Annotated in this window: 52 protein-coding genes (2 of these 52 cut by a window edge); 40 read left to right on the top strand and 12 right to left on the bottom strand. The window is 71.4% G+C overall.

Features of this window, described 5'->3' with window-relative positions:
- The 4 genes from leuC to ACFV0T_RS19780 all read left to right on the top strand — a co-directional run.
- A protein-coding gene (gene leuC, locus ACFV0T_RS19795) for a 3-isopropylmalate dehydratase large subunit (RefSeq protein WP_385780446.1) crosses the window boundary here: on the top strand, nt 1-1,129 show its 3' portion. The gene continues 302 nt to the left of window position 1, outside the view; only the last 1,129 of its 1,431 coding nucleotides appear in the window; the start codon falls outside the window, past its left edge; the stop codon is at nt 1,127-1,129.
- A 5-nt stretch (nt 1,130-1,134) separates the two neighbouring features.
- The gene (gene leuD, locus ACFV0T_RS19790) at nt 1,135-1,728 is read left to right on the top strand and encodes a 3-isopropylmalate dehydratase small subunit (RefSeq protein WP_385780443.1); all 594 of its coding nucleotides are present in this window, start codon (nt 1,135-1,137) and stop codon (nt 1,726-1,728) included.
- 264 nt (nt 1,729-1,992) lie between these two features.
- A complete protein-coding gene (locus ACFV0T_RS19785; protein WP_385780441.1) occupies nt 1,993-2,223 on the top strand; it encodes a hypothetical protein in 231 nt (76 codons plus the stop codon).
- A gap of 138 nt (nt 2,224-2,361) precedes the next feature.
- Entirely contained in the window at nt 2,362-3,012 is a 651-nt protein-coding gene (locus ACFV0T_RS19780) for an HU family DNA-binding protein (protein ID WP_385780438.1), read from the top strand.
- Nucleotides 3,013-3,274: 262 nt separating this feature from the next.
- Here the strand turns inward: ACFV0T_RS19780 and ACFV0T_RS19775 are convergent, their stop codons facing one another.
- Both ACFV0T_RS19775 and cofC read right to left on the bottom strand, forming a co-directional pair.
- Complete coding sequence (locus ACFV0T_RS19775; RefSeq protein ID WP_385780435.1) at nt 3,275-3,478, bottom strand: hypothetical protein; 204 nt, start codon at nt 3,476-3,478, stop codon at nt 3,275-3,277.
- Nucleotides 3,479-3,487: 9 nt separating this feature from the next.
- The gene (gene cofC, locus ACFV0T_RS19770) at nt 3,488-4,126 is read right to left on the bottom strand and encodes a 2-phospho-L-lactate guanylyltransferase (protein ID WP_385780432.1); all 639 of its coding nucleotides are present in this window, start codon (nt 4,124-4,126) and stop codon (nt 3,488-3,490) included.
- Between the two features lie 154 nt (nt 4,127-4,280).
- Between cofC and ACFV0T_RS19765 the strand changes: the two genes are divergently transcribed.
- From ACFV0T_RS19765 to ACFV0T_RS19755, 3 genes are read left to right on the top strand one after another with little or no spacing between them, the layout of a single operon-like run.
- Entirely contained in the window at nt 4,281-5,105 is an 825-nt protein-coding gene (locus ACFV0T_RS19765; RefSeq protein WP_385780429.1) for a lysophospholipid acyltransferase family protein, read from the top strand.
- Nucleotides 5,102-6,112: an NAD(P)H-dependent glycerol-3-phosphate dehydrogenase gene (locus tag ACFV0T_RS19760; protein ID WP_385780427.1), complete on the top strand. Its 1,011-nt coding sequence runs from the start codon at nt 5,102-5,104 to the stop codon at nt 6,110-6,112. Before ACFV0T_RS19765 ends, ACFV0T_RS19760 begins: the two co-directional genes overlap by 4 nt.
- A gap of 59 nt (nt 6,113-6,171) precedes the next feature.
- Nucleotides 6,172-7,329 carry a D-alanine--D-alanine ligase family protein gene (locus ACFV0T_RS19755; RefSeq protein ID WP_385780425.1) on the top strand — a complete coding sequence of 386 codons (1,158 nt, stop codon included), beginning with the start codon at nt 6,172-6,174 and terminating at the stop codon, nt 7,327-7,329.
- Between the two features lie 230 nt (nt 7,330-7,559).
- Here ACFV0T_RS19755 and ACFV0T_RS19750 read toward each other — a convergent pair whose 3' ends face one another.
- Both ACFV0T_RS19750 and ACFV0T_RS19745 read right to left on the bottom strand, forming a co-directional pair.
- The gene (locus tag ACFV0T_RS19750) at nt 7,560-8,051 is read right to left on the bottom strand and encodes a DUF3515 domain-containing protein (RefSeq protein ID WP_385780423.1); all 492 of its coding nucleotides are present in this window, start codon (nt 8,049-8,051) and stop codon (nt 7,560-7,562) included.
- 20 nt (nt 8,052-8,071) lie between these two features.
- Nucleotides 8,072-8,305: an Lrp/AsnC family transcriptional regulator gene (locus ACFV0T_RS19745; protein ID WP_003997603.1), complete on the bottom strand. Its 234-nt coding sequence runs from the start codon at nt 8,303-8,305 to the stop codon at nt 8,072-8,074.
- Nucleotides 8,306-8,511: 206 nt separating this feature from the next.
- On the opposite strand from ACFV0T_RS19745, the gene ACFV0T_RS19740 reads away from it, so the two are divergent.
- Both ACFV0T_RS19740 and thiD read left to right on the top strand, forming a co-directional pair.
- Nucleotides 8,512-9,477, top strand: a complete 966-nt coding sequence (locus ACFV0T_RS19740) for a thiamine-phosphate kinase (RefSeq protein WP_385780421.1) — start codon at nt 8,512-8,514, stop codon at nt 9,475-9,477.
- A complete protein-coding gene (gene thiD / locus ACFV0T_RS19735; protein ID WP_385780418.1) occupies nt 9,474-10,277 on the top strand; it encodes a bifunctional hydroxymethylpyrimidine kinase/phosphomethylpyrimidine kinase in 804 nt (267 codons plus the stop codon). The genes ACFV0T_RS19740 and thiD overlap by 4 nt, the downstream gene beginning before the upstream one ends.
- A gap of 479 nt (nt 10,278-10,756) precedes the next feature.
- On the opposite strand, the gene rpmB is transcribed toward thiD, so the two are convergent.
- A complete protein-coding gene (rpmB, locus tag ACFV0T_RS19730) occupies nt 10,757-10,942 on the bottom strand; it encodes a 50S ribosomal protein L28 (protein WP_004924906.1) in 186 nt (61 codons plus the stop codon).
- 249 nt (nt 10,943-11,191) lie between these two features.
- Here rpmB and ACFV0T_RS19725 point away from each other — a divergent pair, with 249 nt between their 5' ends.
- Nucleotides 11,192-12,994, top strand: coding sequence for a DAK2 domain-containing protein (locus tag ACFV0T_RS19725; RefSeq protein WP_385780416.1), 1,803 nt, complete (start codon nt 11,192-11,194; stop codon nt 12,992-12,994).
- 52 nt (nt 12,995-13,046) lie between these two features.
- On the opposite strand, the gene ACFV0T_RS19720 is transcribed toward ACFV0T_RS19725, so the two are convergent.
- Both ACFV0T_RS19720 and ACFV0T_RS19715 read right to left on the bottom strand, forming a co-directional pair.
- Nucleotides 13,047-15,983: a tetratricopeptide repeat protein gene (locus ACFV0T_RS19720; protein WP_385780413.1), complete on the bottom strand. Its 2,937-nt coding sequence runs from the start codon at nt 15,981-15,983 to the stop codon at nt 13,047-13,049.
- Nucleotides 15,983-17,809: an HSP90 family protein gene (locus ACFV0T_RS19715; protein ID WP_385780411.1), complete on the bottom strand. Its 1,827-nt coding sequence runs from the start codon at nt 17,807-17,809 to the stop codon at nt 15,983-15,985. Before ACFV0T_RS19715 ends, ACFV0T_RS19720 begins: the two co-directional genes overlap by 1 nt.
- Before the next feature lie 168 nt (nt 17,810-17,977).
- Between ACFV0T_RS19715 and recG the strand changes: the two genes are divergently transcribed.
- From recG to mutM, 8 genes are all read left to right on the top strand, one after another.
- On the top strand, nt 17,978-20,194 hold the full coding sequence (gene recG, locus ACFV0T_RS19710) for an ATP-dependent DNA helicase RecG (RefSeq protein WP_385780409.1): 2,217 nt from the start codon (nt 17,978-17,980) through the stop codon (nt 20,192-20,194).
- An 840-nt stretch (nt 20,195-21,034) separates the two neighbouring features.
- On the top strand, nt 21,035-21,622 hold the full coding sequence (gene rsmD, locus ACFV0T_RS19705) for a 16S rRNA (guanine(966)-N(2))-methyltransferase RsmD (protein WP_385780406.1): 588 nt from the start codon (nt 21,035-21,037) through the stop codon (nt 21,620-21,622).
- A gap of 26 nt (nt 21,623-21,648) precedes the next feature.
- Nucleotides 21,649-22,128, top strand: coding sequence for a pantetheine-phosphate adenylyltransferase (coaD, locus tag ACFV0T_RS19700; RefSeq protein WP_385780505.1), 480 nt, complete (start codon nt 21,649-21,651; stop codon nt 22,126-22,128).
- Between the two features lie 133 nt (nt 22,129-22,261).
- Nucleotides 22,262-23,347, top strand: a complete 1,086-nt coding sequence (locus ACFV0T_RS19695) for a cell division initiation protein (protein WP_385780404.1) — start codon at nt 22,262-22,264, stop codon at nt 23,345-23,347.
- A 174-nt stretch (nt 23,348-23,521) separates the two neighbouring features.
- A complete protein-coding gene (locus tag ACFV0T_RS19690) occupies nt 23,522-24,175 on the top strand; it encodes a YceD family protein (protein ID WP_385780502.1) in 654 nt (217 codons plus the stop codon).
- Between the two features lie 2 nt (nt 24,176-24,177).
- The gene (gene rpmF / locus ACFV0T_RS19685; RefSeq protein ID WP_007493396.1) at nt 24,178-24,351 is read left to right on the top strand and encodes a 50S ribosomal protein L32; all 174 of its coding nucleotides are present in this window, start codon (nt 24,178-24,180) and stop codon (nt 24,349-24,351) included.
- A gap of 19 nt (nt 24,352-24,370) precedes the next feature.
- Nucleotides 24,371-25,234, top strand: a complete 864-nt coding sequence (gene rnc, locus ACFV0T_RS19680; RefSeq protein WP_385780401.1) for a ribonuclease III — start codon at nt 24,371-24,373, stop codon at nt 25,232-25,234.
- A 76-nt stretch (nt 25,235-25,310) separates the two neighbouring features.
- Nucleotides 25,311-26,171, top strand: a complete 861-nt coding sequence (gene mutM, locus ACFV0T_RS19675; RefSeq protein WP_385780399.1) for a bifunctional DNA-formamidopyrimidine glycosylase/DNA-(apurinic or apyrimidinic site) lyase — start codon at nt 25,311-25,313, stop codon at nt 26,169-26,171.
- On the opposite strand, the gene ACFV0T_RS19670 is transcribed toward mutM, so the two are convergent.
- Nucleotides 26,144-26,545: a winged helix-turn-helix transcriptional regulator gene (locus tag ACFV0T_RS19670; RefSeq protein ID WP_385780396.1), complete on the bottom strand. Its 402-nt coding sequence runs from the start codon at nt 26,543-26,545 to the stop codon at nt 26,144-26,146. The two genes, mutM and ACFV0T_RS19670, sit on opposite strands and share 28 nt — an antisense overlap.
- 138 nt (nt 26,546-26,683) lie before the next feature.
- Here ACFV0T_RS19670 and ACFV0T_RS19665 point away from each other — a divergent pair, with 138 nt between their 5' ends.
- Entirely contained in the window at nt 26,684-27,268 is a 585-nt protein-coding gene (locus tag ACFV0T_RS19665) for a flavodoxin family protein (protein WP_385780393.1), read from the top strand.
- 287 nt (nt 27,269-27,555) lie between these two features.
- Here the strand turns inward: ACFV0T_RS19665 and ACFV0T_RS19660 are convergent, their stop codons facing one another.
- Nucleotides 27,556-29,025 carry a CAP domain-containing protein gene (locus ACFV0T_RS19660; protein ID WP_385780391.1) on the bottom strand — a complete coding sequence of 490 codons (1,470 nt, stop codon included), beginning with the start codon at nt 29,023-29,025 and terminating at the stop codon, nt 27,556-27,558.
- Between the two features lie 205 nt (nt 29,026-29,230).
- On the opposite strand from ACFV0T_RS19660, the gene ACFV0T_RS19655 reads away from it, so the two are divergent.
- From ACFV0T_RS19655 to ACFV0T_RS19640, 4 genes are all read left to right on the top strand, one after another.
- Entirely contained in the window at nt 29,231-29,512 is a 282-nt protein-coding gene (locus tag ACFV0T_RS19655) for an acylphosphatase (protein ID WP_385780389.1), read from the top strand.
- Nucleotides 29,513-29,892: 380 nt separating this feature from the next.
- Nucleotides 29,893-30,096, top strand: coding sequence for a hypothetical protein (locus ACFV0T_RS19650; protein ID WP_385780386.1), 204 nt, complete (start codon nt 29,893-29,895; stop codon nt 30,094-30,096).
- A 244-nt stretch (nt 30,097-30,340) separates the two neighbouring features.
- On the top strand, nt 30,341-33,895 hold the full coding sequence (gene smc, locus ACFV0T_RS19645) for a chromosome segregation protein SMC (protein WP_385780383.1): 3,555 nt from the start codon (nt 30,341-30,343) through the stop codon (nt 33,893-33,895).
- 251 nt (nt 33,896-34,146) lie between these two features.
- Nucleotides 34,147-35,565 carry a sugar porter family MFS transporter gene (locus ACFV0T_RS19640; RefSeq protein WP_385780380.1) on the top strand — a complete coding sequence of 473 codons (1,419 nt, stop codon included), beginning with the start codon at nt 34,147-34,149 and terminating at the stop codon, nt 35,563-35,565.
- A 76-nt stretch (nt 35,566-35,641) separates the two neighbouring features.
- Here ACFV0T_RS19640 and ACFV0T_RS19635 read toward each other — a convergent pair whose 3' ends face one another.
- Entirely contained in the window at nt 35,642-36,613 is a 972-nt protein-coding gene (locus tag ACFV0T_RS19635; RefSeq protein ID WP_385780378.1) for an LLM class flavin-dependent oxidoreductase, read from the bottom strand.
- Between the two features lie 159 nt (nt 36,614-36,772).
- Here ACFV0T_RS19635 and ftsY point away from each other — a divergent pair, with 159 nt between their 5' ends.
- The gene (gene ftsY / locus ACFV0T_RS19630; RefSeq protein WP_385780376.1) at nt 36,773-37,975 is read left to right on the top strand and encodes a signal recognition particle-docking protein FtsY; all 1,203 of its coding nucleotides are present in this window, start codon (nt 36,773-36,775) and stop codon (nt 37,973-37,975) included.
- Between the two features lie 267 nt (nt 37,976-38,242).
- Here the strand turns inward: ftsY and ACFV0T_RS19625 are convergent, their stop codons facing one another.
- Nucleotides 38,243-38,908 (bottom strand): bifunctional DNA primase/polymerase, encoded by a 666-nt coding sequence (locus ACFV0T_RS19625; protein ID WP_385780373.1) that lies wholly within the window; start codon nt 38,906-38,908, stop codon nt 38,243-38,245.
- Between the two features lie 458 nt (nt 38,909-39,366).
- Here ACFV0T_RS19625 and ACFV0T_RS19620 point away from each other — a divergent pair, with 458 nt between their 5' ends.
- From ACFV0T_RS19620 to ffh, 5 genes are all read left to right on the top strand, one after another.
- Nucleotides 39,367-40,848, top strand: a complete 1,482-nt coding sequence (locus tag ACFV0T_RS19620) for a hypothetical protein (RefSeq protein WP_385780370.1) — start codon at nt 39,367-39,369, stop codon at nt 40,846-40,848.
- A gap of 312 nt (nt 40,849-41,160) precedes the next feature.
- Complete coding sequence (locus ACFV0T_RS19615; RefSeq protein ID WP_385780368.1) at nt 41,161-42,504, top strand: ammonium transporter; 1,344 nt, start codon at nt 41,161-41,163, stop codon at nt 42,502-42,504.
- Complete coding sequence (locus ACFV0T_RS19610) at nt 42,501-42,839, top strand: P-II family nitrogen regulator (RefSeq protein ID WP_006379495.1); 339 nt, start codon at nt 42,501-42,503, stop codon at nt 42,837-42,839. The genes ACFV0T_RS19615 and ACFV0T_RS19610 overlap by 4 nt, the downstream gene beginning before the upstream one ends.
- A gap of 25 nt (nt 42,840-42,864) precedes the next feature.
- Nucleotides 42,865-45,318, top strand: coding sequence for a [protein-PII] uridylyltransferase (locus tag ACFV0T_RS19605; RefSeq protein ID WP_385780364.1), 2,454 nt, complete (start codon nt 42,865-42,867; stop codon nt 45,316-45,318).
- Between the two features lie 156 nt (nt 45,319-45,474).
- Nucleotides 45,475-47,025 carry a signal recognition particle protein gene (gene ffh / locus ACFV0T_RS19600; protein WP_385780361.1) on the top strand — a complete coding sequence of 517 codons (1,551 nt, stop codon included), beginning with the start codon at nt 45,475-45,477 and terminating at the stop codon, nt 47,023-47,025.
- 246 nt (nt 47,026-47,271) lie between these two features.
- Here ffh and ACFV0T_RS19595 read toward each other — a convergent pair whose 3' ends face one another.
- The gene (locus tag ACFV0T_RS19595) at nt 47,272-48,129 is read right to left on the bottom strand and encodes a methyltransferase domain-containing protein (RefSeq protein ID WP_385780359.1); all 858 of its coding nucleotides are present in this window, start codon (nt 48,127-48,129) and stop codon (nt 47,272-47,274) included.
- Nucleotides 48,130-48,327: 198 nt separating this feature from the next.
- On the opposite strand from ACFV0T_RS19595, the gene proS reads away from it, so the two are divergent.
- The 11 genes from proS to lepB (ACFV0T_RS19540) form a co-directional block, all read left to right on the top strand.
- Nucleotides 48,328-49,743, top strand: a complete 1,416-nt coding sequence (gene proS / locus ACFV0T_RS19590; RefSeq protein WP_385780356.1) for a proline--tRNA ligase — start codon at nt 48,328-48,330, stop codon at nt 49,741-49,743.
- A gap of 259 nt (nt 49,744-50,002) precedes the next feature.
- Nucleotides 50,003-50,602: a hypothetical protein gene (locus tag ACFV0T_RS19585; protein WP_385780353.1), complete on the top strand. Its 600-nt coding sequence runs from the start codon at nt 50,003-50,005 to the stop codon at nt 50,600-50,602.
- A gap of 279 nt (nt 50,603-50,881) precedes the next feature.
- Nucleotides 50,882-51,310, top strand: coding sequence for a 30S ribosomal protein S16 (gene rpsP / locus ACFV0T_RS19580; protein WP_385780350.1), 429 nt, complete (start codon nt 50,882-50,884; stop codon nt 51,308-51,310).
- A gap of 2 nt (nt 51,311-51,312) precedes the next feature.
- Nucleotides 51,313-51,552: an RNA-binding protein gene (locus ACFV0T_RS19575; RefSeq protein ID WP_033321114.1), complete on the top strand. Its 240-nt coding sequence runs from the start codon at nt 51,313-51,315 to the stop codon at nt 51,550-51,552.
- Between the two features lie 112 nt (nt 51,553-51,664).
- Nucleotides 51,665-52,210: a ribosome maturation factor RimM gene (gene rimM / locus ACFV0T_RS19570; RefSeq protein ID WP_385780348.1), complete on the top strand. Its 546-nt coding sequence runs from the start codon at nt 51,665-51,667 to the stop codon at nt 52,208-52,210.
- Entirely contained in the window at nt 52,207-53,040 is an 834-nt protein-coding gene (trmD, locus tag ACFV0T_RS19565) for a tRNA (guanosine(37)-N1)-methyltransferase TrmD (protein WP_385780345.1), read from the top strand. The genes rimM and trmD overlap by 4 nt, the downstream gene beginning before the upstream one ends.
- Nucleotides 53,041-53,174: 134 nt before the next feature.
- Nucleotides 53,175-53,525: a 50S ribosomal protein L19 gene (gene rplS, locus ACFV0T_RS19560; RefSeq protein WP_385780342.1), complete on the top strand. Its 351-nt coding sequence runs from the start codon at nt 53,175-53,177 to the stop codon at nt 53,523-53,525.
- Nucleotides 53,526-53,606: 81 nt separating this feature from the next.
- On the top strand, nt 53,607-54,323 hold the full coding sequence (gene lepB / locus ACFV0T_RS19555; protein ID WP_385780339.1) for a signal peptidase I: 717 nt from the start codon (nt 53,607-53,609) through the stop codon (nt 54,321-54,323).
- A complete protein-coding gene (gene lepB / locus ACFV0T_RS19550; RefSeq protein WP_385780336.1) occupies nt 54,316-55,410 on the top strand; it encodes a signal peptidase I in 1,095 nt (364 codons plus the stop codon). The genes lepB (ACFV0T_RS19555) and lepB (ACFV0T_RS19550) overlap by 8 nt, the downstream gene beginning before the upstream one ends.
- Complete coding sequence (gene lepB, locus ACFV0T_RS19545) at nt 55,298-56,287, top strand: signal peptidase I (protein WP_385780335.1); 990 nt, start codon at nt 55,298-55,300, stop codon at nt 56,285-56,287. The genes lepB (ACFV0T_RS19550) and lepB (ACFV0T_RS19545) overlap by 113 nt, the downstream gene beginning before the upstream one ends.
- A 260-nt stretch (nt 56,288-56,547) precedes the next feature.
- Nucleotides 56,548-56,887, top strand: the 5' portion of a protein-coding gene (gene lepB / locus ACFV0T_RS19540) for a signal peptidase I (protein WP_385780332.1). 437 nt of this gene lie beyond the right edge of the window; 340 of the gene's 777 nt are visible here — the first part of the coding sequence; its start codon is at nt 56,548-56,550; the stop codon falls past the right edge of the window.

The following is a 56,887-nucleotide window of genomic DNA, read 5'->3' as shown; positions in this document are numbered from 1 at the left end:
CGACGTCGAGCAGGGCGTCGTGCACGTCGTCGGCCCGCAGCTGGGGCTGACCCAGCCCGGCACGACCGTCGTCTGCGGCGACTCGCACACCTCCACGCACGGTGCCTTCGGCGCGCTGGCGTTCGGTATCGGCACCTCCCAGGTGGAGCATGTGCTGGCCACCCAGACGCTGCCGCTGGCCCGCCCGAAGACCATGGCCATCACGGTCGACGGCGAGCTGCCCGAGGGCGTCACGGCCAAGGACCTGATCCTCGCGATCATCGCCAGGATCGGCACCGGCGGCGGCCAGGGCTACATCCTGGAATACCGCGGCTCGGCCATCGAGAAGCTCTCGATGGAGGCCCGGATGACCATCTGCAACATGTCGATCGAGGCCGGCGCCCGTGCGGGCATGATCGCCCCCGACGAGACCACCTTCGCCTACCTCAAGGGCCGTGCCCACGCGCCCGAGGGCGCGGACTGGGACGCGGCCGTCGCGTACTGGAAGACCCTGAAGACGGACGCGGACGCGGAATTCGACGCGGAGGTCGTCATCGACGCCGCGGCGCTCGCGCCGTTCGTCACCTGGGGCACCAACCCCGGCCAGGGTGCCCCGCTTTCGTCGGACGTCCCCGACCCGGCTTCGTACGAAGACGCTTCGGAGCGCCTCGCCGCCGAAAAGGCCCTGGAATACATGGGGTTGGAGGCCGGTCAGTCGCTGCGCTCCATCACGGTGGACACCGTCTTCGTAGGCTCCTGCACCAACGGCCGCATCGAGGACCTGCGCGCCGCCGCGGCCATCGTCGAGGGCCGCAAAGTCGCCGACGGCGTACGGATGCTGGTCGTCCCCGGCTCCGCGCGGGTCGGTCTCCAGGCCGTCTCCGAGGGCCTGGACGTGGTCTTCAAGGAGGCCGGCGCCGAGTGGCGGCACGCGGGCTGCTCCATGTGTCTGGGCATGAACCCCGACCAGCTGGCCCCGGGTGAGCGCTCCGCGTCCACCTCCAACCGCAACTTCGAGGGCCGACAGGGCAAGGGCGGCCGTACGCACCTGGTGTCGCCGCAGGTCGCGGCCGCTACGGCGGTCCTGGGCCACCTGGCGTCCCCCGCCGACCTGTCCGACGCCGACACCCGTACGCCCGCTGGAGTCTGAGAGCCATGGAAGCATTCACCACGCACACCGGCCGGGCCGTCCCGCTGCGCCGCAGCAACGTCGACACGGACCAGATCATCCCTGCTCACTGGCTCAAGAAGGTGACCCGGGACGGGTTCGAGGACGGACTGTTCGAGGCTTGGCGCAAGGACCCGTCCTTCATCCTCAACCAGCCCGAGCGGCAGGGCGCGACGGTGCTGGTCGCGGGCCCCGACTTCGGCACCGGCTCCTCCCGTGAGCACGCCGTCTGGGCACTTCAGAACTACGGCTTCAAGGCCGTCATCTCCTCCCGCTACGCCGACATCTTCCGGGGCAACTCGCTCAAGAACGGCCTGCTCACAGTGGTTCTGGAGCAGAAGACCGTGGACGCGCTCCAGGAACTCACCGAGCGTGACCCGCAGGCCGAGATCACGGTCGACCTGGAGGCCCGCGAGGTGCGCGCCGAGGGCGTCACCGCCTCCTTCGAGCTGGACGAGAACTCCCGCTGGCGGCTGCTGAACGGGCTGGACGACATCTCCATCACCCTCCAGAACGAGGCCGACATCGCCGCGTACGAGGCCAAGCGCCCGTCGTACAAGCCGAGCACGCTCCAGGTCTGACCCGGCGGCCCGAACAGGTCGAGTTTCGGCCACCGCAACGCCCCGCCTGTACCCCCGATCGCCCCGATTGGGGGTACAGCCATGTCTGCACCCGAACGGCCCTGAGAGCTCGCGTCGAACGCCTCAACTTCCCACGTTATGCAGGTCGTTGGTGGGGTAGGCGGCGGAGGTGGCCGGGTTCCGCGCCGGTGCCCGAACAGCCGTTTGCGGCGGCAGTTACACCCTGCGCAGGCGACAACTCGCCCCAGATGGCACAATCTGTGCATGGGACACGACGGCCAACTCCAGCTCTATGCGGCGGTCGCGAACCAGCTCAAGGAAGCGCACGCAAGGGTGCGCTCACTGCAAGTCCCGGAGGGCGTACGGATGGCGCTGACCCGGAAGCTGCTGGTCATTACGGCCGCGGCCAAGCACGATCTCGCCGCTGCGACAAGGCGACTGGAGCGGTTCATGGAGGACCTCGACGAGGGCCGATTCCCCGAAGAGGAACGCTGAACGCGTCCGGGACAGCCGAGTTCGTTGCGGCACAAGGGTGATTAGCCCGTTTCGTGTTTGATTTGCGGTATATATCTGCCTAACGTGCGAAAAAGGCTTGAACACTTTCGTTCTGGCAATGTCTCCGAAGGGGAAGACGTGAACAAGGCGCAGCTCGTAGAAGCGATTGCCGACAAGATGGGCGGCCGCCAGCAGGCCGCCGAGGCTGTCGACGCGGTCCTGGACGCCATCGTCCGCGCGGTCGTCGGGGGCGACCGGGTTTCGGTCACCGGGTTCGGTTCGTTCGAGAAGGTCGACCGCCCTGCCCGCTACGCCCGCAACCCCCAGACCGGAGAGCGGGTTCGGGTCAAGAAGACGTCCGTGCCGCGGTTCCGCGCGGGCCAGGGCTTCAAGGACCTGGTCAGCGGCTCGAAGAAGCTCCCTCGCGGTGGCGAGGTCGCCGTCAAGAAGGCGCCCAAGGGCAGCCTGACCGGCGCTGCTTCCGCCACGGTGAAGAAGGCCGCCGCGAAGAAGGCCACCACCAAGGCCGCCGCCGCGAAGAAGACCACGGCGAAGAAGACGACCGCCAAGAAGACCACGGCCGCCGTCAAGAAGACCACCGCGGCGAAGAAGACCACCGCCAAGACCACCGCGACCGCCAAGAAGACCTCCGCGGCGAAGAAGACCGCCACGGCCAAGAAGGCGACGGCGAAGAAGGCCCCGGCGAAGAAGGCCACCACCAAGGCGGCCCCCGCCAAGAAGTCCACGGCTCGCAAGACGACCGCCAAGAAGGCCACCGCCCGCAAGTAGGGCAGGCACAGGGCACTCACGCGCCGGGCCGGACTCCCTCTCGGAGTCCGGCCCGCGGCGTTGTCACGAGCGTCCGGCGCGGGAGCGTGCGCAGGCCCGGCGCGGGAGCGCTCGGAAGGCGGGCGCCGGAGCGGCCAGGAGATGGGCCGCCTGGAAGAAGTGGCAGCCGGAAGAAGTGCCGCCTGGAAGAAGTGCCGCCTGGAAGAAGTGCCGGCCGGAAGAAGTGCCGGCCGGAAGAAGTGCCGGCCGGAAGAAGTGCCGCTCAGAAGGTGTGCAGCGTGACCAGGGTGATCCGCCGGGCATTTCCGTCGCCCTCGGTCTCCACCCGCACCCGCTGTCCCGGACGCAGCAGCCGCAGCCCGCCCGCGTCGAACGCCGGCGCGTCGAAGGGCACGGGTGTGCCGTCGTCGAGCAGCACCTGCCCGCTGCGGGTCTCGGGGTCGTACGTGTATGCGGTCGCCTGCATGGCCGCAGCCTACTGCCCGGGGATCAGCAGTCGCGCGGCGACGGCGGCCGTTCGGGGACCCAGCCCCAGCGCCAGAGCCGCGCGCAGGTCCGCGCCGGTGTCCACGTCCTGTCGTACGGAATCCACCGAGTCGAGGCCGAGTTCCCGCGCGCCGGACGCGCGATGACGGGCCCGGGAATCGTGCCCGAATGCCGGGAGCAATTCCCGTTCGGGCGCGGCGGCCAGCAGTGTCGTCCCGATTGCGGCCGCATCGGGAAGAAAAGCGCGCGGGAATTCCGCGGCGGCGTCCAGGACGCGGGCCAATTCCATCGGGCGCAGTGCAGGCAGGTCGGCGTTCAGGGCCGCCACGGGGCAGGCGGGGCGCGCGGCGCGCACCACGGCCGCCGCGTGCGCCAGAGCGGCGTTCAGGCCGCCCCCCGGTTCGTCGGAGACGATGCGGGCGCCCAGGGCCGCCAGCTCCCGTCCGGCCAGTTCGTCGTCCGTGACTACCGCCACATCGCCGACCGCCGGGCTGGCCAGCGCGGCGGCCACGGTGTCCTGGGCGAAGGCGAGGGCGAGGCCCGGCCGCAGCCCGGCGGCAGCGGTGTCCGACAGCCTGCTCTTGGCCCGCGCCAGAGTCTTCAGGGGGATGACCAAGGTCCACTGCACAGGTGTTCCGCCCCTCTCGTGTAGCGGTCATTGTCACCCGGTCCATCCGGTCGCCGGGGCGGCGGGGCGTACGGTGTTCTCGACAGACCGGCGGCCCGGGGCGACACTTGTGCGGCCCCCAGCCCTGGAGGAAGCCCTAGAGGAAGGTGTCCGCGTGCCCGGCCGCAGAATCGGCTTCTGGTATCGCTTCGCCGCGGTGCTCTGCAAACCGCCGTTGGTGGCGCTGATCAAGCGGGACTGGCGTGGAATGGAGCACATTCCGGCCGATGGTGGATTTATCACCGCGGTGAACCACAATTCGCATGTCGATCCCTTTGCTTACGCGCACTATCAGTACAACACCGGACGGGTTCCGCGATTCCTCGCGAAGAGCGGCCTTTTCCGGAAGGGATTCGTCGGCGCCGCGATGCGTGGCACCGGACAGATCCCCGTCTATCGCGAGAGCACCGACGCGCTGAGCGCCTTCCGGGCCGCGATCGACGCCGTCGAGCGCGGCGAGTGCGTCGCCTTCTACCCCGAAGGCACCCTCACCCGCGACCCGGACGGCTGGCCCATGACCGGCAAGACCGGTGCCGCGCGCGTGGCGCTGCAGACCAGGTGCCCGGTGATCCCGGTCGCCCAGTGGGGCGCCAACGCGCTGCTGCCGCCGTACGCGAAGAAGCCCGACATCTTCCCGCGCAAGACCCACCACGTGCTCGCGGGCCCGCCCGTGGACCTCTCCGGCTTCTACGGCAGGGAGATGACCCCGGAGCTCCTGAAGGAGGCGACCGAGGTCATCATGGCCGCCGTCACCCGCCTGCTGGAGGAGATCCGCGGCGAGCGGGCGCCCGAGACGCCGTACGACCCGCGCCGGGAGCGGATCGAGCAGCGGCTCCGCACCCAGGCGCAGACGCAGGAGGAGCCGCCGTCGCCGCCCCGGCCGCGCGGCCAGGCGCGGACGCAGGAGAAGGCCAGGCAGGAAGAGGGGCAGAGCAAGTGAGCATGCCGGTCAAGGCGGCGGTCTTCAGCGCCGGTTCGTGGGGCACCGCCTTCGGTGTGGTGCTCGCCGACGCGGGCTGCGAGGTGACCCTCTGGGCGCGCCGCGCGGAGGTCGCTGATGCGATCAACTCCACCCGGACGAATCCCGGCTACTTCCCGGGCATCGAGCTCCCGGAGAACCTGCGGGCCACCACGGACCCGGCCGAGGCCGCCGCCGGCGCCGACTTCACGGTCCTGTCGATCCCCTCGCAGACCCTGCGCGCCAACCTCGCCGAGTGGACGCCGCTGCTGGCCCGCGGCACCGTCCTGGTCTCCCTCATGAAGGGCGTCGAGCTCGGTACGACGATGCGGATGACCGAGGTCGTCGAGGACGTCGCCAAGGTCGGCCCCGAGCGGGTCGCCGTGGTCACCGGGCCCAACCTGGCGCGCGAGATCGCCTCCCGCAGGCCGGCCGCCGCCGTGGTCGCCTGTACCGACGAGGCGGTCGCCCAGCGCCTCCAGGCCGCCTGCCACACGCCCTACTTCCGCCCGTACACCAACACGGACGTGGTGGGCTGCGAGCTCGGCGGCGCGGTCAAGAACGTCATCGGTCTGGCCGTCGGCATCGCGGACGGCATGGGCCTCGGCGACAACGCCAAGGGCTCGCTGATCACCCGGGGTCTCGCCGAGACCACCCGGCTCGGCCTCGCCATGGGCGCCGACCCGCTGACCTTCTCCGGACTCGCGGGCCTGGGCGACCTGGTGGCGACCTGCTCCTCCCCGCTGTCGCGCAACCACACCTTCGGCACCAACCTCGGCAAGGGCATGACCCTCCAGGAGACCATCGCGGTCACCAGGCAGACCGCCGAGGGCGTCAAGTCCTGCGAGTCAGTGCTGGATCTGGCCCGCCGGCACGGTGTCGACATGCCCATCACCGAGACGGTGGTCGGGATCGTGCACGAGGGCAAGCCCCCCGTGGTCGCTCTCAAGGAGCTGATGTCGCGCAGCGCGAAGCCTGAGCGACGCTGAGCGAACCCGCCCCGCCGACGCTGTCTCAGGGCCCTACCACCGGGTACTCTCAACGCGATATGAGCAGCGAGAACCTCCCCCAGAGCCCCGAGCAGCCGTCCCGTAAGCCGCGTGTGGCCGTCGTGTTCGGCGGGCGCAGCTCCGAACACGGGATCTCCGTGGTCACCGCCGGCGCCGTACTGCGGGCGATCGACCGGACCAAGTACGAGGTCCTGCCGATCGGCATCACCCGGGACGGCCGTTGGGCCCTGACCGCCGACGAACCGGACCGCATGGCGATCACCGACCGCCGTACGCCCGACGTCGACGAGCTCGCCGAGTCGAGCGAGGGCGGCGTGGTGCTCCCCGTCGACCCGGCCAACCGCGAGGTCGTCTACAGCGAGCCCGGTTCGGTGCCGAAGGCCCTCGGCGAGGTCGACGTCGTCTTCCCGGTGCTGCACGGCCCGTACGGCGAGGACGGCACCCTCCAGGGCCTCCTGGAGCTCTCCGGCGTCCCGTACGTGGGTGCGGGTGTGCTCGCCTCGGCCGTCGGCCAGGACAAGGAGTACATGAAGCGGGTGTTCACCTCGTTCGGGCTGAAGGTGGGCCCGTACGTGGTGATCCGGCCGCGTGAGTGGCGGCAGGACGAGTCGGCCGCCCGCAAGAAGATCGTCGACTTCGCGGCCGAGCACGGCTGGCCGCTGTTCGTGAAGCCCGCGCGCGCGGGCTCGTCGATCGGCATCACCAAGGTCGACGACCTCTCCGGGCTCGACGAGGCCATCGCCGAGGCGCAGCGGCACGATCCGAAGATCCTCGTCGAGGCCGCGCTGCGCGGCCGGGAGATCGAGTGCGGCGTCTTGGAGTTCGAGGACGGGCCCCGGGCCTCCGTCCCGGCCGAGATCCCGCCGCCGGACGCGCACGCGTACTACGACTTCGACGCGAAGTACATCGATTCGACGCCGGGCCTCGTGCCGGCCCCGCTGACCCCCGAGGAGACGGCGGAGGTGCGGCGGCTCGCCGTCGACGCCTTCGAGGCGGCCTCCTGCGAGGGCCTGGTGCGGGCGGACTTCTTCCTCACGGAGGACGGGGAGTTCGTGATCAACGAGATCAACACGATGCCGGGCTTCACGCCGATCTCGATGTACCCGCAGATGTGGCAGGCGAGCGGGATCAGCTATCCCGAGCTGGTGGACCTGCTGGTCCAGGCGGCTCTGCGCAGGTCCACGGGACTGCGCTGACCCGCACCGCAGCGGCACGGGGGAGCGCCTGGCCGGCGCCCCCCGATGTACGGCCCAGGTCGTGTTTCGAAAGTCCCGTCCGGCCCGCGACGCCTGGCACGGCGCCTCGCCGCGTTGTCGGGATCGCCCGCGTACGCCCGGTACGCGGACGACCCTCCGCCTTGCGACGTACCGCATCGGACGCCGCGGGCCCCGCCCTCCGGGCGGCGACGCCACTTTCGAAACACGCCCTAGTCGGCGATCCCCTCCGGGACCGCCTTCTTGACGGCGGGCGCCAGATCGACCAACGGCGCCATGCCGTCCCCGGTGCGCCGCTCCGGAATCGTCACCTCGACGTATGCCCTGCGCAGTGTCGTGGTGAAGCGGAACGAGCCGTCTCCGCGCTTGTCCAGCAGCCATCCGACCCCGTCGACCTCGACGCCGTCGGCCTCCGGATCGCTCATCTTCCCGGGCCGCATGACACCGCAGCGCAGTATGATCGCCGGGTTCCCCCAGCCCGCGGTCTGCGCGGAGGCGGGCTCCGGATCACGTCGGCCGAGACCGTCCACCTTCGACGGCAGCGCCTCGTCCAGGTCCCGGCACAGCTTCGAGACCTTCGCGTCGGCGGCGGGAACCACCGCCGACGCGCTGTCGTCTGCGGAGGAGCAGCCCGCGGCAGCGACAAGCAGGACGAGCGCGGGCGGCCCGAGAACAGTGCGGAGCCGGTGACGGGAGAAGTTCACCGGCCAAGGGTAGACGGGGGCTACAGATGGACCACCGGGCAGGTCAGGGTACGGGTGATGCCGTCCACCTGCTGGACCTTGGCGACCACCATGCGACCGAGGTCGTCGACGGTGTCGGCCTGAGCGCGCACGATGACGTCATACGGTCCTGTCACATCCTCGGCCTGGATCACCCCAGGAATCTTGCTGATCGTCTCGGCGACGGTCGACGCTTTGCCGACCTCCGTCTGGATCAGGATGTACGCCTGTACCACGGAACCTCCAGGGCGGCCACGAGGATCATGTGGGGAAAAGGAACGCCACGGTATCGCGTTGCCGCTCGCCGCGGGGAGACCTGCGGGGAGCGTGGCTTGCGCGCCGGGGTGCGGGCAGGCCAGAAGTTGACGGCCACGTCGACCGTATCGAGGACACTGGTGACGCGCGACCGGGTACGGACAGGGACAGAAGGGGAGCAAGGGCGATGAAGGGCACTGTTGGTGAGCTCGGGGAGTTCGGGCTCATCAGGGAGCTCACCTCCCGTCTCACCACCACCCCGGCGGTCCGGGTCGGCCCCGGCGACGACGCCGCCGTGGTCGCCGCCCCCGACCGCAGGGTCGTGGCGAGCACCGACATCCTGCTCGAGGGGCGGCACTTCCGCCGGGACTGGTCCACGGCCTACGACGTGGGCCGCAAGGCCGCCGCGCAGAACCTCGCCGACATCGCCGCCATGGGCGCGGTGCCGACGGCGCTGCTGCTCGGGCTGGTCGTACCCGCCGAACTCCCGGTGGCCTGGCCGACCGAACTGATGGACGGGCTGCGCGACGAGTGTCAGGTCGCCGGCGCCTCCGTGGTCGGTGGCGACGTCGTGCGCGGGGACACGATCATGGTGTCGATCACCGCGCTCGGCGATCTGCGCAACCAGGAACCCGTGACACGGGCGGGCGCGCAGCCCGGTGACATCATCGCGGTCACCGGCTGGCTGGGCTGGTCCGCCGCCGGGTACGCGGTGCTCTCCCGCGGCTTCCGCTCGCCGCGCGCCTTCGTCGAGGCCCACCGCCGCCCCGAGCCGCCCTACCACGCGGGGCCGGCCGCCGCGGGGCTGGGCGCGACCGCCATGTGCGACGTGAGCGACGGGCTCATCGCCGACCTCGGTCATATCGCGGAGGCCAGCAAGGTCCGGATCGACATCCGCTCCGGCGCCATCGACATCCCGTCCCAGATGAACGACATCGGCCAGGCCGTCGGCGTCGACCCGATGCAGTGGGTGCTGACCGGGGGAGAGGACCACGCGATCGTGGCGACCTTCCCGCCGGACACCAAGCTGCCCGCGCGCTGGAAGGTGATCGGCGAGGTGCTCAACCCCTCGGCGCTGCCCCAGGTGACGGTCGACGGGGCGCCGTGGACCAGCAAGGGCGGCTGGGACCACTTCGGGGACATCGAGTCATGAGCGCACCGCCGAGGGTACTGACGGTCGCGGGCTCAGACTCCGGCGGCGGTGCGGGCATCCAGGCGGACCTGAAGACGATGCTCGCGCTCGGCGTGCACGGCATGAGCGTGATCACCGCGGTCACCGCGCAGAACTCCCTGGGCGTGCAAGGTGCCTGGGAGCTTCCGGCGGAGGCGGTGCGGGCCCAGTACCGCAGCGTCGTCGACGACATCGGCGTGCAGGCGGTGAAGACCGGGATGCTGGCCTCGGCCGAACTCGTCGAGACGGTGGCCGAGTTGCTCGCGGGTACGGACGCGCCGGTCGTCGTGGATCCGGTGAGCGTCTCCAAGCACGGTGACCCGCTGCTGGCGTCCGCCGCGCTGGACTCCGTACGCACGAAGCTGCTGCCGCTCGCGACGGTCGCCACCCCGAACCTCGACGAGGTGGCCCAACTCACCGGCGTACGTGTCGAGTCGGAGACCGGGATGCGGGAGGCGGCGGCGGCCGTCCTGGCGTGCGGGCCGCGCTGGGTGGTGATCAAGGGCGGTCATCTCTCCGGAGCGGCGGTCGACCTGCTCACCGACGGCACCGAGGAGCACTGGCTGCGCGCTCCCCGCCACGACAACCGGCACACGCACGGCACCGGCTGCACCCTCGCCTCCGCGATCGCGTCGCACCTGGCGATGGGGCGGTCCGTGCCGGAGGCGGTGTCGGCCGCCAAGGAGTACGTCACCGGGGCGATAGCGGCCGGGTTCGCGCTCGGCGGGGGCATCGGGCCCGTGGACCACGGCTGGGCCTCGCGGCCTCGGAGCGCCGGGTAGTCGCTCGGTTCGATGTCCGTGGCCGCCCTCTCGGTGAGCTTCTCGAAGAAGCCGGCCGGCCGGCGGGAGCTCAGCGGGCGGGGGCGGTACATCGGGCGGTGCATGCGGTCACGGCTGCGGATCGGGGGGCTCGGTGGGCGGCCCGGAGACCGGCTCGGAGACCGGCTCGGAGACCGGCCCGGAGACCGGCCCGGCAGTGCCGGAGATCTTCTGGCAGCCCTTCGCGCCCGTCGCGCGGCGGGCGCGGGACGATTCCCGTCGGTGACGGCGGTACGCCCCTCGTCGGCCGGCCGCTCGAAGCGATGGCGGCGCAGGCCGACGGAGTCGGGCGGGGTGGCCCAGGCTGCCGAAGCGGATTCGCCAAGTCCGACAGGTGGCAGGCAGGTCGCGGTCACTGCGAGCATGGCAAAAAGCCGGACCACCCGAGGTGGACCGGCTTTTTACAGCGAACCAGCAGTGGCCGCGCGCTTAGCTGTGCGTCAGCGCGAGACCTTGCCGGCCTTGATGCACGAGGTGCAAGCGTTCACGCGCTTCGGCGTCCCGCCCACCACGGTACGAACGCGCTGGATGTTCGGGTTCCAGCGGCGCGGTGTACGGCGGTGCGAGTGCGAGATGTTGTTGCCGAAGCCCGGCCCCTTGCCGCAGACGTCGCAGTTGGCAGCCACGGGTCACTCCAAAGACTTCAGATGCACTTACGGTTGATCCCGGCATGCCGGGATCAGGATCGGAGGATCTGAGTGGCGGTGCCAGGGGGAGAGCCCGATGTGTATCGGGCAACCGGAGCAGCATACAACGACTGCGCCAGTACAACGAAACTACCATGGCTGGTCGGGGCCCTGTCCCACGCCCTCTTCCGGCGCACACCGCACCTGGGTCTACGCTGCCTCCCAGTCCAGCAGCTCAAGGAGGCGCAGGTGCCGCAGGTGCCGCAGACATTCTTCGATGCTCTCGCGGTGCGTACCTGGTGCGGTCTCGCGTTGCAGGCGCTGGGCCGGGCCCGCGAGGAGATCGACGCGATCAACGTCTTTCCCGTCGCGGACGGCGACACCGGCACGAACCTGTATCTGACGCTGGAGTCGGCCTTCGCGGCCGTCGAGGCGGCGTTCGCGGGGCACGAGGCCGGATCCGGAGCGGAAGCTTTCCCCGGTTCCTCCCGTGCGGCCGCTCCCTCCCTCGCTTCCCTCTCCCCCTCCTCCCCCTCCCTCGCGGATGCCGCGCGCGCGATGGCGCACGGGGCGCTCATCGGGGCGCGGGGCAACTCCGGGACGATCCTGGCGCAGCTGCTGCGGGGCATGGCGCAGGTGTTCGCCGCCGACGGTGAGGTCGCTCACACCGACGCTCGGGGACTGCGACTCGCCCTGCGGCACGCGGCCGACTCCGCCCGCCAGGCCGTGGCCCACCCCGTCGAGGGCACGGTCCTGTCGGTCGCCTCCGCCGCCGCGGACGCGGCCGAGGAGGCCGACGGCGACTGCGGGGCGGTCGCCCGGGCGGCCTATCAGGGGGCGCGCGCGGCCCTGGCCGCTACCCCGGCCCAGTTGGCCGTGCTGGAGCGGGCCGGAGTGGTCGACGCCGGGGGCCGCGGGCTGGTGGCGGTGCTCGGGGCGCTGGTCGAGACACTCACGGGGGAGAGCGGTGACCTCCGGGGCGGCGTCATCCCCGCCTACGCCGGCCTCACCGGCCCTACCGGTCACGTCGGCGATGCCGTCGATGACGGTGATGACGACGGTGATGACGGTGACGACGTCGATGACGCCGCAGCCTGTTCGGACCGGTCCGAGGCTGGGGAGGAGGGCGGTCCCGCCTTCGAGGTGATCTACCTGCTGGAGGCCGACGACGCGGCCGTGACGCGGCTGCGGACACGGCTCGACGCCCTCGGGGACTCGCTCGTCGTGGTCGGCGGCGACGGGCTGTGGAACGTCCATGTCCACGTCGACGACGCGGGCGCCGCCGTCGAGGCGGGCGTCGAGGCCGGACGGCCGTACCGGATCCGGATCACCCACTTCGGTGTCGGCGACGTGCACACCCGCGGCGGCGGACGGCCGCCCCGGGAGCGGGTCCAGCGTGCCGTCGTGGCGGTCGTGCCCGGCGAGGGCCTGGCCGGGTTGTACACCGAGGCGGGCGCCACCACCGTGCTCGCGCGTCCCGGGGAGCCGCCCGCGAGCGGCGAACTCGTCGCCGCCGTGCGCCGGGCCCACGCGCGCGAGGTCGTCCTGCTGCCCAACGACGCGGACCTGCGCCACACCGCGGCCGCGGCGGCCGAGCAGGCCCGCACGGAGGGCATCCGGGTGGCACTGATCCCGACCCGCTCCGCGGTCCAGGGCATCGCCGCGCTCGCCGTGCACGAACCCGACCGGCGCTTCGACGAGGACGTCGTCGCCATGACCTCGGCGGCCGGCGCCACCCGCTACGCCGAGCTCGCCGTCGCCGAACGCCAGTCCTGGACCATGGCCGGCATCTGCCAGGCCGGGGACGTCCTCGGCCTCATCGACGGCGACGTCGCCGTGATCGGGTCCGACGTCCTCGCCACCGCGGAGACCGTGCTGGACCGCATGCTCCAGGCGGGCGGCGAACTGGTCACCATCGTCCTCGGCGACGAGGCGCCCGAGTCCGTCGCGGCACACCTGGAGACGCGCGTACGGGAGACGTATCTCGCCGTCGACACGGTCGTCTACCGGGGCGGTCGGCAGGGGGCACTGCTCCTCATCGGCGTCGAGTAGCCGCGACGGCGGGCGGCCCCCCGAGCAGCAGCCCCCGCTCCGCCCCGCCGGCCTACTTCGCCGTCCCCTCTTCCAGGACCTGGAGCATCTGTTCCGCCTCCGCCCGTCGAGCCTGTGCCGTCTCGTCCTCGGGGGAGGTGTCGGTGCCGTCGGCGTACGTCGTGAGCACCGCACGCGCGCGTGCGGCGGCGTCCGCCGGGCGGCCCAGGTCGGCCTCCAGCCAGCCCGCGGCGAGCTGGGCGGCTGTGCGGCTGTGCCGGCCTTCCGGCCCCAGGGAGTCGAACACGGTGACCGCCTCCGCCACCTGCGCCAGGGCCTCCTCGAACGCGCTCCGGATCGCGTCGTCCCCGGCGTCATCGGAGACGGAGCGTGCCAGCAGGTCGCCGAACTGCCGGCGGGTGTGGCCGAGTTCGGCGACGAGCCGCTCCCGGGCCGCCGCGTCCGCCGCCGCGTCCAGCGCCGTCTCGCACTCGCGCACCGCGCCCGCCATCAGCTCGCGGGCCCCGTCCGTACCCGCCTCGCCGCGCAGCGCCAGCCACGCGCGGGCGCGCAGCGAGCGGACCAGGCCGTGGACGTTGCCGAGGGTGCGCCACAGGTCGCCCGCGCGCGTGTAGGCCCGGTCCGCCTCGGCGGGCAGGCCCGCGTGCCCGAGGTTCTCGGCGGCGAGGTGGGCGAGCGTGGCGTGGTCGTGCTGCTCCGGCCAGTGCCGGGCGATCTCGGCGGCCTGGAGCCGGCGTTCGGCGGCGGCGCGGTGCTCCCCGAGCTCGCTCAGACAGTCGCCGAGCCACCACTGTGTCTGGACGACAGCGCCGTCGCCGTGCGTCTGTGCGGACAGGTCGGGCAGCGCCGACTCCAGCACCTCCGCGGCCTCCGCCCACCGCCCCTGCCGTACCAGGAACCCGCCGAGCTGGTGCCGGGCCCAGGCGCCCAGCGTCGGTCCCTCGCCCGCGTCGTCGGCCCAGTGCGCCGCCTCCAGGGCGTGTTCGGCCGCCTCCTCGGCCTGGCCCCGGCCGCCGAGGACCTCGGCGAGCTGGAGGTGCAGCTGGGCGCGCCCGACCGCCTCCAGGTGCGGGCCGCCGTGCTCCAGGGCCGCGCGCAGCGCGCGCTCCGCCTCCGCCGTGTCGCCCAGGTGATGGGCCAGTCCGGCGAGCCGCGCCTCGTACTCCACCGCGAACCACGGCAGCCCGGCCCCGACGAACGCGGCCGCGGCCCGGGCGAACAGCTCCGCACCCGCCGGGGCGTCCCCGGTCAGGGCCGCCAGCTCCGCGAGCATCGCCTGGGACTCGGCGGCCCGCGAGGCGAGCCGTACGTCGTCCCCCGCGTGCCCGTCGACGAGCGCGAGCACCTCATGCGCGGCCGCCTCGGCCTCGGCCAGGTCCGACCCCGGCGGGGGACCGTCGGTCTCGTGCACCCGCCGCATCAGGATCCGCGCCCGCGCCATCAGCACGGACGCCGCCTGCCGTATGCCCGTGGCGTCCCGCGTATAGAGCGCGAGCACCTCGTCGTAGGGGCCCGTGACCGCGACGACCGCTTCGTCCAGCTCGCCGGTGAGGGCTCGCACGTACGACGCACGCGCGCGTGCCGCCAACGCCTCCCCGGGGTCGCCCGCCTCCGCGTACAGCTCGGCGGCGCGCTCGAACAGCTCGGCACCCTCGGGGCCCGCGTCCATCGCCCGGTGATCGGCGATCTCGGCCCGGTCGCGCGCGTCGAGCTCGACGCCCTCGGCGGCCCGGGAGACCGCGGCCCACGCCTCCACGGCGTTCGGCTGGAGGGTGTCCGACAGCCGGCGCGCCTCGGTGAGCAGCGCGGCGAGGTCGGGTTCGCCCGCCGGTTCGGCCGGGGGCGGCGGCACGGGCGTGACGGCGGCAGCCGGCCGGGCTCCGCGCACCCCCAGCGGCAGCCGCTCCACCAGCGGACGTTGTGCCATCCGCGTGCGGGCCCGCTCACTGACGTACGACGTGTCGTTGCGCGCGTCGAAGCGCTCGGCGAGTGCGAGGGCCTCCACGCGCGCGTGCTCCGCGAGCTCGACCGCCGTCCACGCGCGGCCCGCCGGGCCCGGTACCCGCTGCTCGCCGAGCCCGAGCTCGCTGAGGCGGTTCATCAGGAGGGAGACCACCGCCATGAACTCCAGCCTGCTGCGCGGGTGCCCGGTGTCCGTGAAGTACGCCGGCCGCTCCGCCAGCAGTTCCAGTCCGCGCGCCTCGTTGCCGGTCAGCGCGCAGAACTCCACATGGTCCGCGTACGCGCCGCGCATGCTCTCCATGGAGCGTACGAGCCGGAAACCCCGCAGATGGTTGGCGCGCGCCTCGTCGAGGCGGTCCAGGCGCAGCAGGGGCAGCAGGGAGGAGGCGAGGACGGTGTGCGGTTCGTGGGCGCAGGAGAACTCGCCGTCCAGGACCGGCCGCCACAGTTCGAGTGCCTCGGCGTCCCGCGCCCGCTCCGACTGCCACCAGCCCTGCCCGTGCAGCTCGCACGCGTGGCAGTCGGCCATGGTGTCGCGGTCGGCGGCCAGCCACGCGGCGTACGCCCGCTCGGCCCGTTCGACGTCCCCGACGTGCGCGGCCACGCTGAACTCCGCGCCGCGCACCGCCCGCTCGGAGTGGCCCGCCAGCCGGTAGCGGTGCTCCATCTCGCCGAGCCACTTCTCCACCGAGGCCAGCGGCACGTGCGGCTGGTCCAGCATCCCGGACGACATCCACTTGAAGACCCAGTGCAGCGAATGCGTCTCGTACTCGTCGAAGTCCTCGGGCCGCTCGTCCCACATGCGCAGCAGCCGCGCGAACGGGACGAACATCTTGTCCTTCTCGGAGCTGTAGTTGTAGACCTTCAGCTGGTGCCCGAGCGCCTCGATCACGGCGAGCGGGATGTTCAGCCGCTCCGCCTCGGTGAGCAGTTGCTCCGCGCGCGCGTTTCGGGCCGGCCCCTCCGGCTCCTCGCCGTTCTCCGCCATCGCCCGGCGGAGGGAGTCGAAGTCCGTGATCTCACTCATCAGTGACCGTCCTCGCCGTGGGTGGCCCACTCCAGCAGGCCGATGAACGCCCGGTTCAGCAGCGCCGAGTCGGCGGGCCGCAGCGGGCGCTGCGCCATCAGCAGCGCCTGCCCGTACAGGGACTCCGTGGCGGTGCCGATCAGCTCCGCGTCACGCAGCGAACTGATCCTGCGGATCAGCGGATTGAGGTGGTTGAGCACCAGACGCGCGCGTGGGGCGCTGCCGCGCAGCGACCCCAGGATGCCCGCCCACAGGTCGTCGGCCCGCTCCTCGGCCTCCGCCCGCGCCTGCTCGTGCCGGGCCGCCCGGTCGTCCAGGTGCAGCGCGGGCACGGACAGCGGATGGAAGGCACGCAGGACGACGTCACAGCCCAGCGGGTCGAGCTTCGCCCGCGCGGCCGCCAGGAAGCCGGAGAGCGCCAGCTCCTCGGCGGGGTCGACCGCGTCCAGGTGGGCGGTCACGGTGTCCGCGTCCAGCTCCGCGACCACCGTCTGCGGCCGCACCGACGGCAGGGCCTCGACGAGCTCGCTGTCGTACGTGTAGCCGCCGTTGATCACTCCGACCCCCTGCGCGGAGGCGATCGGCGCGACCTGCCGGTACTCCTCGACGGTCCGCGTGAAGTGCACCACCGGGTGCCGCTGCGCGAACTCCTCCAGGGACAGCCGCCCGTCGGTCGTCTCGAAGGGGAGCCAGGGCAGCATCGTGCGCAGCATCTCGCTGTCGTGCCGCGCGAGCGACTTCACGCCCAGGTGGTGCACCGACAGGAAGGCCGCCAGCCGCTCCGGGTCACCGGTCGCCAGCCCGGTCAGCCACGAGCGAATCCTTTCGCCGAGCGCCTCGCGCACCGCGGCCAGCGTCTCGTCCTCGTACAGCGACTCGCGCGAGGCCGTGGGCCGCAGACTGTCCGTGTCCAGGACACAGCGCACGAAGAAGGCCCAGTCGGGCAGCAACTGCTCGCCCCGCTCGGTCAGCAGCATGCCCTTGAGGTGGACACGATGACCGGCCCGCTGGGCCGGACTGACCGCCGACGGCAGCACATAGGCCACACCGCGGATCCCGGCCAGCGGCACGTCCAGGTCGATCGAGTCCAGCGGAGTGAACCCGAACAGCCCGTGACAGTGCCGGGCCAGGGCCACCCGCCGGGTGGCGGGGGACGGATACGGCCGGTCCCACGGCGCCGGCAGGTCGGTGACCGCCTCCTCGCCCACCCGCACGTCGTACGGCAGCAGCGAACCGAAGTCCCGGGCCAGCGCCAGGACACGCGCCTCGGCCAGCCACTCCCGGGCCCCGGCCCGTGCCACCAGGTGCACGGTGGTGCCCGGCTCGGGCCGGGCCTCGTCCGGCAGTGTCCGCACGGTGTACGAACCGTCGTCCGTCGCCGTCCACTCCACGGGCGGGGCCTGCGGCGTACGGGCGCTACGGCTGACCACCCGGATCCGCTCGGCGACCACGAAACAGGCCAGCAGACCGATGCCGAACTGCCCGAGGAAGTCGGAGCGGGCCTCCTGGAGGCCCTCGGCCCGCTTGGAGCTGCGGCCGATGGTGGCCAGCAGGTTGTGCACGTCGGCCTCGGTCAGGCCGACCCCGGAGTCCTCGATCCGGAGGGCGCCGTCCGTCACGAACAGCCGCACCCGGGCAGGTGCGTCCGGCTGTTCGGCCCGCCGTGCGGTGATCGCGTCCACCGCGTTCTGCAACAGCTCGCGCAGGTAGACCTTGGGGCTGGAGTAGAGGTGATGGGACAGCAGGTCAACCAGACCACGCAGGTCGACCTGGAACGTATGAGGTGACTGGGATGCCTGAGATGACTGTGAGGTCTGGGAGTCCATCGTCGCAGCGCCGCGGGTCGGGGGAGGCTCGGCGGCGCGGGGTCGGGCGGTCCCGGTGGGGCAGTGACCGCGGGGGATGGCCGGAGCGCGCCATCCTAGAGCCCGAACAGCCCGTCTGACCAGGGGATTCCCGAGACGTATACGGCAATGTCAGTGGTGTGGTGTGCAATGGATCTCGTGCCCGCACTGCAAGAACCCCTCAAAAAGGTGCTCGGCCCCGCCACCGCGAAGGTGATGGCCGAGCACCTCGGCCTGCACACCGTCGGCGACCTCCTGCACCACTACCCCCGCAGATACGAGGAGCGGGGCCAGCTCACCCACCTCGCCGACCTGCCCATGGACGAGCACGTCACCGTGGTCGCCCAGGTCGCCGACGCCCGCCTGCACACCTTCGCCTCGGCCAAGGCCCCCCGCGGAAAGGGCCAGCGCCTGGAGGTGACCATCACGGACGGCAGCGGCCGGCTCCAACTGGTCTTCTTCAACAACGGCGTCCACAAGCCGCACAAGGAACTCCTGCCGGGCACGCGCGCGCTGTTCGCGGGCAAGGTCTCCCTCTTCAACCGTCGCGTCCAGCTCATGCACCCGGCCTACGAACTGCTGCGCGGCGACGGGGACGGCGCCGAGGAAGCCGTCGAGAGCTGGGCCGGTGCCCTCATCCCGCTCTACCCCGCCACCGCCAAACTGGAGTCCTGGAAGATCGGCAAGGCGGTCCAGACCGTCCTGCCCAGTGCCCAGGAGGCCCTCGACCCGCTCCCGGACTCCCTGCGCGAGGGCCGCGGCCTGGTCTCCCTCCCCGAGGCCCTGCTCAAGATCCACCGCCCGCACACCAAGGCGGACGTCGCCGACGCCCGCGCCCGCCTGAAGTGGGACGAGGCCTTCGTCCTCCAGGTCGCCCTGGCCCGCCGCCGCCACGCCGACGCCCAACTCCCCGCGGTCCCCCGCAGACCCGCCGCCGACGGCCTGCTCACCGCCTTCGACGACCGGCTTCCCTTCACCCTCACCGACGGCCAGCGAAAGGTCTCCAAGGAGATCTTCGACGACCTCGCCACGGACCACCCAATGCACCGGCTGCTCCAAGGAGAGGTCGGTTCGGGAAAGACGATGGTCGCCCTGCGCGCCATGCTCGCCGTGGTCGACGCCGGCGGTCAGGCCGCGATGCTCGCGCCCACCGAGGTGCTCGCCCAACAGCACCACCGGTCGATCACCGAGATGATGGGCGAACTGGCCGAGGGCGGCATGCTCGGCGGGGCCGAGCGGGCCACCAAGGTCGTGCTGCTCACCGGGTCGATGGGCGCGGCCGCCCGGCGCAAGGCGCTGCTCGACCTGGTCACCGGCGAGGCCGGGATCGTGATCGGCACGCACGCGCTGATCGAGGACAAGGTGCAGTTCCACGATCTCGGACTGGTCGTCGTGGACGAACAGCACCGGTTCGGGGTCGAACAGCGCGACGCCCTGCGCGGCAAGGGCAAGCAGCCACCGCATCTGCTGGTCATGACCGCCACCCCCATCCCGCGGACCGTCGCGATGACCGTCTTCGGCGATCTGGAGACCTCCGTCCTCGACCAGCTCCCCGCCGGGCGCTCACCCATCGCCAGCCATGTCGTCCCGGCCGCCGAGAAGCCGCACTTCCTGGCGCGGGCCTGGGAGCGCGTGCGCGAGGAAGTGGACAAGGGGCACCAGGCGTACGTCGTCTGTCCGCGGATCGGCGACGAGGACGACGGCCCCAAGGCCGCCAGGAAGAAGCAGTCGCCCGAGGACGAGGCGGAGAAACGGCCCCCGCTCGCGGTCCTCGACGTGGCCGCCCAGCTCGCCCGCGGCCCCCTCCAGGGGCTCACGGTGGATGTGCTGCACGGCCGGATGCCACCGGACGACAAGGACGCCGTCATGCGCCGGTTCGCCGCCGGCGACACCGACGTCCTGGTCGCCACCACCGTCATCGAGGTCGGGGTGAACGTGCCGAACGCCACCGCGATGGTGATCATGGATGCCGACCGGTTCGGCGTCTCCCAGCTCCACCAGCTGCGCGGCCGCGTCGGCCGCGGCTCGGCCGCGGGGCTGTGCCTGCTGGTCAGCGAGATGCCGGAGGCGAGTGCGGCCCGCCAGCGGCTGAACGCGGTGGCGTCCACCCTGGACGGCTTCGAGCTCTCCCGTATCGACCTCGAACAGCGCCGCGAGGGCGATGTGCTCGGCCAGGCCCAGTCCGGCGCCCGCTCCAGCCTGCGCGTGCTCGCCGTCATCGAGGACGAGGAGGTCATCGCGCAGGCCCGCGAGGAGGCCGCGGCCGTCGTCGCCGCCGACCCCGAGCTGGAGCACCTGCCCGGCCTGCGCACGGCCCTGGACGCCCTCCTGGACGAGGAGCGGGAGCAGTACCTGGACAAGGGCTGAGCCGGCGCCCGAGGGGCCTTAGGCGGCCTTGGGGGCCCGCGACCGGGAAGATCCGGGGCTGCACGCTGGCCGCACCTCGGCCGCGACCGGTCGCGGCCGGACCACGACCGTGCCGCGTCAGCCGTCAGCCGTCAGCGGTGGGCGGTGGGCGGTGGGCGGTCGGCCGTCGGAGCCCGGCGGTCCGCCGTCGGCCGTGGGCGGCCCGCGCCCGGCGGCCCGCCCTCCGCAGCCCGCGCCCCGGCGGATCGCCCTGTGCCCTCCGCGGCCCGCACCCGGCCGTCCGCCGTCGGTCCTGCGCCCTCCGCGGCCCGCACCCGTCCGTCCGCCGTCCGCTATCCGTCATCCGCGGCCCGCACCCGGCCGTCCGCGTCCGCGGCCCGCACCCGGCCCTGCGCCCTCCGCCCTCCGCCCTCCGCGGTCCGCACCCGGCCCTGCGCCCTGCGCGGCCCGCACCCGTCCGTCCGCCGTCCGCCCTGCGCCCTGCGCGGCCCGCACCCGTCCGTCCGCCGTCCGCCCTGCGCCCTGCGCGGCCCGCAGCCGGCCGTCCGCCCTGCGCCCTGCGCGGCCCGCAGCCGGCCGTCCGCCCTGCGCCCTCCGCGGCCCGCAGCCGGCCGTCCGCCGTCCGCCCTCCGCGGCCCGCAGCCGGCCGTCCGCCGTCCGTCATCCGCGGCCCGCACCCCGCCGTCCGCCCTGCGCCCTCCGCCCTGCGCCCTCCGCCATCCACGGCCCTCACCCGGCGGTCCGCCCTCCGCCATCCGCCATCCGCCGTCCGCGGCCCGCGCGCGGCGCGGCCGCCTGCCAGACTGGACCTGTACGCACCCCCACGGACAAGGACCCCAGATGACCCGCGTGATCGCCGGCACGGCCGGCGGACGCCGCCTCGCCGTCCCGCCGGGCACAGGCACCCGCCCCACCTCCGACCGCGCGCGCGAGGGACTCCTGTCCACCTGGGAGTCCCTGCTCGGCGGCCCGCTCAACGGCGAACGGGTCCTCGACCTGTACGCCGGTTCGGGCGCCGTCGGTCTGGAAGCACTCTCCCGGGGCGCGGGCCACACCCTGCTGGTGGAGGCCGACGCCCGCGCGGCCCGCACGGTCCGCGAGAACGTGAAGAGCCTGGGGCTGCCCGGCGCCGAGGTCAGATCGGGCAAAGCGGAGCAGATCGTCCAGTCGCCGTCGCCCGCGGAGCCGTACGACATCGTCTTCCTGGACCCCCCGTACGCCGTCTCGGACGACGATCTTCGCGAGATCCTGCTCACACTCCGCACCGGGGGCTGGCTCGCGGGGGAAGCGCTCGTCACCGTGGAGCGCAGCACCAGAGGCGGCGAATTCCGGTGGCCGGGCGGTTTCGAAGCCCTCCGGGCCCGTCGTTACGGCGAGGGCACCTTTTGGTACGGTCGCGCCGCCTCTACGTGCGAAGACGCACGATGACCGGACCGGAGAGCGAGGGATCCCAGTTGCGCCGCGCCGTCTGTCCCGGGTCGTTCGACCCCATCACCAACGGACACCTCGACATCATTGGCCGCGCCTCGCGTCTGTACGACGAGGTCTATGTCGCGGTGATGATCAACAAGTCCAAGAAGGGCCTGTTCGAGATCGACGAGCGGATCGACCTCATCCGTGAGGTCACCGCCGACTACGGGAACGTGCGGGTCGAGGCCTTCCACGGCCTTCTTGTCGATTTCTGCAAGCAACGTGACATCCCGGCCATCGTCAAGGGCCTGCGCGCTGTCAGCGACTTCGACTACGAGCTTCAGATGGCCCAGATGAACATCGGCCTCTCGGGCGTGGAGACCCTCTTCGTGCCCACCAACCCCACGTACAGTTTCCTGTCGTCCTCCCTGGTCAAGGAGGTGGCGACCTGGGGTGGCGACGTCTCCCACCTGGTCCCGGCGGTGGTCTTCGAGGCGCTCGCCCAGCGCCTGGAGAAGGACTGACCCCGGCTTCGGGGCGGGTACGGAGACGCCCGGCGGCCCTGACAGCCCGTCACCCGGTGTCGGTCGGACAGCCCATGGCCGTACAGTCGTTCCGTCCGTCTCCAACCCAGCTGTAGAGAGTGGCGAGCACACGATGGACGTGCAGAAGAAGCTCGACGAGGTCGTCGCGACGGTCTCCGGTGCCCGGTCGATGCCGATGTCGGCCTCGTGCGTGATCAACCGCGCCGAGCTGCTCTCGATGCTCGAGGAGCTGCGCGAGGCACTGCCCGGCTCCCTCGCGCAGGCCCAGGAGCTGATCGGCGACCGTGAGCACATGGTCGAGCAGGCCCGCCAGGAGGCCGAGCGGATCATCTCGACGGCGCACGCCGAGCGCGGTTCGCTGATCTCCGACACCGAGGTCGCCCGCCGCTCCCAGTCGGAGGCCGACCGGATCCTCGGCGAGGCGCACAAGGAAGCCGAGGAGGTCCGCGCCGAGGCCGACGACTACGTCGACTCCAAGCTCGCCAACTTCGAGGTCGTCCTCACCAAGACCCTCGGTTCCGTCGGCCGTGGCCGCGAGAAGCTCCTCGGCACCGGCCCGGGCCTGGACGAGCAGGGCTACGAGGACGAGGACGCCCCCGAGCGCAGCCACGACCCGGAGACCCTGCGCCGGGACGCGGACGCGTACGTCGACACCAAGCTCGGCGCCTTCGAGGCGGTGCTCGCCAAGACCCTGGAGGCCGTCGGCCGCGGCCGGCAGAAGCTGCACGGCCGGATCGCCACCGACGACCTCGGCGCCCTCGCCGACGACACCTCGACCTTCCAGCACTCCAGCGACGCCGACTACCTCGCCGACCTCGCCGCCGTCGCGGACCGCCCGGCCGAGCCGGCGCAGCAGGCCCAGCCCGCGCAGCCGCAGTACGACCAGCAGCCCGTACAGCCGGCCTACGGCTACCAGCAGCAGCCGGACCCCTACGGCGGCTACCAGCAACCGGCCTACGGCCAGCAGGACGCCTACGGCTACCAGCAGGCGGATCCCTACGCCCCGGCCTTCGACTACGGCCAGCAGGGCGGGGTTCCCGCGCAGGGCTACGACGCCCAGCAGGGCGCGTACGACCCGCACCAGGCCCAGCAGCACCAGGTCCAGCAGGGCTACGCGCTCGAGGAGGCCAGCCTCTTCGACACCAGCATGATCAGCGCCGAGCAGCTGCGGGCCTATGAGCAGGAGCGGGGCCTGTAGACCCTCCTCGACCGCGGTCGTGTCGCCGGTCGGTGGCCGGGAGGGAACACCGGATTGGGCCGAGAGCGAAAGGTCCAGTATCCTGGCTCTTCGGTCGCGTGTACGTCCGCGATCAGCGCTGCCCGGCGACACCGAAGGGCGGCGTCCCCCGAGCTCAGCAGATCGAAAGCAGGAATGGCTCTGAACGCCCGCCTCGACCACCGCAACCCTCTCGTGTTCGACACACACGAGCTGGGGCGGCGGCCCGGCGCGCTCCAGCGCCTGACCCGCACGATCGACGCTCCCCGTGATCTCGGGATCGCGGAGGTCATCGGAGTGCCGGAAGGCGCCCCGGTGGAGCTCGAACTCCGACTCGAGTCGGTCATGGAAGGGGTGCTTGTCACAGGCACCGCCCGTGCACAGGCCGAGGGGGAGTGCGTAAGGTGTCTGGAGCCGCTCGGGCTGGCGCTCGAAGCGGAATTCCAGGAGATGTTCTCGTACCCTGACGCCGACGACCGTGGCCGCCCCAAGGCGGAACCGGCCGACGACGCCGAGGAAGACGAGGACAGACTCTTCATCGAGGACGGCCTGTTCGACCTCGAACCCGTGCTGCGGGATGCGGTGGTGCTTGCACTGCCGATGCAGCCGGTGTGCCAGGAAGACTGTCCAGGACTGTGCACCCAGTGCGGAGCACGTCTTGCGGACGACCCGGACCACCACCATGACGCCCACGACATCCGCTGGGCGGCACTGCAGGGACTCGCCGGTTCACTCGGAGACGGCGAGAAGGACGAGATGAGCGGCGACGCGCCTCGATCAGCACGCGTCGACGAGAAGCAGGAGAAGTAGCCGTGGCTGTTCCGAAGCGGAAGATGTCGCGCAGCAACACGCGCCACCGCCGGTCGCAGTGGAAGGCTGCGGTCCCCACCCTGGTTGCGTGCGAGCGCTGCCACGAGCCCAAGCTGCAGCACATCGCGTGCCCGTCTTGTGGCACCTACAACAAGCGCCAGGTCCTCGAGGTCTGAGCGGCTGGTGAGAGGCTTCATGTCTGACGCCAAGGCGGAATCGACCGCCAAGAAAAAGGCGGACAACACGGCGGCCTCGTCCCACACGCTGTTGGAAGGGCGGCTCGGGTACAAGCTCGAGTCCGCCCTTCTGGTGCGTGCGCTGACCCACCGTTCGTACGCGTACGAGAACGGCGGTCTGCCGACGAACGAGCGGCTGGAGTTCCTCGGGGACTCCGTGCTCGGTCTCGTCGTCACCGACACGCTGTACACCACCCACCCCGACCTGCCCGAAGGCCAACTGGCCAAGTTGCGGGCCGCGGTGGTCAACTCGCGTGCGCTGGCGGAGGTCGGCCGTGGCCTCGACCTGGGTTCCTTCATCCGGCTCGGCCGTGGTGAAGAGGGCACGGGCGGCCGGGACAAGGCGTCCATCCTCGCCGACACCCTGGAAGCGGTGATCGGCGCGGTCTATCTCGACCAGGGCCTCGACGCGGCGTCCGAACTGGTGCATCGCCTGTTCGACCCGCTGATCGAGAAGTCCTCGAATCTCGGTGCCGGCCTGGACTGGAAGACCAGTCTCCAGGAGCTCACCGCGACCGAAGGGCTCGGCGTGCCCGAGTACCTGGTCACGGAGACCGGTCCGGATCACGAGAAGACCTTCACCGCTGCCGCCCGCGTCGGAGGCGTCTCGTACGGCACCGGCACCGGCCGCAGCAAGAAGGAGGCGGAGCAGCAGGCCGCCGAGTCCGCCTGGCGGTCCATCCGGGCCGCCGCGGACGAGCGAGCCAAGGCGGCAGCCGCGGAAGCCACCGCAGTCGCGGAAGCCACCGCGGTCGCGGAGGCCACCGCGGTCGCGGAATCCACCGCGGTCGCCGAAGCCGGCCCCGAGTCGGCATCCGCCTGACCGAACAGCGCAGCCGAGCGCCCGTCCCCGCCCGGGGCGGGCGCTCGGCTCATCCACCGGTTGTCACGGGGGTCGCATGCCCGAGTTGCCCGAGGTCGAGGTCGTACGGCGCGGTCTGGAGCGGTGGGTCGCCCACCGGACGGTCGCCGACGCCGAGGTGCTGCATCCACGCGCGGTCCGCCGTCACCAGGCCGGCGCCGACGACTTCACGCACCGCCTCAAGGGCCACCGGATCGGCGTTCCCAGCCGCCGCGGCAAATACCTCTGGCTGCCCCTGGAGGACACCGACCAGGCCGTGCTGGCCCACCTCGGCATGAGCGGCCAGCTCCTGGTCCAGCCGCACGCGGCGCCCGACGAGAAGCACCTGCGCATCCGGGTCCGTTTCACCGACGTCCAGGACACCGAACTCCGCTTCGTCGACCAGCGCACCTTCGGCGGTCTGTCGCTGCACGACACCGCACCCGACGGACTGCCCGACGTCATCGCGCACATCGCCCGCGACCCGCTCGACCCGCTGTTCGACGACGCGGCCTTCCACCAGTCGCTGCGCCGCAAGCGCACCACCATCAAGCGGGCCCTGCTCGACCAGTCGCTGATCAGCGGCGTCGGCAACATCTACGCCGACGAAGCACTGTGGCGGGCCCGCCTCCACTACGAGCGCCCCACCGCGAGCCTCACCCGTCCGCGCACCGCCGAACTCCTGGGCCACGTAAGGGACGTGATGAACGCCGCGCTCGCCGTCGGCGGCACGAGCTTCGACAGCCTGTACGTCAACGTCAACGGCGAATCGGGCTACTTCGACCGGTCGCTGGACGCGTACGGCCGCGAGGGACTGCCCTGCAAGCGGTGTGCCACGCCGATGCTCCGCCGCGCCTGGATGAACCGCTCCAGCTATTTCTGCCCGAAGTGTCAGCGGGCGCCGCGCGTCTCGTCGTAGGACTCACGCGCCGCCAGTACGTCGTCCATGCCGCCCTCCAGAACCTGGATGAGGGCCAGCAGCCGTTGGGCGACCTCGCTGCCCAGCGGCGTCAGTTCGTAGTCCACCCGGGGCGGGTTGGTCGACTGTGCCTCGCGCAGGACCAGGCCGTCGCGCTCCAGCGCGTGCAGTGTCTGGGAGAGCATCTTCTCGCTCACGCCCTCGACGCGGCGGCGCAGCTCGTTGAACCGCAGTGAGCCCTCGTACAGGGCTCCGAGCGTGAGCGTGCCCCAGCGTCCCGTGACGTGTTCCAGCGCCTCGCGCGAGGGACAGGCCTTGGCGAACACGTCGTACGGGAGGTTCTGGTCCTCCGTGCGCTCCTGCGTGCTGGTCATGTGCCAAGCCTACGCGAATGCAGCGCTAACCAACAGGTTGCACTATCTAGAAGTTAGTGCTTTCCTTTTGGCATCGCCGGTGAGCTGCGCCGCCGCTTCGCCGTGCTGCTTCCTTCCGTCTTCCGAGGAGTACCTGACGTGACCACCCCTGTTGTCTCCATCGCCTACCACTCCGGCTACGGCCACACCGCCGTCCTCGCCGAAGCCGTCCGGACCGGAGCCGCCGAGACGGGCGCCGAGGTGCACCTGATCAAGGTCGACGAGATCACCGACGAGCAGTGGGCCGCGCTCGACGGCTCGGACGCGATCGTGTTCGGCTCGCCGACCTACATGGCCACCGCGTCCGGTGCCTTCCACGTCTTCGCCGAGGCGTCCTCGAAGCGCTGGTACGGGCAGGACTGGAAGGACAAGCTGGCGGCCGGCTTCACCAACTCCGGTTCCAAGAACGGCGACAAGCTGCACACCCTGCAGTTCTTCCAGCTCCTCGCCGCCCAGCACGGCATGAACTGGGTCAACCTCGGTCTGCTCCCCGGCTGGAACAGCAGCACGGGCACCGAGCACGACCTCAACCGCCTCGGGGTCTTCGTGGGCGCCGCGGGGCAGACGAACGTCGACGAGGGTCCGGACGCCGTCCACAAGGCGGACGTGGCGACGGCGGAACACCTGGGCCGCCGGGTCGCCGAGACCGCGAGGACCTTCCGCCAGGGCCGCACGGCCGCCTGAGCGGGGCCCGGGGCGGGGGAGCGGAGTCCCGTGGCCGATGAGGTGAAGGGCCGGGTCTGCGACCTCGGCGTGGGTCGTCGTCGGGCACCGTTCGACGGTCGCTTCTCGGGCCGGCGCCGACAGCCGGTGGCGCTGCCGCGTCGACGTTCGAACGCACCGGGGTCGTGTGGCGTGCGGTGAGCCCCGTACCGGGCCGCCGTTGACCGCGTCTTCGGTGACGACGATCCTGCGGAGGGCGGCCCCGAGACGGCCCGGTCAGGTAAGCAGGTCGCTGACCCGCGGTTGTCTCAGTACCCGAAGTCCTGCGTCCACCACGGGCCGCCCTCGCCCAGGTGCACTCCGACGCCCAGCGTCTGGAAATCGCAGTTCAGGATGTTGGCCCGGTGGCCGGGGCTGTTCATCCAGGCGTTCATGACGGCGGCCGCGTCGGCCTGGCCGCGGGCGATGTTCTCGCCGCCGAGGTCGCTGATGCCGGCCTTCGCGGCCCGGTCCCACGGCGTGGCGCCGTCCGGGTCGGTGTGGTCGAAGAAGTTCCGCTGGGCCATGTCCTCGCTGAAGGCCTCGGCCAGGTCCGTCAGCGCGCCGTTCGCGGTGACGGCGCTGCAACCGACCTTCGCCCGCTCCTCGTTGACGAGCTTCAGCACCTCCGCCTCGGCCTGGGCCGTCGCGGAGACCGTCACCGGGGCGCTGGACTGCCGCGGCTCCTTCGTGGCCGTCGGCTCGGTCGACGGCGTGGTCTTGGGCGCGCTGGGCGTCGCCGTCGGCGCCTTCGACTCCGTCTCGGTCGGCGCCGGCGTGCTCGCGGACGCCGAGGGGGCGGCCGCCGGCGAGGTCGCGCGGCCGGCGTCGCGACTGGTCGCCGAGCCGTCCTCGCGTCCGGCCGCGGTGCCGGAGGCGCCGCCCTGCTCGGTCGCCACGTTGGAAGGGGAGTCCGCGGCCTGCACGTTGTCGCTGCTGCCCGAGCCGCCGCCGAGCTTGTAGTTCTCCAGGCCGGGCACCACGCCGGAGGCGACGGCGACCGTGCCCAGCGCGACCGCGGCCGAGACGCCGAGCAGACCGCTGCGGACCGGAGTCACGGTCCGCTTCTTGCGGCGGCGGTGCGCGGAGCGCCGGGCCCCCGCGTCGGGGGAGAAGGCGTCGGACCCGAAGCCGCCGGATATGAAGTCGCTGGGCGAGAGGCGATCGGACGTGAGGCCGCTGGGCGAGAGACGGTCGGACGCGAGACCGCTGGACGGGCGGCGGTCGGCGGCGGGCCCGTCGGAGGCGAGACGGTCGCGACGGTCGGAGGCGGGACGGTCGGACGCGAAGCCGGCGGACGAGAGGCGGTCCGAGCCGAAGCCGGCGGACGAGAGGCGGTCCGAGCCGAAGCCGGCGGACGAGAGGCGGTCCGAGCCGAAGCCGTCGGACGCGAAATCGTCGGCCCCGTAGGGACCCGATCCGTAGCCGCCCGACCCGTGGCTGCCCGGGAGGTGGCCGCCCGACACGAAACCGGCGGACGGGAAGCCGTCCGCCGGGAAGATCGCGGTGTCGTCGGTGCGCGGGCGGTCCTCGTCCGCGGCGAAGAGGTAGGCGTCGCTCCTCGCGGTGGTCTCGGCGTAGGCCTCCGGGTTCAGGTAGGGCGCTATGCCCATTGTGCTGGGGCCGTCGCCGTACGAGTCCTGCGACCCCCGGACGCCGTGGCTCCCGGTGTAAGAGCCCTGCGTCTCCGTGACCCCCGTGGCGGCGCGGCCGGCGGCGGAGCGTCGGTGGCGTCCCATGTTCTGGCCTTCCTCGTCCATGCGGTCGACCCGGGCCCGTCCCGAGTCCCGATGGCCGCCCCCCCCAGTGCTTCCCGCGCACCATGGGACGACCTGTCTCACTCGATCGAGTGAGTTTCATATGAGATTCATTGGGTGGGGACGGTACCGCATGACGCTCGGGGAGGAAGTGCCCCGAGTGACATTGGCCGGTTAGGTTGCAGCCATGAGCGAGGATGTGCGACTGGTCGCCTGGGTGCGCGGACGGGTGCAAGGTGTGGGTTTCCGCTGGTTCACCCGGGCCAAAGCGCTGGAGATCGGCGGCCTGAGTGGCTTTGCTCTCAATCTGGGCGACGGACGCGTACAGGTGGTGGCCGAGGGGACGCGCGAGGGCTGCGAGGGACTCCTCGGCTGGCTCCACGGTGACGACACGCCCGGACGCGTCGACGGTGTCACCGAGATCTGGGACACACCCCGCGGTGGCTACGACGGCTTCGCCATTCGCTGAGCCCGTTCCGCGTGGAACCGCTGGCGGAAGCGGAGGGGTGTGCCACTGGCACGTGCCCCCAGCAGAAATTGCCTGGTGGTTGCCAAGAACCGCTTGCGGTGGCAAGCTCCGCACGTAAGGATGATCGCCACGCCCCGAGGGGCCCGCAGGAGTCGCGACGTCGCCGTTCTGAGGCCGCGTGCACCGGGTCGCCCGCCAATACGGGGCGTGATCGTGTTGACCGTCAAACTTTTTGGTGAGACGCTGAAAGCCCCGCGCACCTTAGCTGTTTGGCATGGATGAACGGCAACACGAACTCAAGAGTGCCAAGCACCGCGGGTGCGAATCCCTCACGACCCACACCGCTTCGGTCGGTCACTCAGTGTGGAGGACCATCCATCATGGCAAAGGCGCTTCTCGGTTACGTCGGCGGCTCCGACCCTCGACTCCTCGCCGAGATGCGACGGCTCCAGCAGCGCGTACAGGACCTGGAATCCGAGCTCGTACGGATCCAGGCCGAGAACGAGACGCTGACGGCTGCCGCTTCTCACGACAGGATCATGGAGAGCATCGACGCACACCAGGCGGAGCCTGCGCTCACCTGATCGCTGCATCGCTCCACAACAGCACACGCAGTGGTCGGGCGGCCCCGTATCAACCGCTAAGTAGTCAGAGTTTGCAAGGGACGCTTCGGCGTCCCTTCTTTCTGGGCCCCCGTCCGCCCTGCGCCGCCTTCTCCGCCCCCGCGCATCCTTTCACCGTCTTTAACGTCTGGTGTGCCCTGCACGTTCATGGGTGAAACCGCGGGTTCATGGAGTGAGACATCGCCGGCGGGTAGAGTCCGGCGGCGTGCACCTCAAGGCCCTGACCCTGCGCGGCTTCAAGTCGTTCGCCTCTGCGACCACTCTCCGGTTCGAGCCGGGGATCACCTGTGTCGTGGGGCCCAACGGCTCGGGCAAGTCCAACGTCGTGGACGCGCTCAGCTGGGTCATGGGCGAGCAGGGCGCCAAGTCGCTGCGCGGCGGGAAGATGGAGGACGTCATCTTCGCCGGCACCACCGGCCGCCCGCCGCTGGGCCGCGCCGAGGTGTCCCTGACCATCGACAACTCCGACGGGGCGCTCCCCATCGAGTACGCCGAGGTCACCATCACGCGGATCATGTTCCGCAACGGCGGCAGCGAGTACCAGATCAACGGTGACACGTGCCGTCTCCTCGACATCCAGGAACTCCTGTCCGACTCCGGCATCGGCCGCGAGATGCACGTGATCGTCGGCCAGGGCCAGCTCGACTCCGTCCTGCACGCCGACCCCATGGGCCGGCGCGCGTTCATCGAGGAGGCCGCGGGCGTCCTCAAGCACCGCAAGCGCAAGGAGAAGGCGCTGCGGAAACTGGACGCGATGCAGGCCAACCTCGCGCGCGTGCAGGACCTGACGGACGAACTGCGGCGGCAGCTGAAGCCCCTGGGCCGGCAGGCGGCGGTCGCGCGCCGGGCCGCGGTGATCCAGGCAGACCTGCGCGACGCGCGCCTTCGGCTGCTGGCCGACGATCTCGTACGGCTGCGCGAGGCGCTCAACGTCGAGGTCGCCGACGAGGCCGCACTGAAGGAACGCAAGGAGGCCGCAGAGCAGGAGCTCAGGAAGGCCCTCCAGCGCGAGGCCGTGCTGGAGGACGAGGTCCGCCGGCTCAGCCCGCGCCTCCAGCGAGCCCAGCAGACCTGGTACGTGCTCTCCCAGCTCGCCGAGCGGGTGCGCGGCACGATCTCGCTGGCCGACGCGCGGGTGAAGAGCGCGACCTCCGCACCCCCGGAGGAGCGGCGCGGCCGCGACCCCGAGGACCTGGAGCGCGAGGCCGCCCGGGTCCGCGAGCAGGAGGCCGAGCTGGAGGCCGCCCTGGAGGCGGCGCAGCACGCCCTGGACGACACCGTCGCCCACCGCGCGGACCTGGAGCGGGAACTCGCTGTCGAGGAACGGCGCCTGAAGGACGTGGCCCGCGCCATCGCGGACCGCCGGGAGGGGCTGGCCCGGCTGAACGGCCAGGTCAACGCGGCCCGTTCGCGAGCCGCCTCCGCCCAGGCCGAGATCGACCGGCTGGCCGCCGCCCGGGACGAGGCCCAGGAGCGGGCCGTCGCCGCGCAGGAGGAGTACGAGACGCTCAAGGCCGAGGTCGACGGGCTCGACGCCGGGGACGTCGAACTCGCCGGGCAGCACCAGGCGGCGAAGGAACAGCTCGCCCACGCCGAGGCCGCCCTGAGCGCCGCCCGCGAGGCGGCCACCGCGGCGGAACGCAGCCGGGCCGCGACCCGGGCCCGCCACGAGGCCCTCGCCCTGGGGCTGCGCCGCAAGGACGGCACCGGCGCGCTGCTGGGCGCGCAGGACCGCCTCACCGGCCTGCTCGGTCCGGCCGCCGAACTGCTGACGGTCACTCCCGGGCACGAGGTCGCGCTGGCCGCCGCCCTCGGCGCCGCCGCCGACGCCATCGCCGTGACCGGCCCGTCCGCCGCCGCCGACGCCATCCGCCTGCTGCGCAAGCAGGACGCGGGACGGGCGGCACTGCTGCTGAACGACGCCCCCGACGACGTAGCGCCGAGCCCCGGGACGTCCGGACCGCCCTTCGCCGCCGACCTGGTCCGCGCCCCGGCCGAGCTAGTGCCCGCCGTACGACGGCTGCTGCGCGGGATCGTCGTCGTCGGCACCCTCGAAGACGCCGAGGATCTCGTCCATGCCCGCCCCGAGCTCACCGCCGTCACCGCCGAGGGCGACCTGCTGGGCGCGCACTTCGCGCACGGCGGCTCGGCCGGGGCACCCAGCCTGCTGGAGGTGCAGGCGTCCGTGGACGAGGCCGCCGCCGAGCTCGAGGAGCTGGCGGTGCGGTGCGAGGAGCTGGCCGAGGCGCAGCACGCCACCGCCGAGCGGCGCAAGGAATGTGCCGCGCTGGTCGAGGAGCTGGGGGAGCGGCGCCGGGCCGCCGACCGGGAGAAGTCGGCCGTGGCCCAGCAGCTGGGGCGGCTCGCCGGACAGGCGCGGGGTGCCGCCGGGGAGGCCGAGCGGTCCACGGCGGCGACGGCGCGGGCGCAGGAAGCGCTCGACAAGGCCGTACTGGAGGCCGAGGAGCTCGCCGAACGGCTGGCCGTGGCGGAGGAGATGCCGGTCGAGGAGGAACCGGACACCTCCGTGCGCGACCGGCTCGCCGCCGACGGGGCCAACGCACGGCAGACCGAGATGGAGGCGCGGCTCCAGGTCCGTACGCACGAGGAGCGGGTCAAGGGGCTCGCCGGACGGGCCGACTCGCTGGACCGGGCCGCCCGCGCCGAACGCGAGGCACGCGCGCGTGCGGAGCAGCGGCGAGCGCGGCTGCGGCACGAGGCGGACGTCGCGGAGGCCGTCGCCTCCGGTGCGCGGCAGCTGCTCGCGCACGTCGAGGTCTCCCTCGGCCGGGCGGACGAGGAGCGCACCGCCGCCGAGGCGGCCAAGGCCCGCCGCGAGCAGGAGCTGGCCGCCGCCCGCACCGCCGGACGCGATCTCAAGGCGGAGCTCGACAAGTTGACGGATTCAGTTCACCGGGGCGAGGTACTCGGCGCCGAGAAGCGGCTGCGGATCGAGCAGCTGGAGACCAAGGCGCTGGAGGAGCTCGGTGTCGAACCGGCGGGGCTCATGTCCGAGTACGGCCCGCACCAACCGGTGCCGCCCTCGCCCGCCGCCGAGGGCGAGGAGCTGCCGGAGGACCCGGAGCATCCGCGCAACCAGCCGAGGCCCTTCGCGCGGACGGAGCAGGAGAAGCGGCTGAAGGCCGCCGAGCGGGCGTACCAGCAGCTGGGCAAGGTCAATCCGCTCGCCCTGGAGGAGTTCGCGGCGCTGGAGGAGCGCCACAAGTTCCTCAGCGAGCAGCTGGAGGACCTGAAGAAGACCCGCGCCGACCTCCTTCAGGTGGTGAAGGAGGTCGACGAACGCGTCGAGCAGGTCTTCACCGAGGCGTACCGCGACACCGCACGGGAGTTCGAGGGCGTCTTCAGCCGGCTGTTCCCGGGCGGTGACGGCCGACTGCTGCTCACCGACCCCGACAACATGCTCACCACGGGCGTGGACGTCGAGGCGCGTCCGCCGGGCAAGAAGGTCAAGCGGCTGTCCCTGCTGTCCGGCGGCGAACGGTCGCTGACGGCGGTCGCGCTGCTGGTGTCGATCTTCAAGGCCCGGCCGAGTCCCTTCTATGTGATGGACGAGGTCGAGGCCGCGCTGGACGACACCAACCTCCAGCGGCTGATCCGCATCATGCAGGAGCTCCAGGAGGCCTCCCAGCTGATCGTGATCACGCACCAGAAGCGCACGATGGAGGTCGCCGACGCGCTGTACGGCGTCTCCATGCAGGGCGACGGTGTGTCGAAGGTCATTTCGCAGCGCCTGCGCTAGTTGCGTGCCGTCTACACCAGTCCCCACCTGCGGTTCTCTGACGCTTCACTTTTTGAACACATAATGGGTTCCGAATCCGTCCAAGCCCGAAGAAACCGCCAAGTTGACTTCGAGACTTGAAGGCATAGTCTCTGCAACGTTGCTTTTACCTTCAGGGGTGAGTGGCGTGAACCTATGCCCAACTGGAACCACCACTGAAGGGCTTCCCCCCACACCCCCGGCAGTGAGGCCGGTGGCCCGAGGAGTTACACGTGACCAGCACCGCGCAGGCACCCCAATCAGGAGCCGGGACGGCTCACCCCGAACATCTCGGGCATGTCATCTTCATCGCGGCGGCGGCCGCGATGGGCGGTTTCCTCTTCGGTTACGACAGTGCCGTGATCAACGGAGCCGTCGAGGCCATCCGCAGCCGCTACGACATCGGCTCCGCCGCGCTGGCACAGGTCATCGCCGTCGCCCTGATCGGCTGCGCCATCGGCGCGGCGACCGCGGGCCGGATAGCCGACCGCATCGGCCGTATCCGTTGTATGCAGATCTCCGCCGTCCTCTTCACGGTCAGCGCGATCGGTTCCGCACTGCCGTTCGCGCTGTGGGACCTCGCCTTCTGGCGCATCATCGGCGGATTCGCCATCGGCATGGCCTCCGTCATCGGCCCCGCCTACATCGCCGAGGTCTCCCCGGCCGCGTACCGCGGCCGTCTCGGCTCCTTCCAGCAGGCCGCGATCGTCGTCGGCATCGCCATCTCGCAGCTGGTCAACTGGGGCATCCTGAACGCCGCCGGCGGCGACCAGCGCGGCAAGATCATCGGTCTCGAGGCCTGGCAGGTCATGCTCGGCGTCATGGTCATCCCGGCCGTCCTGTACGGACTGCTCTCCTTCGCGATCCCCGAGTCGCCGCGCTTCCTGATCTCCGTGGGCAAGGACGACCGCGCCCGTGAGGTGCTCAAGGAGGTCGAGGGCGACAAGGTCGACCTGACCGCCCGCGTCGCCGAGATCGAGCACGCCATGAAGAGTGAGCACAAGTCCACCTTCAAGGACCTGCTGGGCGGCTCCTTCTTCTTCAAGCCGATCGTCTGGGTCGGTATCGGCCTGTCGGTCTTCCAGCAGTTCGTCGGCATCAACGTCGCGTTCTACTACTCCTCGACGCTGTGGCAGTCGGTCGGCGTCGACCCGTCGGACTCGTTCTTCTACTCCTTCACGACGTCGATCATCAACATCGTCGGCACCGTGATCGCGATGATCTTCGTGGACCGCATCGGCCGCAAGCCGCTGGCCCTCATCGGCTCGGTCGGCATGGTGATCGGCCTCGGACTGGAGGCCTGGGCCTTCTCCTTCGACCTGGTCGACGGCAAGCTCCCGGCCACCCAGGGCTGGGTCGCCCTGATCGCCGCCCACGTCTTCGTCCTCTTCTTCGCCCTGTCCTGGGGCGTGGTCGTCTGGGTCTTCCTCGGCGAGATGTTCCCGAACCGGATCCGCGCCGCCGCCCTGGGCGTGGCCGCCTCCGCGCAGTGGATCGCCAACTGGGCCATCACCGCGAGCTTCCCGTCGCTGGCCGACTGGAACCTCTCCGCGACCTACGTGATCTACACGCTGTTTGCCGCGCTCTCCATCCCGTTCGTCCTGAAGTACGTGAAGGAGACGAAGGGCAAGGCCCTGGAGGAGATGGGCTGACCCGCCCCCGAACTCGGGGAGACGGGCCAAGTCCCCGCTGCCCTCTCCTCGTTCCCGTAAGTCGTACTGCCCCGGCTCAGTCAGCGAGCCGGGGCAGTACGTCTTCGCAGAACAGCCGCAGACCGCGCCACCCCTCCTCGACCGGCATCCCGCCGGCCAACGGGTGCAGCACGAGGTTGTCCAGGCCCAGCGCCACGCACGCGTCCGGCGTCAGCACGCGGTACACGCCCTCGGCGCGCAGCTCCGCCACCGTGGTCGCCGCCGACCGCACGGCCGAGCGGATGTCGCCGGACTGCCACGAGGCGTAGGTGCGGGCCTCGTGCAGGAAGTGCGTGCCGTACTCGGCCCAGGCGCGGTCCGGGTCCTCGGCGATGTGCAGCAGCGGGGTCTCGGCGGCGGGCATCATGGTCCAGCCCTCGGTGCCGTACTCCGCGAGCCGGTCCTTGTAGTACGTCTCCAGCTCCGGCAGGTGCGCGCTGGGGAAGAACGGCAGCCCGAGACGGGCGGCCCGGCGGGCGGCGGCCTCGGAGGAGCCGCCCACCAGCAGCAGCGGGTGCGGGTCGGTGCCGGGGCGCGGGGTCACCCGTACGGTACGGCCCCGATAGGTGAACTCCTCGCCGGTCCACGCCTTCAGGACCGTCTCCAGCACCTCGTCCTGGAGCCGGCCGCGCCGCTTCCAGTCCACGCCGAACATGGCGTACTCCTCGGGCCGGTAGCCGATCCCGGCGACGGTCACCAGCCGGCCGCCGCTCAGCAGATCCAGTACGGCGATGTCCTCGGCGAGCCGCAGCGGGTCGTGCAGCGGTCCGATCACCGCCGACACCGTCACCGCGAGCCGCCGGGTCGCGCCGAGCACCGCGCCCGCGAACGCGAACGGCGACGGCAGCCAGTTGTTCGCGACGCCGTGGTGCTCCTCCGTCTGCACGGTGGTGATCCCGTGCTCGTCGGCGTACCTCGCCATCTCCAGCGCCGCCGCGTAGCGCGCGTGCAGCGAGGCGGGGGTGGCGTCGGGCGCGACGAGGTTGAAACGTACGACCGTGACGGGCATGGGGGTCCCCCTTCGGGTTGGCGAGGGGGACGGTAGCTGACGGGGCGTCAGATGGCTACGGCGATGCCCCGGTGTCGTGCGTCCAGGGGGCGGCTCGCCGACTTGGAGGAAAGTACAAGCTGGGTCCGGGCGGGGCCCATGGCTGATACTGGACGGGTTATGGAAACCGTCATCCTTGCTGTAGTCATCGCCGTGGTCGTGCTCGGCGCGCTCGGCGGGCTCATCGTCGGCAGCCGACGGAAGAAGTCGCTGCCCCCGCCGCCGCCCACCGTCCCCGACATCACCGCACCTCCGGCCGAGCCGCATGTCGGCGACGAGGCCGAGACGCCGCGTGAAGAACCGCGCCGCACGATAGAGGAGGTGGATCTTCCCGACGGCTCGGGCTCCGTCGCCGTCGAGGAACCCCCCGCCGCCGAAGCTCCCGGGATCGAGATCCCGGAGCCCTCCGCCGGGCGGCTGGTACGCCTGCGCGCCCGGCTGTCCCGCTCGCAGAACGCGCTCGGCAAGGGTCTGCTCACCCTGCTGTCGCGCGAGCACCTCGACGACGACACCTGGGAGGAGATCGAGGACACCCTGCTCACCGCCGACGTCGGCGTGCTGCCCACCCAGGAGCTGGTCGAACGGCTGCGCGAGCGGGTGCGGGTGCTCGGCACCCGCACCCCCGAGGAGCTGCGCGCCCTGCTGCGCGAGGAACTGCTCACCCTGGTCGGCACCGACTTCGACCGGGCCGTGAAGACCGAGCCCGAGACCGGCAAGCCCGGCGTCGTGATGGTCGTCGGGGTCAACGGCACCGGCAAGACCACCACCACCGGCAAGCTCGCCCGGGTCCTGGTCGCGGACGGCCGGACCGTCGTCCTCGGGGCCGCCGACACCTTCCGGGCCGCCGCCGCCGAACAGCTCCAGACCTGGGGCGAGCGGGTCGGCGCCCACATCGTGCGCGGGCCCGAGGGCGGCGACCCCGCCTCCGTCGCCTTCGACGCGGTGAAGGAGGGCAAGGAGATGGGGGCCGACGTGGTCCTCATCGACACCGCCGGCCGGCTGCACACCAAGACCGGGCTCATGGACGAGCTCGGCAAGGTCAAGCGCGTGGTCGAGAAGCAGGCCCCGCTCGACGAGGTGCTGCTCGTCCTCGACGCCACCACCGGGCAGAACGGACTCGTGCAGGCCCGGGTGTTCGCCGAGGTCGTCGACATCACCGGCATCGTGCTGACCAAGCTGGACGGCACGGCCAAGGGCGGCATCGTGGTCGCGGTCCAGCGCGAGCTGGGCGTGCCGGTCAAGTTGATCGGGCTCGGCGAGGGCGCGGACGACCTGGCGCCGTTCGAGCCCGAGGCGTTCGTGGATGCCCTGATCGGGGAGTGAACCCCACCGGCCGGAACCGGTGTCCGATCGAAGAAGGGCCCTACCGCATGGTGCAGATGCGGTAGGGCCCTTCGTCATGGGGTGCCCGGCTCACGCCGGCGCGGGCCCTCGGCATGGGGCGCCGGGCTCGCGCCGGCGCGTGCCTTCGTCATCGGGTGTCCGGCTCGCGCCCGCGCGTGTCTTCGTCATCGGCCGCGCGGCTCGCGCCCGCGCGTGCCTTCGTCATCGGCCGGGCGGCCCCCACCGGCGCGGGCCCGGTCGTTCGGCTCACGCCCGCGACCGGTGCGCCACGTACGCCAGCGTGCCCAGCAGCAGACGCGCCGCCGGTGGCTTCGTCGCCGAGTCCAGGGCGGGCGGGCGCAGCCACTGCACCGGGCCGAGGCCGCCGCGGTCGGAGGGCGGCGCGGTGACGTACGTACCGGTGCCGAGGCCGCGCAGGTCCAGGGTGCACGGGTCGTCCCAGCCCATGCGGTAGAGCAGCTCCGGCAGTTCGGCGGCGGCGCCGGGGGCGACGAAGAACTGGGCGCGCCCCTCGGGGGTCGCGGTGACCGGGCCGAGCGGGAGGCCCATGCGCTCCAGCCGGACCAGCGCGCGGCGCCCGGCCGGCTCGGCCACCTCGACGACGTCGAACGCGCGGCCGACCGGCAGCATCACGGCGGCCCCCGGCACCTCGGCCCACGCCTCGGTCACCTCGTCCAGCGTCGCCCCGGCCGGCACCTCGGGCGCGAAGTCGAGCGGATGCGCGCCCGGCGCCCGGCAGTCCGGGCGGCCGCAGGAACACACCCCCGCGGCGGCTCTGGCGCCGGGCACGACGTCCCAGCTCCACAGTCCGGTGAACTCGGCCACGGCGGTGCACTCCGACGAGCGGCCGCGGCGGCGCGAGGCGGACCGGATGTCGCGGATACCCCGACTACTGCCGATCGTGAAGCCCATGCCCCCTCCAACGGGTCCGACGCACCGGTGGTTACGAGACGGACGCCCATCATGACTCTGCGTGACTTCGCGTGCTCCCACTCCTCGATGCCGCGCGATCCCGGCGGCGCCTTGAAGCGTCCGGGGGTCGCGTGCTGGGCGGTGCGCGCCCCTCTTTGCACCTCTCCGCTCACTCCCGGCCGTCCTATGTCAAGTGAATCGCGCGGAGGCCACCGTGAGTTCATTCGAAGGGGTGGCGAAAGGTGGCGTTTGGGGGATCGCCATGGCTGGACGGGTGATCGTAGGATTACTTTGAGTGCACGAGACTCGGAGGCACATGCGCCAGTGGGTATGCCGGGGGCAACTCGGGTTTCCGTTCGAAGGGTGAGAACTCCGGGACGGACGGCCGTATTTACCGGCATTCTGATAGGGCTTGGCGCACATCGGCGGCAAGAGGTCTCAGGGATGGGGGCGTTCCAGTGGGCGGCAACGGCGGAAGTGGAGTCAACGCTGACAAGCGCCCCAATGAGCTGCTCGGCTCGTGGTTCGTGCGCAGCGGCTGGTCCAAGGGCGAGCTCGCGCGCCAAGTGAACCGCCGGGCCCGCCAGTTGGGGGCCAACCACATCTCGACGGACACCTCACGGGTGCGTCGCTGGCTGGACGGCGAGAACCCCCGCGAGCCCATCCCCCGGATCCTGTCCGAGTTGTTCTCCGAGCGGTTCGGATGTGTCGTCTCCGTCGAGGACCTCGGCCTGCGCGCCGCACGGCAGTCACCGTCCGTGTCCGGCGTCGACCTGCCCTGGACGGGCCCGCAGACGGTGGCCCTGCTCAGCGAGTTCTCGCGCAGCGACCTGATGCTGGCGCGGCGCGGCTTCCTCGGAACCTCGCTGGCCCTGTCCGCGGGCCCGGCCCTCATCGAGCCGATGCAGCGCTGGCTCGTGCCCTCGCTCCCCGGCCCGCGGCACGAGCCCGAGCCGGACTCCGCGCCGGTCTCCCGCGCGCGCGGCCGGCTGTCCCGGCCCGAGCTGGAGCTGCTGGAGTCCACGACGATGATGTTCCGGCAGTGGGACGCCCAGTGCGGCGGCGGACTGCGCCGTAAAGCGGTCGTCGGCCAGCTGCACGAGGTGACCGACCTCCTCCAGGAACCCCAGCCCGAGGACACCTCCAGGAAGCTCTTCAAGGTCGCCGCCGAGCTCGCCGAGCTGGCCGGCTGGATGAGCTACGACATCGGGCTGCAACCGACCGCGCAGAAGTACTTCGTCCTCGCCCTGCACGCGGCCAGGGAAGCGGGCGACAAGCCGCTCGGCTCGTACGTCCTGTCCAGCATGAGCCGCCAGATGATCCACCTCGGGCGGCCCGACGACGCCCTGGAGCTGATCCACCTCGCGCAGTACGGCAGCCGTGACTGCGCGAGCCCGCGCACCCAGTCGATGCTGTATGCGATGGAGGCCCGCGCCTACGCCAACATGGGCCAGCCCGGCAAGTGCAAGCGGGCGGTCCGGATGGCCGAGGACACCTTCACCGACGCCGACGAGTGGGACGAGCCGGACCCCGACTGGATCCGCTTCTTCTCCGAGGCCGAGCTGTACGGCGAGAACTCCCACTCCTACCGTGACCTCGCCTACGTCGCCGGCCGCAGCCCCACCTACGCCTCCCTGGCCGAGCCCCTCATGCAGCGGGCCGTCGAGCTGTTCGGCAAGGACTCCGAGCACCAGCGGTCGTACGCACTCAACCTGATCGGCATGGCCACCGTGCACCTGCTGCGCCGCGAACCCGAGCGGAGCACGGGCTTCGCCGAGGAGGCGATGGGCATCGCGAAGAAGGTGCGTTCCGAGCGCGTCAACACTCGTATCCGAAAGACCGTGGACACCGCTGTACGCGATTTCGGGGATCTCGCCGAGATCGTCGATCTGACCGAGAAGCTCGCCGTCGAGCTGCCGGAGACCGCGGAAGCGGTGTGAGTCCCACCAGCCCCGGCCGCGGCCGGCCCTCCCGAACTGCCCGACTCGGCTCCCCCATGCCAGGTCATCGGAAGGCCGACCGCGGCCGGTTTCCTGCCTTCATCGAAGGTTGCGCCACGATAACGATCCCCGTGCCCGCAATCCGGCGGTTCATCGAGGCGTAACACGCCAGCCGCCTTCGTCACCGCGGTGAAACAACGAGGGGCGTCGACCGAAACGGCGCTGCGTCAATCTCATGGCGCATACCGGCCCACCCCTCACTCCGCCCAGGCTTCGCCCGCACGGGGCCGTACCAACGACGAGGAGACGCCGATGGCAGCAGCCATCACGCTTGCGGCAGACGCGCCCACGCTGTCGTCTGCCAACACAGGCTTCATGCTCATCTGTTCCGCCCTGGTGATGCTCATGACCCCGGGCCTGGCCTTCTTCTACGGAGGCATGGTCCGCGTCAAGAGCACCCTGAACATGCTGATGATGAGCTTCATCAGCCTGGGGATCATCACCATCCTGTGGGTGCTGTACGGCTTCTCCCTCGCCTTCGGCACCGATCACGGCAGCCTCATCGGCTGGAACTCGGACTGGGTCGGCCTCAGCAACATCGGCCTGACGGAGCTGTGGGACGGCTACACCATCCCGATCTTCGTCTTCATGGTCTTCCAGCTGATGTTCGCGATCATCACGCCCGCCCTGATCAGCGGCGCTCTCGCGGACCGGGTGAAGTTCAGTGCCTGGGCGCTGTTCATCGCCCTGTGGGCCACGGTCGTCTACTTCCCGGTCGCGCACTGGGTCTGGGGCGCCGGCGGCTGGGCCTTCGACCTCGGTGTGATCGACTTCGCCGGTGGTACGGCGGTCCACATCAACGCGGGTGCCGCGGCGCTCGGCGTGATCCTGGTCATCGGCAAGCGGGTCGGCTTCAAGAAGGACCCGATGCGCCCGCACAGCCTCCCGCTTGTCATGCTCGGCGCCGGTCTGCTGTGGTTCGGCTGGTTCGGATTCAACGCCGGTTCGTGGCTGGGCAACGACGACGGCGTCGGCGCACTGATGTTCGTCAACACGCAGGTCGCCACCGCCGCCGCCATGCTGGCCTGGCTCGCCTACGAGAAGATCCGCCACGGCGCGTTCACCACGCTGGGCGCCGCCTCCGGCGCGGTCGCGGGTCTCGTCGCCATCACCCCGTCGGGTGGTGCGGTCTCCCCGCTCGGCGCGATCGCCGTCGGCGCCATCGCCGGTGTGCTGTGCGCCATGGCCGTCGGTCTGAAGTACCGGTTCAACTACGACGACTCCCTCGACGTCGTCGGTGTTCACCTGGTCGGCGGTGTCATCGGCTCCCTGCTGATCGGCTTCTTCGCCACCGGCAAGGGCCAGTCGACCGCGACGGGCGTCTTCTACGGCGACCACTCCTTCGACCAGCTCTGGAAGCAGTGCGCCGGTGTCTTCGCGGTCCTCGCCTACTCGCTGATCGCCTCCGCGATCCTCGCCTTCCTCCTCGACAAGACGATCGGGATGCGCGTCTCCGAGGACGACGAGGTGGCCGGTATCGACCAGGCCGAGCACGCCGAGACCGCATACGACTTCAGCGGAGCCGGCGGTGGTGCCGCCCGCACCGCCGTCCCGGCCGGGGCAGGCGGCACTGCGAGCAAGAAGGTGGACGCATGAAGCTCATCACCGCCGTCGTCAAGCCTCACCGGCTCGACGAGATCAAGGAGGCCCTCCAGGCCTTCGGGGTCCACGGACTGACGGTCACCGAGGCGAGCGGTTACGGTCGTCAGAGGGGACACACCGAGGTCTACCGGGGCGCCGAGTACACGGTCGACCTGGTCCCCAAGATCCGTATCGAGGTGCTGGCCGAGGACGACGACGCCGAGGGCCTCATCGACGTCATCGTCAAGGCGGCCCGGACCGGCAAGATCGGTGACGGCAAGGTCTGGTCCCTCCCGGTCGAGACGGCCGTGCGGGTCCGGACCGGCGAGCGCGGCCCGGACGCGCTCTAAACAGAAGACCGACAGGAGTCGCTGGGTGACGAGTACGGACATGCGCAAGGATGCAGAGGACTCGGGACCCTGCGGCTACGCGGCGGCCCGGCTGCGTCTCCTCACCGAGGGGACGCGGTCCGGGCCGCCGCGCCGTGCGGGCCTCGCCGAACTGACCGACGACTGGCTGACCGGCCTGTTCGAAGCGGGCGCCAAGGGGCTGCGCGGGGCGTCACTGGTCGCGGTCGGGGGCTACGGCCGGGGGGAACTGTCCCCGCGCAGCGACCTCGACCTGCTGCTGCTGCACGACGGCAGCGACTCCGGCGCCGTCGCCGCGCTGGCCGACCGCCTCTGGTACCCGGTCTGGGACCTCGGCGTCGCCCTCGACCACTCCGTCCGCACACCGGCCGAGGCCCGCAAGACGGCCGGCGACGACCTCAAGGTCCAGCTCGGTCTGCTCGACGCCCGGCACATCGCGGGCGACCTCGGCCTCACCGCCGGACTGCGCACGGCGGTGCTGGCCGACTGGCGCAACCAGGCGCCGAAACGCCTGCCCGAACTCCAGGAGCTGTGCGCGGAACGCGCCGAACGCCAGGGCGAGCTCCAGTTCCTGCTGGAACCCGATCTGAAGGAGGCCCGCGGTGGCCTCCGCGACGCCACCGCGCTGCGCGCCGTCGCCGCCTCCTGGCTCGCCGACGCCCCCCGCGAGGGCCTCGCCGACGCCCGGCGCCGACTCCTCGACGTCCGCGACGCCCTCCACCTGACCACCGGACGCGCGACCGACCGGCTCGCTCTCCAGGAACAGGACCAGGTGGCCGCCGAGCTCGGCCTGCTGGACGCCGACACCCTCCTGCGACAGGTGTACGAAGCGGCCCGCGTCATCTCCTACGCCAGCGACGTCACCTGGCGCGAGGTGAGCCGCGTCCTGCGCTCGCGCGCCGTACGGCCGCGGCTGCGCGCCATGCTCGGCGGCGGCAAGCAGGTCACCGAGCGCTCCCCGCTGGCGGAGGGCGTGGTGGAGCAGGACGGCGAGGTGGTGCTCGCCCGGACCGCGCGCCCCGAACGCGACCCCGTGCTGCCACTGCGTGCCGCGGCCGCCGCCGCGCAGGCCGGCCTCCCGCTCTCCCTGCACGCCGTACGGCGCCTGGCGGCCATCGCGCGCCCCCTGCCCACGCCCTGGCCCGCCGAGGCACGAGAGCAACTGGTGACCCTGCTCGGCTCGGGCCGACCGACCATCGAGGTCTGGGAGGCGCTGGAGGTCGAGGGCGTGATCACCCGCCTGCTGCCCGACTGGGAGCGGGTGCGCTGTCGCCCGCAGCGCAACGCCGTGCACATCTGGACCGTCGACCGGCACCTCATCGAGACCGCCGTCCGCGCCTCCGAGTTCACCCGCCGTGTCAGCCGCCCCGACCTGCTGCTGGTGGCCGCTCTGCTGCACGACATCGGCAAGGGCTGGCCCGGTGACCACTCGGTGGCCGGCGAGATCATCGCCAAGGACGTGGCCGCCCGTATCGGCTTCGACCGCGCGGACGTGACCGTCCTGGCCGGCCTCGTCCGCCATCACCTGCTGCTCGTGGAGACCGCGACCCGGCGCGACCTGGACGACCCCGCCACCGTGCGCTCGGTCGCCGAGGCCGTCGGCACTCAGAGCACCCTGGAACTGCTGCACGCGCTGACCGAGGCGGACGCCCTGGCCACCGGCCCGGCCGCCTGGTCCTCCTGGCGCGGGTCGCTCGTCGCCGACCTGGTCAAGCGGGTCGCCGCCGTGCTGGCCGGGGACGACCCCGTGGAGCCCGATGCCGTCGCCCCCACCGCCGAGCAGGAACGCCTCGCCGTCGAGGCGCACCGCACGGGCGGGCCGGTCCTCTCGCTGCGCGCCCAGGCCGAGCCGCCGGCCGAACCGGAGCCGTCCGGCTCGCAGGATCCGGAGCCGCTCGGCGTGGAGCTGCTCATCGCCGTACCCGACCAGCCCGGCGTGCTGCCCGCGGTCGCCGGAGTCCTCGCCGTGCACCGCCTCACCGTGCGCACGGCGGAGCTGCGCGCCCTGCCGCTGCCGGACGGCGTCGGGGGCTCGGTGCTGCTGCTCGACTGGCGGGTGGCCGCGGAGTACGGCTCCCTGCCCCAGGCCACCCGGCTGCGTGCCGACCTCGTCCGCGCCCTGGACGGCTCCCTGGACATCGCCGGCCGTCTCGCCGAGCGTGACGCCGCCTACCCGCGCCGCAGGGGCGTCGTCGCGCCCCCCGCGCGCGTGACGCTCGCCTCCGCGGGCTCCCGGCTGGCCACGGTGATCGAGGTGCGCGCCCAGGACGCCCCGGGGCTGCTGTTCCGTATCGGGTCGGCGCTGGAGACGGCGGGGGTGCGGATGCGCAGTGCCCATGTCAGCACCCTGGGCGCCAACGCCGTGGACGCCTTCTACGTGACCGACCCCGAGGGCGTGCCCCTGCCGAGCGAGGAGGCGGCGTCCGTGGCGCGCGCACTGGAGGAGACGCTGCGGGCGTGACCTCGCGGTCTGCGCTCATCGGCCGTGGTCCCCGCCGACGTGGGGTTTCAGGCCGTTCCCGGCCGCCGGATACCGCAGGCGGGGACGAATCTCTTGCGCGGCCGGATACCCTGGAAGACGCTCACCCCGCCCCCGACTCCGAGGACCGACGCCGCCGTGTTCGATACTCTCTCCGATCGCCTCTCAGCGACCTTCAAGAACTTGCGCGGCAAGGGGCGCTTGAGCGAAGCGGATATCGACGCCACGGCGCGTGAGATCCGCATCGCCCTGCTCGAGGCGGATGTGGCCCTCCCCGTAGTCCGCACGTTCATCAAGAACGTCAAGGAGCGGGCGCTCGGCGCCGACGTCTCCAGGGCCCTGAACCCGGCCCAGCAGGTCCTGAAGATCGTCAACGAGGAGCTCGTCACGATCCTCGGCGGCGAGACGCGGCGGCTGCGCTTCGCCAAGCAGCCGCCTACCGTGATCATGCTGGCGGGTCTCCAGGGTGCCGGTAAGACCACCCTCGCGGGCAAGCTCGGCAAGTGGCTGAAGGACCAGGGCCACTCGCCGCTGCTGGTCGCGGCCGACCTCCAGCGTCCCAACGCGGTCAACCAGCTGAGCGTCGTCGCCGAGCGCGCCGGTGTCGCGGTCTACGCCCCGGAGCCGGGCAACGGCGTCGGTGACCCGGTCAAGGTCGCCAAGGACTCCATGGAGTTCGCCAAGGCCAAGGTCCACGACATCGTGATCGTGGACACCGCGGGCCGCCTCGGCATCGACCAGGAGCTGATGCGCCAGGCCGCGGACATCCGCGACGCGGTCAGCCCCGACGAGATCCTCTTCGTCGTCGACGCGATGATCGGCCAGGACGCCGTGAACACGGCGGAGGCCTTCCGCGACGGCGTCGGCTTCGACGGTGTCGTGCTGTCCAAGCTCGACGGCGACGCCCGCGGTGGTGCGGCCCTGTCGATCGCCTCCGTGACCGGCAAACCGATCATGTTCGCGTCGAACGGCGAGAAGCTCGACGACTTCGACGCCTTCCACCCTGACCGGATGGCCTCCCGCATCCTCGACATGGGTGACCTGCTCACCCTGATCGAGCAGGCGGAGAAGACGTTCAGCCAGGAAGAGGCCGAGAAGATGGCCTCCAAGCTGGCGTCCAAGAAGGGCCAGGACTTCACCCTGGACGACTTCCTGTCCCAGATGGAGCAGGTCAGGAAGATGGGCAGCATCAGCAAGCTGCTCGGCATGCTTCCGGGCATGGGCCAGATCAAGGACCAGATCAACAACCTGGACGAGCGGGACGTCGACCGCACGGCCGCGATCATCAAGTCGATGACCCCGGCCGAGCGCCAGGAGCCGACGATCATCAACGGCTCGCGTCGCGCCCGTATCGCCAAGGGTTCCGGCGTCGAGGTCAGCGCGGTCAAGGGCCTGGTCGAGCGCTTCTTCGAGGCGCGCAAGATGATGTCCCGCATGGCCCAGGGCGGCGGCATGCCCGGGATGCCCGGCATGCCGGGCATGGGCGGTGGCCCCGGCCGGACCAAGAAGCAGCCGAAGCAGGCCAAGGGCAAGCAGCGCTCGGGCAACCCGATGAAGCGCCGGCAGCAGGAGCTGGAGGAGGCCCAGCGCCGTGAGGCCGCGGCTCAGGGCGGTAACGCCTTCGGCCTGCCGGAGCAGGGCGGCAAGGACTTCGAGCTGCCGGACGAGTTCAAGAAGTTCATGGGCTGACCGTTCTTCCGCTACGGCGTCGGGGGTGCCCCTCCGGCGCCGTACGCGTACGGGCAGCCGCGGCTTCCGTGCCGATGCGCCCTTCACCCTTCGGGCCGAGGCCGCTGTACTCGTCCGGGACGAGCCGCTTTACTCGTGCGGCCAGGTCGTCCGCACTCGTCCGGCCTGAGCCGCGGTACTGCTTCGGCCCCAGCTCCGCACTCGTCCGGCCGGAGCCCCTGCAGCGGTCCGGCCGAGCCCTTCGTACTACTGCGTGCGGGCTATCAGGTACCGGAAGACGTTCGACATCCAGACCGTCCCGTCCGGACGCCGGAACGGATGCAGCGCCTCCGTCAACTCCTTGTCGACCTGCGCCTGGTCGGTGGCGGTGACGGCCGCGTCGAACAGCCCCGTCGACAGCAGTCCGCGCACCGCGCTGTCCATGTCGGCGTACCCGAAGGGGCACGCCACCCGCCCGGAGCCGTCCGGTTTGAGGCCGGCGCGCTGGGCGACCTCCTCCAGGTCGTCACGGCGGGCCGGGCGCCAACTGGCCGTGCTGCGCAGCGGATCCGCCAGCCTGGTGGCCACCCGCAGCACGGACGACGTGGCGCAGCGCTCCGGCGGACCCCAGCCGGCCAGCACCACGGGGGCCCCTCGCCGGGCCAGCGGCGTCGCCGCGGCGAGCAGTTCACCGAGCCCCTCCGAATCGCCCGCGAGGCACCCGATCGGCTCGAAAGCGGTCACCAGGTCGAACGCGGGCGTCTCCGCGCCGGCCGCGTCCTCGGGTGAGCCGTCGACGAGCCGGACGTCCGTACGCGCGCGTGCGTCCCAGGCCGGGGGCAGCAGCCGTTGCCGGGCGAGGGCCAGTCGTTCGGGGGAGGAGGGTTCGACACCGGTGACCGAGGCACCTCTGGAGGCGGCCATCAACAGGGCCAGCCCGGAACCGCAGCCGAGGCCGAGCAGCCGCGTGGCGGGGCCCACTTCCAGCCGCGCGTAGGCGGCCTCGTAGAGCGGAACCAGCATTCGTTCCTGGATCTCGGACCAGTCACGCGCGCGTGCACACAGGTCCACCCGGGGCGTCGGCCCCGAGTGAGGCAGGTGCTGCCGCACGAGCGTAGGTGTCATAGGAAAGCGCCCCAATCCGCCGAGAGTTGTCGCCGTGCTTGAATCCGTGACCCCGTGATGTGCACTTGCACTCCCCCCGTATGCCAGGAAACTCCCGGCTCGCGGTGCCGTCCAGGGGTTGCGGAGTCCGGTTTGCGGGTTGACGGGGCATGTGGCGAGAATTCACATCCCCGCAACGCGGGCCCGTACCATCTCGCCATGGCAAAGGCACCCGTACTCACGCCCAGGGCGGACGACTTCCCGCGCTGGTACCAGGATTTGATCGCCAAGGCCGAACTGGCCGACAACGGCCCGGTGCGCGGCTCCATGGTGATCCGACCGTACGGGTACGGGCTGTGGGAGCGGATGCAGGCCGAGATGGACGCCCGCATCAAGGGGACCGGCACCCAGAACGCGTACTTCCCGCTGCTGATCCCGCAGTCGTACCTCACCAAGGAGGCCGACCACGTCGAGGGCTTCGCGCCGGAGCTCGCGGTGGTCACGCACGGTGGCGGCAAGGAGCTGGAGGAGCCCGCGGTCGTCCGCCCCACCTCCGAGATGATCATCAACGACTACTTCTCGAAGTGGGTGCAGAGCTACCGCGACCTGCCCCTGCTGATCAACCAGTGGGCGAACGTGGTGCGCTGGGAGCTGCGGCCCCGCCTCTTCCTGCGGACGTCCGAGTTCCTGTGGCAGGAGGGCCACACGGCGCACGCGACGTACGAGGAGGCGCGCGACTTCGCCGCGCGCATCCACCGCGAGGTCTACGAGGACTTCATGGTGAACGTCCTCGCCATGGACGTCGTCCCCGGCCGCAAGACCGTCAAGGAGCGGTTCGCGGGCGCCGTCAACACCCTCACCCTCGAAGGCATGATGGGCGACGGCAAGGCCCTCCAGATGGCGACCAGTCACGAACTGGGCCAGAACTTCGCCAAGGCCTTCAACACCAGGTACCTGTCCAAGGACGGCCGGCAGGAACTGGTCTGGCAGACCTCCTGGGGCTCGACCACCCGCATGATCGGCGCCCTGGTGATGATGCACGGCGACGACAACGGCCTGCGGGTGCCGCCTCGGCTGGCGCAGATCCAGGTCGTCGTGCTGGCGATCAAGGGCGACGATGCGGTTCTGGCCAAGGTCCGTGAGCTCGGCGACCGGTTGCGGACGGCGGGGATCCGCGTCCAGGTCGACGACCGCACGGACGTCCCCTTCGGCCGGCGCGCCGTCGACTGGGAGCTCAAGGGCGTGCCCGTGCGGATCGAGATCGGGCCGCGTGACCTGGAGAACGGCACCGCGATGCTGGCCCGTCGCATCCCCGGCGGCAAGGAGCCGGTGGAGATCGGCGCCTTGATCGACGCGCTCCCCGCGCTCCTCGAAGAGGATCAGGCGCTCCTGCTGCGTCAGTCCCGCGAACGCCGGGAGTCGCGTACCTCCGAGGTGTCGACGATCGAGGAGGCCGTTGAGGTCGCGGCCGGCGGCGGCTGGGCGCGTATCCCGTGGGCGACCCTCGGCGAGGAAGGCGAGGCCAGGCTGGCCGACCACGCGGTGACCGTACGCTGTCTGGTCGCCGAGGACGGGTCGGTGCCGGACGACGGCGACGCACCCGGTAACGTCGCGATCGTCGCGCGCGCTTACTGAGGTAGCACCTTCGCCACGAGAGCGGCCGAAAGGCCCCTTGCGCATCCGCGGACCACAGAGGTTCCGGCGCGTGGACATCGTCTACGCGCCGGGGCGTACGTCAGCCTACGCACCAGCTTGGTACGAGCTGTGAGGCTTATCCGCAGATCAGCGCACCCGCCCTCGTCAGGACGCATCAGCGGCAACTGACTGGTACGTGCAAATTATTTGGGATGGCCCGGAATCGGAACACAGGGGCACCCCGGCTCGTTGTCATTACGTGAGCACGACACAGACACCACCTGTTCTCGCCGCAGAGCTGGCAGAGGCGTGGGCCGACATTCAGCGGTACCACCCCGAGCTGCCCGACCTTGCCGCGCCAGAGTCCCTGATCGGGGAGTCGTCGTCCGCGTGCGGGCACGAGCTCTCCTTCGAGCGACTGCTCCACGAAGCAGTCCACGGCATCGCCGCCGCGCGCGGTGTCCGCGACACCTCCCGAGCCGGCCGCTACCACAACCGCAGATTCCTCGCGATCGCCGAGGAGCTGGGCCTCGACCACCCCGAGGAGCCGCATCCGAGCAGCGGCTTCTCGCTGGTCACGCTCAGCCCCGAGGCCAAGCGCCGGTACCGCCCGACCATGGAGCGCCTCCAGCGCGCCCTGAAGGCGCACACGGCAGCCACGTCCGCCGACACCACCCGGGCCTTCCGCGGCCCGGCCGCCCGCCACGGCTCGTCCGGCGGCGGGGTGCGCGTGAAGGCGGTCTGCGACTGCGGCCGCAACGTGCGGGTCGTCCCGTCCGTGCTGGCGCAGGCGCCGATCGTGTGCGGCGGCTGCGGGAAGCCGTTCCGGATTCCGGAGATCGTGGGCGCGGCGGGCTGAGGGGCGCGGCTGCTCGTGGCAGCCGCGCCCCTGACGGCGCGGGGCGGGGTGCACCCGACGTACGGCGACGCCGGCGCCGGGTGCCCGTCAGGTGTGCCCGGGCGCACCTGACGGGCGGAAGCGCCCCTCAGGGTGTGGCACAATGGCTAGCTGTACTCGACAGCCGCATAGGACCCCTCTCTCCTCCGGCTGACGCGTCCGTCGGGCACTCGGGTACCGCAACCCCACGCGGCCATCTCGCCGTGCCCAACCACGTCAAGACCAGGAGACACCACTTCCGTGGCAGTCAAGATCAAGCTGAAGCGTCTGGGCAAGATCCGTGCGCCTCACTACCGCATCGTCGTCGCCGACTCCCGTACCCGCCGTGACGGCCGGGCCATCGAGGAGATCGGCAAGTACCACCCGACCTACCACCCGTCGGTCATCGAGGTGGACGCCGACCGCGTGGCGTACTGGCTGGGTGTCGGCGCGCAGCCGACCGAGCCCGTGCTCGCCATCCTGAAGAAGACCGGCGACTGGCAGAAGTTCAAGGGCGAGCCCGCCCCGGCTCCGCTGCTCGTGGCCGCTCCGAAGGCCGCGCGCCCGTCGTTCGACGCCCTCGGTGGCGACGACGCGGGCAAGGGTGAGGCCATCACCCAGAAGAAGAAGGCTGAGAAGAAGGACGAGGCTGCCGCTGAGTCGTCTTCGTCTGAGTCGACTGAGGCCTGAGCATGCTCGAGGAGGCTCTCGAGCACCTCGTGAAGGGCATCGTCGACAACCCTGACGATGTGCAGGTCGCCTCGCGCGACCTGCGTCGCGGGCGGGTGCTCGAGGTCCGGGTCCACCCGGACGACCTCGGCAAGGTGATCGGCCGCAACGGCCGCACCGCACGCGCTCTGCGCACCGTCGTGGGCGCCATCGGCGGCCGCGGTGTCCGCGTCGACCTCGTCGACGTGGACCAAGTCCGCTGACGCATTCGCAGCACCGGCTCGGGCCGGGGAGGGCCACTGGGCCGTCCCCGGCCCGATGTCGTATCGGCCGCCATCGGGGTCGCAAGAGTCGTATGACAGGAGATCGAGCACAGTGCAGCTGGTAGTCGCACGGATCGGCCGCGCCCACGGCATCAAGGGCGAGGTCACCGTCGAGGTACGTACCGACGAGCCGGAACTGCGGCTCGCGCCCGGCGCCGTCCTGGCCACCGATCCGGCCACGGCCGGCCCGCTGACCATCGAGACGGGCCGTGTCCACAGTGGCCGCCTCCTGCTGCGCTTCGAGGGCGTACGCGACCGGAACGCCGCCGAGGCACTCCGCAACATCCTGCTGATCGCCGACGTCGACCCCGAAGAGTCCCCCGAGGACGAGGACGAGTACTACGACCACCAGCTGATGGACCTGGACGTGGTGACGGTGGACGGCACCGAGGTCGGCAGGATCACCGAGATCTCGCACCTGCCCTCGCAGGACCTGTTCATCGTGGAGCGCCCCGACGGCAGCGAGGTCCTCATCCCCTTCGTCGAGGAGATCGTCACCGAGATCGACCTCGAGGAGCAGCGCGCGGTCATCGACCCGCCGCCCGGCCTGATCGACGACCGCGCCGAGATCGTGTCCTCCAGGGACGACGACGCATGAGGCTCGACGTCGTCACGATCTTCCCCGAGTACCTCGATCCGCTGAACGTCTCGCTCGTCGGCAAGGCACGCGCGCGTGGCCGGCTGAACGTGCACGTGCACGATCTGCGCGCCTGGACGTACGACCGCCACAACACGGTCGACGACACGCCCTACGGCGGCGGCCCCGGCATGGTCATGAAGACCGAGCCCTGGGGTGCCGCCCTCGACGCCGCCCTCGCCGACGGCTATGAGACGGGTGCCCACGCGCCCGCGCTCATCGTGCCCACGCCCAGCGGCCGTCCCTTCACCCAGGAACTCGCCGTAGAGCTCTCCGAGCGACCCTGGCTGATCTTCGCACCGGCCCGCTACGAGGGCATCGACCGCCGGGTCGTCGACGAGTACGCCACCAGGATCCCGGTCTACGAGGTGTCCATCGGCGACTACGTCCTGGCCGGCGGCGAGGCGGCCGTCCTGGTCATCACGGAAGCCGTGGCGCGGCTGCTGCCCGGGGTGCTCGGCAACGCCGAGTCCCACCGGGACGACTCCTTCGCGCCCGGCGCCATGGCCAACCTCCTGGAAGGGCCCGTCCACACCAAGCCGCCCGAGTGGCGTGGCCGCGGGATCCCGGAGGTGCTGCTCAGCGGGCACCACGGGAAGATCGCCCGCTGGCGACGCGACGAGGCGCTCAGGCGCACCACGGCCAACCGGCCCGACCTGATCGAGCGTTGCGACCCCGCGGCCTTCGACAAGAAGGACCGCGAGATGCTCTCCATCCTCGGCTGGGCGCCGGATCCGGCGGGGGAGCCGTACGGCCGATTTTGGCGCAGGCCCGAAGGCATGGAAGAATAGGTCGCTGTTGTGCGCTGTCCGGCGTGCGCCCCTGCCACAGGGGGACACGACGCCCGTCCCGACGCGTACGACTCTCATCCAGACCATCCGACTTCCGTTGATGACCTGTGGCATCACCGAAGAAAGCAGACGAAATGTCTCACCTGCTCGACATCGTCGACGCCGCGTCGCTGCGCAGCGACCTCCCGGCCTTCCGCCCGGGTGACACCGTCAACGTCCACGTCCGTGTCATCGAGGGCAACCGCTCTCGTGTGCAGCAGTTCAAGGGCGTGGTGATCCGCCGCCAGGGCGCCGGTGTCCGCGAGACCTTCACGGTCCGCAAGGTCTCGTTCTCCGTCGGCGTCGAGCGCACCTTCCCGGTGCACACCCCGATCGTCGAGAAGATCGAGCTCGTCACCCGCGGTGACGTGCGTCGCGCCAAGCTCTACTACCTGCGCGACCTGCGCGGCAAGGCCGCGAAGATCAAGGAGAAGCGCGACAAGTGATCGCGCGTCGCTGCTCGTGAGCCGTAGGCGAGCGAGGCAGTAGGAAGGCGTCGCAGCGGGGCCGGATAACATCTGGCACCGATGGACACCGAAGCACGACCGACGGAGCGCGACCGCTCCTCCCGCCCTTCCGGATCCGAGGAGATCCCGGACACACAGGGGCCGGAGGGACGGTCGCGTTTCGCGTTGGTGTCGTGGATCAGCGAGTGGCTGCCGGGTGGACGGATCTCGCTGAGCCTGTTGATCTGCCTGCTGTTCCTGCTGCTTCTCAACACTTTCGTGGTGCAACCGTTCCAGATTCCGAGCGGATCCATGGAAAACGGATTGAGGATCGGGGACCGCGTTCTCGTAGATAAGTTGGCGTACCGTTTCGGTGCCCGGCCGCAGCGCGGTGACGTCGTCGTGTTCGACGGCACCGGGTACTTCGGGCACGCCGACTACATCAAACGCGTTGTGGGTGTGGGGGGAGACCATGTGGTCTGCTGCGACAAGGACGGGAGGATCCAGGTGAACGGCGGGTCTGTCGACGAGTCGACGTTCCTGTACCCCGGTGACAGCCCGTCCACGGTGCCTTTCGACGTGCGGGTGCCCGAGGGCACCGTGTTCGTCATGGGTGATCACCGCGGCATCTCCAGCGACTCCCGCGACCACCTGGGCTCGCCCGGCGGCGGCATGATCCCCGTGGACGACGTGATCGGCCGGGCCGCCTGGATCGTCTGGCCGGCCGGACACCTCACCCGCCTCCAGCGCCCCGGCGCCTACGCGCGCGTGCCGGCGGTGGAGGGTGCGCATGGGTAACCGCGGCAGACCGCGCGGTGTCCCGGGCGGCGCCGCCGACAACCTCCTGCCCACCGGCGTCCGGCGTGCCGCCAGCCCGGCCGGCGGTCGCAGCCGGGCCGAGCGGCGCAAGCTCCAGCGCAAGGTCAAGCGGCGTCGCAGGCGTGGCGCGGTCAAGGAGATACCCCTCCTCGTCGGCGTCGCGGTCCTGATAGCGCTGGTCCTGAAGACGTTCCTCGTCCAGGCGTTCGTGATCCCGTCGGGGTCCATGGAGCAGACGATCCGCATCGGCGACCGTGTACTGGTCGACAAGTTCACCCCGTGGTTCGGCTCCAAGCCGCAGCGCGGGGACGTCGTGGTCTTCCAGGACCCCGGCGGCTGGCTCCAGGACGAGCAGACCACCACGAAGAAGAAGGACCCCGTGGTCGTCAAGCAGGTCAAGGAAGCACTGACCTTCATCGGCCTGCTCCCGTCCGACAACGAGAAGGACCTCATCAAGCGGGTCGTCGGCGTCGGCGGGGACCACGTCAAGTGCTGTGACACCCAGGGACGGGTGACCGTCAACGGCGTGCCCCTCAGCGAGAGCGACTACCTGTATCCCGGCAACGCCCCGTCGAACACGGAGTTCGACATCACCGTCCCTCAGGGGCGGCTGTGGGTGATGGGCGACCACCGGGCCAACTCCGCGGACTCCCGCTCGCACCAGAACACCGACTACGGCGGCACGGTCCCCGAGGACGAGGTGGTGGGCCGCGCCATGGTCATCGCCTGGCCACTGGGTCACTGGAACAGTCTCAAGGAACCGCAAACATTCTCTTCCGTGGCCGACTCGGCGGCCGGGACGACCGCGGCTCCCCAACTGTCGCATAGGGTTGCTCCCGACGATCCGAACGGAACGATCCAACTCCCGACCCCTGCGGAACTCCCGCTCGTTATGGGAGTGGTGGGCCTGCAACGCGTACGCAGCAGGCGGCGGCACAGAGTAAGGAGTTGGCGTGGGGGATGTGGCGGTTGGCGCACGGTCGGGACACGACGGCGAGGAGCACCGCGGGCGCCCCGTGGAAGCCGATGTCCCGGCCGCGGACAGCGCCGTGACCTCCGGGAGTGACTCCGGGGCGACGGGGAACGGCACGACGTCGGACCCGCAGGGCCGGACCGAGGGCCAGGGATCGGGGGGCTCCGCGCCCCAGCCGCGCAAGCAGCGCTCCTTCTGGAAGGAGCTGCCGATCCTGATCGTCATCGCGCTGGTGCTCGCGCTGCTGATCAAGACGTTCCTGGTGCAGGCGTTCTCGATCCCGTCCGACTCGATGCAGAACACCCTCCAGCAGGGTGACCGCGTCCTGGTCGACAAGCTCACGCCCTGGTTCGGCTCAGAGCCCGAGCGCGGCGAGGTCGTCGTCTTCCACGACCCCGACGACTGGCTGGCGGGCGAGCCCACGCCCAACCCGAACATCATCCAGACCTTCCTCAGCTGGATCGGCCTGATGCCGTCCGCGGAGGAGAAGGACCTCATCAAGCGGGTCGTCGGCGTCGGCGGCGACACGGTCGAGTGCAACGGCACGGGCCCGCTGAAGGTCAACGGCAAGGCGCTCGACGAAGGGTCGTACGTGTACCCCGGCAACACGCCGTGCACGGTCGACGACCAGGGCGGCCAGTTCAAGGTGAAGGTCCCCGAGGGCTACATCTGGGTCATGGGCGACCACCGGCAGAACTCACGCGACTCGCGGTACAACCAGAGCGACAAGAACCACGGCATGGTCCCGGTGGACAAGGTCGTCGGCCGCGCCATCGTCAAGGCCTGGCCGATCAACCGCTGGGGCACGCTGCCGGTCCCGGACACCTTCGACCAGCCTGGCCTCGGCGACCAGTCGTCGGCTGCCGGCGCCCTGCCGGTGGCGCCGCAGGGCATCGCCCTCGTCGGCGTGGTGCCGTTCGCGGTGTGGCGGCGCAGGCAGGCCGTGAAGGCCGCGTCCGAGACCCGCTGAGGACGGTCCGACGACGGTCGGGACCGGACGAGTACGGCTGAGGGCCGACCGAGGGCGGCTGACTACCGGCCCAGGACGGCTGAGAATCGCCCGACGACGGTCGGGGACCAACCGGACGACGGCCGGGGACGGTTGAGAGCGGGCGGAACCCTTCGTGTTCCGTCCGCTTCGTGAAGCCGCCGTGGAGCTTGCGACCTCGGACGTCCTGACGAGGGAGAAGGGCTGCCCCCGTTCGGTACCGCCGGGTAGGGTGCGGGTCCATGGGTGGCGAGAGCACTACGCGTACGGCCCCGCGCAGCGGTGGCACCAGCAAAGGCCCGGTGGGCAGCCGGACCGGACAACGTCTGTCCGGCCTGGCCGTCGCGCTGGGCCTCGTGCTGTTCCTGGCGGGATTCGCGTGGGCGGCGGTGATCTACCGGCCGTACACCGTGCCGACGAGTTCGATGACCCCGACCATCGACGCCGGCGACCGGGTGCTCGCGCAGAGCGTCGACGGTGGCGAGGTGCGCCGGGGTGACGTCGTCGTCTTCCGCGACAGCACCTGGGTCGAGAACGCGCCCGTGGTCAAGCGGGTGGTCGCGGTCGGCGGGGACACCGTCG

This window comes from Streptomyces sp. NPDC059582, from assembly GCF_042735715.1.
Taxonomy (GTDB): Bacteria; Actinomycetota; Actinomycetes; order Streptomycetales; family Streptomycetaceae; genus Streptomyces.
The sequence above is the reverse complement of the archived record's forward strand: the minus strand, read 5'-3'. Positions and strand labels throughout refer to the sequence as shown.

Bases quoted from the DNA above. Each gene is read 5' to 3' on its own strand.
- ACFV0T_RS19635 (WP_385780378.1), bottom strand. From the start codon at position 36,613: ATGCCCGTCACGGTCGTACGTTTCAACCTCGTCGCGCCCGACGCCACC.
- ACFV0T_RS19670 (WP_385780396.1), bottom strand. From the start codon at position 26,545: ATGACCAGCACGCAGGAGCGCACGGAGGACCAGAACCTCCCGTACGAC.
- ACFV0T_RS19695 (WP_385780404.1), top strand. From the start codon at position 22,262: ATGGACGTGCAGAAGAAGCTCGACGAGGTCGTCGCGACGGTCTCCGGT.
- ACFV0T_RS19610 (WP_006379495.1), top strand. From the start codon at position 42,501: ATGAAGCTCATCACCGCCGTCGTCAAGCCTCACCGGCTCGACGAGATC.
- ACFV0T_RS19655 (WP_385780389.1), top strand. From the start codon at position 29,231: ATGAGCGAGGATGTGCGACTGGTCGCCTGGGTGCGCGGACGGGTGCAA.
- ACFV0T_RS19785 (WP_385780441.1), top strand. From the start codon at position 1,993: ATGGGACACGACGGCCAACTCCAGCTCTATGCGGCGGTCGCGAACCAG.
- ACFV0T_RS19650 (WP_385780386.1), top strand. From the start codon at position 29,893: ATGGCAAAGGCGCTTCTCGGTTACGTCGGCGGCTCCGACCCTCGACTC.
- ACFV0T_RS19715 (WP_385780411.1), bottom strand. From the start codon at position 17,809: ATGGACTCCCAGACCTCACAGTCATCTCAGGCATCCCAGTCACCTCAT.
- ACFV0T_RS19720 (WP_385780413.1), bottom strand. From the start codon at position 15,983: ATGAGTGAGATCACGGACTTCGACTCCCTCCGCCGGGCGATGGCGGAG.
- recG (WP_385780409.1), top strand. From the start codon at position 17,978: ATGGATCTCGTGCCCGCACTGCAAGAACCCCTCAAAAAGGTGCTCGGC.
- ftsY (WP_385780376.1), top strand. From the start codon at position 36,773: ATGGAAACCGTCATCCTTGCTGTAGTCATCGCCGTGGTCGTGCTCGGC.
- ACFV0T_RS19625 (WP_385780373.1), bottom strand. From the start codon at position 38,908: ATGGGCTTCACGATCGGCAGTAGTCGGGGTATCCGCGACATCCGGTCC.
- ACFV0T_RS19575 (WP_033321114.1), top strand. From the start codon at position 51,313: ATGCTCGAGGAGGCTCTCGAGCACCTCGTGAAGGGCATCGTCGACAAC.
- leuD (WP_385780443.1), top strand. From the start codon at position 1,135: ATGGAAGCATTCACCACGCACACCGGCCGGGCCGTCCCGCTGCGCCGC.
- ACFV0T_RS19595 (WP_385780359.1), bottom strand. From the start codon at position 48,129: ATGACACCTACGCTCGTGCGGCAGCACCTGCCTCACTCGGGGCCGACG.
- rnc (WP_385780401.1), top strand. From the start codon at position 24,371: ATGTCTGACGCCAAGGCGGAATCGACCGCCAAGAAAAAGGCGGACAAC.
- ACFV0T_RS19615 (WP_385780368.1), top strand. From the start codon at position 41,161: ATGGCAGCAGCCATCACGCTTGCGGCAGACGCGCCCACGCTGTCGTCT.
- lepB (WP_385780339.1), top strand. From the start codon at position 53,607: ATGGACACCGAAGCACGACCGACGGAGCGCGACCGCTCCTCCCGCCCT.
- rsmD (WP_385780406.1), top strand. From the start codon at position 21,035: ATGACCCGCGTGATCGCCGGCACGGCCGGCGGACGCCGCCTCGCCGTC.
- rplS (WP_385780342.1), top strand. From the start codon at position 53,175: ATGTCTCACCTGCTCGACATCGTCGACGCCGCGTCGCTGCGCAGCGAC.
- ACFV0T_RS19740 (WP_385780421.1), top strand. From the start codon at position 8,512: ATGAAGGGCACTGTTGGTGAGCTCGGGGAGTTCGGGCTCATCAGGGAG.
- ACFV0T_RS19690 (WP_385780502.1), top strand. From the start codon at position 23,522: ATGGCTCTGAACGCCCGCCTCGACCACCGCAACCCTCTCGTGTTCGAC.
- ACFV0T_RS19775 (WP_385780435.1), bottom strand. From the start codon at position 3,478: ATGCAGGCGACCGCATACACGTACGACCCCGAGACCCGCAGCGGGCAG.
- thiD (WP_385780418.1), top strand. From the start codon at position 9,474: ATGAGCGCACCGCCGAGGGTACTGACGGTCGCGGGCTCAGACTCCGGC.
- proS (WP_385780356.1), top strand. From the start codon at position 48,328: ATGGCAAAGGCACCCGTACTCACGCCCAGGGCGGACGACTTCCCGCGC.
- ACFV0T_RS19755 (WP_385780425.1), top strand. From the start codon at position 6,172: ATGAGCAGCGAGAACCTCCCCCAGAGCCCCGAGCAGCCGTCCCGTAAG.
- mutM (WP_385780399.1), top strand. From the start codon at position 25,311: ATGCCCGAGTTGCCCGAGGTCGAGGTCGTACGGCGCGGTCTGGAGCGG.
- ACFV0T_RS19660 (WP_385780391.1), bottom strand. From the start codon at position 29,025: ATGGGACGCCACCGACGCTCCGCCGCCGGCCGCGCCGCCACGGGGGTC.
- lepB (WP_385780336.1), top strand. From the start codon at position 54,316: ATGGGTAACCGCGGCAGACCGCGCGGTGTCCCGGGCGGCGCCGCCGAC.
- trmD (WP_385780345.1), top strand. From the start codon at position 52,207: ATGAGGCTCGACGTCGTCACGATCTTCCCCGAGTACCTCGATCCGCTG.